Origin of the sequence: Streptococcus sp. CCH8-H5 (assembly GCF_001556505.1) — a bacterium.
Classification (GTDB): Bacteria; Bacillota; Bacilli; order Lactobacillales; family Streptococcaceae; genus Streptococcus.
The window spans coordinates 1-50,988 of record NZ_LSIZ01000101.1; the positions used below are offsets into that span (position 1 = coordinate 1).

Sequence of the window (50,988 nt, forward strand, 5' to 3'; positions counted from 1 at the left end):
TTTAGCTACCGTTCCCTTTATCTCATCTAAACTTTCCAGCCTCATTGCTAGAGTAATTAATATGATTGCATATACATATGCTACACCTTCTGAATCTGGAAACTTCTCGTAAATACTAGAAGCTTTAGCTACCGTTTCCTTTATATCATCTAAACTTTCCAGCCTCCTTGCTAGAGTATATAGTGTGCTTACATATACGAATGCTACGTCTTCTGAATCTGGAAACTTCTCGTAAATACTAGAAGCATCAGCAACAGTATTTGTAATATCTTTGATATCAGATAAATTTGGTTTACTAATAATATCCTTAATTTCTTTCAACGACTTTTGTGTCTCTTTAAAATTCTTTTTCTGTTCATCATTCATAATTCTCTCCAAATTCTCTTCATAAAATTGTAAAACAACATAATAATCACTAGTTTAGAGTTTTTATATAGAAAGCCACTAGAGCTGACAAAACCATAACAAATCAAATCCAAACTCATTAAACACGAGCATTTTAAAAACTTTATCCTACCGAGAAGTCATTAAACACTAAAAAAGCTGATTTCTCAGCCTTTAAATCAATCATTAAGCTTAGTTACTTTTGAATTGCATCGCTTCACCGCTCTGCACAAATTCTCGTTGAGCATCTGTTAAATCTTCAAGTTCATCACAACCAATAAGTCCAAAGACTTCCATACCATCTTTTGTACTCACGATGTATGCCTCAAGTTCCCTAGCTTTGTCAACATCTGACACTAAGTAAATGTTTTTTTTAGTCATTACTTCATCAGTCATTTTACTCTCCTTCAACCCTTTATTAGTGTTTAATCTTCCCCCAATTTATCATGTTGGGTCCTGAAGGCGTATAATGGATCAAAATCTGAATCAAGTTTATTGTTGTCGTCAGCTTGTTCAGCCATCTTAGCATTTAAACTATTTTCCATCCTCCCAATGCAATCCATTACCTTCCTTATCATTGTAAGGGTTTCAGTAGTAATTTTCAAGACCTCACTTGAATTTTCATCGTTCTTAATCGTACCTGAACTTTTCATTTTCTTCTTTAGACGTTCTTCAATTTCGTCTAAACGTAGCTCTTTCATGCTTTGTTGAGGTTCTGCAGTGGCTGATTCTGGCTCTAAAGGTTTTATGCTTTCAACCGTCAAATCTTCAATTTTTGTGACGTTCATAATAACTTTAGCACGTGTTTCTTCTTTTCCATTATGACCTGGTATATAGATATAGTTGTTGCTACCAAAAAATGATTGTTGGGTAATATCGTTCTTAGCTAAACTTTCAAATAAAGGAACGTGACCCTCTACTAAACTGTTAGCAAAATAAATATTTCTCGTGTCTCGAAAAAGTTGGGTGTTGAAAATAAATGGCCTGTTCTTAGGGAAATTATTGACGTGAGGAGAATGGAAAAAATGCTCTGTTGATAGGTAATGTACGTAAGGGACCTTGCTGAGTAGCTGAGACAAAGTATTCGTATCCATCTGAGCCTGCTCATCAAAGAGGAAGATATCTGTAATGTGGTTTGTTGAAGACGTTACTAACTCAATATCCTTTTTTAAATAGCCCGCTAGCAGAACGGCATGTTTTTTCTCATCCTCTAGATCTGCATGATTGTGGGTAATCGTAATCTTAGCTTTATCTTCTAAATACGATAGCGCATTCCAAGAAATATGTGACTTAAATCCCATAATAGCGACTCTGTGGTCTTTGGATTTTGCAAAGTTAGTCAGCTTATGAAAAAAGGGAGAGGCTTCAAAAGGAGATAGGACGTAGGGATCAATATAGATATTAAGCATCAGTATCACCTTCTTATTGATTTTTGAACCATTATACTAAACCTCATATACCTTCTATAACCCAGTGACACCCACCTTGTTTATGGAGACACAAAAAAAGGATATGTTTTTATATCCTTCTCCCCTTTATTCATTCTATATTCAATTCTAAATTCTACTTAAATACAACACTTTCTGAATTGTATATTAGTTTACCGCTTTTCCTTTGTTAAATACTCTTAAAGATTTTTTATCCAATTAAACATATTTTAACTCCTTAATACTTTTTATATAAAACTTTATTTCTATTCTCTAAAGTATGGAAGACTCTATCCCCATTTAATAATTCATAACTATTTAAATTTATAATCTCACTGTTAAATAAAACCATTCATTCTCATAGGCCAAATGTAACTCACCCGCTAAGACTTGGACTAAGTGTTCGGTAATATAAAGTCCAAGTCCAGAGGAATCCTCGGTATCTGACAGGTTTTCAGAATAAAAGCGGGTCGTTAGTTGGTCCAGATGCTGTATCGGATGTTGGACCATATTACTAACTGACAAATAAATGCCATCGTCCTTTTTCTGCAATGTCAGTTGAGCTTGAGTCTTACCATGTTTTAGAACGTTACTGATAATATTCTGAAATAGACGTTCAAAAATATCTGAATCCATTTCGCATTGGATATCAGGGGTTACTTGAATATCTAGTGTAATCCCTGTCTCTTGAAACATGTCATAGTAAGGCAGGATAGACTTAACCACAAGTTGAGAAAAGTCCACATCTTGAAATTGTGGTTGGATGGCCCCCTCTGTTAATCGTCGATATTCCAACAAGGCTTCCAAACGCTTTGAAACAGTCAGTAGATTTTTAGAAATCTTCTCCATAGCCATGTCATTTTCACTACTACTTCGAAGACTTTGCTGAGCATAGCCGCTCGCTACTGTCAGTGGTGTTCGTATATCATGGGCAATATTACTGATAGCCATGTCCATGGTTTTCTTTTCTTGGAGAGCGACAAGCTTAGTCTTTTCAATTTGGGTAAAGAGAGACTCAATCCGATTCGTTAGGGTAACCAATGATTTTGGCTGGTTTTTCAGAGTAATTCGTCGATGGCTTTCTTCAACTAGCTTTTCTTCAATCTGCTTTGAGAGAGATTTTACAGCCAAATAGTAACGAACTAGACAGGTAGTCGCTCCCAGAAGAAGTCCTATCAATACAATAAGCAGTCCTTCCATCAGTCTTCTCCTTTAAGTCGCACACCTAAGCCCCAAATCGTTTCGATATACTCCGTACCCGCATCCACTTGGGCGAGTTTCTTACGTAGATTACTCAACTGTGCATTCAATGTATTATCACCTGATAGATAAGGGGCTTCCCAAACCGTCTCATAAAGGTCCTCTTTAGTAAAAATTTTCTTTGGATTTTGAAGGAGTGTGTGGAAAATTTGAAACTCTTTCTTACCCAAACGAATGACTTTTCCCTGACAGGAGACTTCAAAACTGTCTGGGTTTATCGTGATATTTTTGACTTGATAGATGTTATCAGGCCTACCACTTCCCTTGCTGTGTTCACGTAGTTGAACCGAGACACGCGCATAAACTTCTTCAAGATCAAAGGGCTTAACGATATAATCATTTGCACCATCAAGTAAGTACTGGCTAATCAAGTGCTTGTCACCCAAGGCTGTCAGCATAATGACAGGAACAGAGCTTCTTTGCCTGATAAACTTAAGCACTTCTTCGCCACCTTTACCCGGTAACATGATATCTAGGAGAACCAAATCAATCTCTTGACTTTGAAACAAAAGCTCTCCTTCGGTTCCAGAGTAGGCTTGGATAATATCATGTTCTTCAGAAAACAAGTTAAAAAGAATATTCTGGATATCCTCATTGTCTTCAATCTGTAAAATACGTGCCATGTCTTAATCCTCCAATGATACTACCAATTGTATACGCTCACTTTTTCTTTCATCTTAACAAAAAGCCAAATTAATGACAAGGTGCATTATGAGTTATTGATAGCATAAAAGGAAAAATAAAAACCGTAAGCCTCCACTTCCGAGACTTACGGTCAATTATTTGTTAAGCAAAAGTTGTTACATCAGAGGCATCCAGACGAACAGACTCAAAGCCTTCTTCATTGGCTTTCCCAAGAGCAATGAGCAAAACTGGTACATGACGGTCTTCATCAAATCCAAAGGCTTTGGCGAGACCTTCTTTTTTATAGCCACCAATGGCATTAGTATCGTAACCATAAGAACGAGCGACCAACATCAACTGCATGGCAGCCAGACTAGCATCAATATGAACAATTTCATTCATGACATCTCTAGGAGCATTTTCATACATTGGTACAATGCTTGATAGTTGTTTTTCTTTGACTTCTTCAGGCATTTTTCCTTGAGCAACAGCCTTACCGTAGATATCTTCAGCTCTTTCTTGGCTCTTCAAATCGGCAAAAATAAGGACCATGGCTGATGATGTTTTATTTTGCAAACCATTGTAGCTGACGAAAGGTGTCAATTTTTCCTTGCCCTCTTCGCTATCAACGACGACAAAACGCCAAGGTTGCATGTTAACTGATGATGGTGCTGTGACAGTTTTATCTAGGATTTCCAACAGTTCTTCTCGCGGAATCTTAACAGATGGATCAAAATTACGAATGGAACGACGGTTATAAACGATATCTGAAAAATCATTGCTTACTACAGGCATCTTATGTCTCCTTTTTTTGATTAAATGAAAATAATATAATCAAAATTATAACACAAGACAATTGTTATCAAAAATATTTGCTACAGACGACTAAAGATTAGTTTCCTTGAGCCCTAGCCGTTTCACTTCAGATGAATAGTAAACCATGATGGTAATAAGACTGAGTGTGATTACCCAGATTGACTTAAGGTGCACAAAATGCATCAGAACGGCTGAGACGATAGCGCCAACGACAAAGCTCCCTACGATAAAGCTATAATTGACAGCCTGACGACGATATTCTCTCTGATCACCACTTCCCTGAATGGCATAATAGAGGGCCGTTAACATCCTTCGATAATTTCCTGAGGTCATAAATATCACGAAGGGATGATTCTCAATCTGACTGCCAGTAAAAGTCTTCATCATGATACCTGCAGAAAAAGCGATAATCGGGAGCTCTATCAAGGCATTTGAGGGTAGAAAAGGCAGGATGGCTGTCATCACACAAAGTGGAAGAAGACCATAGACACGCCAATAGGCATTCTTACGATGGTCTTTAAACCATATGCCAAAAAGAAAGCCTAAAGAAAAGAATAAGATTGAAAAGCAACGCAACAAGTTATAGTACATACTACTGTTTCGCCAGTCAGCGACCAACAAAAGGATATTCCCAGTCTGCGTAGCAACCAAGCTATGGTAGTACATATGACAAAAGACATCCAAGGCCCCTCCTGAAAAACTCAACAAATTAGCCATCAGACGCGTATTTTGAGGAAGAAGGTTCCGCGATTCCATAACATAACTTCCCTTCTAATAGTAATTGATAGGATAACTTTATTATAGCAAATTCGGGAACACACAGTAGAAAAAAACAACCCTCACGAGTTGCTTGCAATCCTATTAAAAATTAACGGGATCTGGGATATTATAAGTCTTGATACTAATAGATATCACGTCTATGACCGACTTCGAGGGCAAGTATGATTAGTTCATTGTCCTGAATATTGACAATAACACGATAGGCACCAATACGATAGCGCCATTGTCCAGTGCGATTGGCAACCAAGGCCTTACCCTTGGCTCTTGGATTATCTGTGACACGATTGAGATAAGACTTAATTTGTTTTCTGACGAAAGGATCCAACTTTTTAAAATTTTTGGCAAATTTAGGGGTGGGTACTATCTTATAGGTCATCCCAATTTAGCACCTCCCCACCGTTTTCAAGATAGTCTTCATATTCTGCCAAAGCCAAATCGGCTACTCTAGCGTCGTATTCATCCTCAATAGCGTCTAAAGTCCTGGTACGAATTAATTCTGACAAGGATACGCCTTCGAATTTCGCAATTGCCTGCATGAACTTCTTATCTGCTTCTGAAACCTTCAATGTAATTGTTGTCATATCCTTAACCTCGTTCTCTTTTGTAACACCATTGTATTACCACTCCTCTTTTTTGTCAATTTTGATAATAGGTTCATACTTTTATTCGTAAAACAATAGAAAAAGCAACCCTCACGAGTTGCTTGCTGTCCTATTAAAAATTAACTGTATCAGGATCATCCTGAGTTTTAATACCTTGAATCTTATCCAATACTGCCATATCTTCCTCTGACAAATCAAAGTCAAAGATATCCAAGTTGGCTTCGATATTTTTTGCTGTCACTGACTTAGGTAGTGGCAAGAAACCTTTTTGAAGGCTCCAACGTAAGGCAACTTGAGCAACAGATTTTCCGTTACGTTCAGCCACTGCTTCTACGTCTTCATTTCCAAAAATGCTACCAGTACCTAGTGGACTGTAGGCTTCAAGAAGAATATCACGCTCTTGGCAATAGGCAACCAAATCTTCTTGGGCACAACCTGGAGCCAAAAGAATTTGATTGACATGTGGTACAATTTCAGCCGTTTCAAGGAGAGCATCAAGGTGATGCTTCATAAAGTTGGACACACCGATAGCACGCACCTTACCATCTTTGTAGGCTTCTTCCATTGCCTTCCAAGCACCTGCATTGCCAACCTTCCAAGCATCATTCTCACGAAGAGCCTTTGGATTAGGCCAGTGGATGAGCAAAAGATCCAAATAATCCACACCTAGTCTTTCAAGAGACTCGTCGATAGAGGCCTTAGCCAAATCGTAATCGTGCTTGTCATTCCAGAGTTTAGTCGTTAGGAAAATATCCTCACGTGCCACAACACTATCTGCAATCGCCTTACCTACAGAAACCTCGTTACCGTAGATTTGCGCCGTATCAATGTGTGTGTAACCCGCCTTAAGTGCGAAACTAACGCTGTTATAAGCTTCTTCCCCTTCTGGAATCTGCCAAGTCCCAAAACCAATTTTAGGAATCGTAACGCCATTTGAAAGTGTATATGTTTCCATCCTGTTCTCCTTTTCAAGTTGTAATAGAATTATCTTAAAGGATATAAGATAAAATTGCAAAGATTTGCTATGGTGTCTAGAAAAAACTCCAAATGGTAGTTTATGACCAGATGGAGCTTCTATTCCTTATGATTAATCTCTATCATCATAGCCTTTTGGATGGCTTGAATGCCATGCCCAGGCACTTTGGATGATTTTTTCGATATTGTCAAATTGTGGTTTCCAGCCTAGCACTGTACGAGCCTTTTCAGAGGATGCAATCAATGTATCTGGATCACCAGGACGACGATCAGCCTTCTCAGCTGGAATTTCTTTACCAGTTACCTTACGAGCTGCTTCAAGAATTTGAAGGTTTGAGAAACCTGTTGAAGAGCCTAGGTTGAAGGCTGTTGACTCATTTCCTTTGCGGAGATATTCCACTGCCAAGAGGTGGGCATCCGCCAAGTCGAATGGATGCACATAGTCACGAACATTTGTACCATCTGGAGTATTGTAGTCGTCACCAAAAATCATGATTTTCTCACGAACCCCTTGAGCCACTTGGAGAATTATTGGCAAGAGGTGGGTTTCAGGACCGTGATCCTCTCCGATAGAACCATCAGGTTTGGCACCCGCCACATTAAAGTAACGAAGAGGGACATACTTGATGCCGTAAGCTTGGTCTGACCACTTCATAATGGTTTCCATCATGAGCTTGCTCTCACCATAAGGATTGATTGGCTTTTGTGGTGTGGTCTCAAGGATAGGAATTTCCTCAGGAATACCATAAGTTGCAGCTGTTGATGAGAAGACAATGTATTTGACACCGCATTCGTTCATAACTTCAAGCAATTTAACCATTCCAGCAGTGTTATTGTCGAAATACTTAAGTGGCTTTTCCATAGACTCAGCCACAAGTGAGTAGGCCGCAAAGTGAATAACGGCATCGACATCAGGATTTTCCTTAAAGACCTTACGCATAAAGTCCTGATCTGCCAAATCCCCCCCGTAGAATACCGCGTCTGGGTGGACTGCCGCACGGTGACCAGTCACCAAGTTATCCACGACAACGACTTTTTCTTGGCCCGTTTCAACCAAACGGTCCACCATGTGAGAACCGATGTAACCAGCCCCACCTAAAACTAAGATTGCCATAAAATTTACCTTTTTCTTATTTTTCTATTATTATAACATAATTCTAGGATAATCGAATTCTATTACTAAAATCATACTACTTAATGAAGTAGAATTTTATCGTAAATACCCAATAAGAAACTCTTACGAAATTCTATTCGTTTTATCTACGACCCATTATAAATGTTCTTTTTCCATTTTTCTGTTTATAAGTTATTATTGATATTTAATATCATAATTTACTTTGGAGTTTAAGCGAATCCCTTTTGTTTTTTTACTATAACTACTGATTACATTAAGTCGTACTAAGTATTCAGAAAGTTTATTATTGAAACTATCATCATTGATATATGCACATTTTGTACCATTAGAATTTCTATTTAATCTTTCAAAAACCTTAGCCCACTTAAGGTAAGTCGAATATTCAATTTTCTCTAAAATAGACATAATCTCTTCCAAATTAAATAGATAAAAGTTTCTACTTAGTTCATCTTTTAAATCATTTACATCCCAGTCCTGAAAAAAAATATTTTTTAACAATAATTCTTTTCTAACGTCATCTTGAATTGCTGGATTAGAAAACAACCTTTCAAACAAACTCATACTCATATTATTATCGATTTTATTAATAACTAGGGCAATTTTATTTCCAACTAGCTCTTCTACCTTTATTTTATTAACATTTGAGAGCTTATCAAAAAAATTAGATTCAATAATAAAGTCGAAATCATTGCTATTAAACTTGTAATCAAGTATATAGCTAATAAGTTCTTGACAAACAGATATGTCTTTTAAACTAATGTGATTCATACAGTCGAGGACTTTAATTTTTTGCTGAAATGTAAAACTATTATCTGTAACAATGCCTATACACTCCGATTCAACTATATTATTTTGTATTAACTCAATATATTTTGTAAAATCATGTTTAATAAAATAATTAAGCTCTGAAGGATAATAACTTCTTATTATCTGCAAACTTTCTTCAGTCATTTCAATTTGTTTTAGGTCAATTAATATTCTGATTTTATTCGTTGATAATCCAAGAATCTCTTCATTACTTTCCAATTTCCAAGAATTTATTGTAGAAAATATGTTCTTAAATGTTGTATCATTAAGATTATTTGATTTGATTATTTTTTCAAGAAATTTATTCTTAAATTCTATATCGCAATTATCTAATTGACTTTTGTCAAACTCAAAATCTGGACACTCATTAATAAAATCAATAAAAGAACGAGGAAAATCAAGTTGAGAAAAATAGTTGAAATAAGTTAAAACGATGTCAGTGTTTACAATGGCTTTTTTTTCATCCACTAAATACGCTACAAACTCTCCAAGACTCTCTTCACTCAAATTATTAAATTTTTCATCTTTAAATTCAATCTTATGATTATTTTTCAGAGCCGCGAGAACTATCTTCCATCTATCTCCAGAAATCGTATCATCATACCCGTCTTCATCTTCCGCCAAAGTATTACTATCTTCGAACAGTATTTGATTATTAAGTAATTGCTCTATATATTGGGGACTATCCTGAATATCATTATTTGATAATTCAAGATAAGCATTGATATAAGTTTTAATGTCCTCGTTACAATACTCCAAAATTGAACTATAAATTTCTTTAGTATTTATGAGCTCAAAATTGTGGTGTTCAATAATTTCATCACTAATTAAATTTTCAGAGTACCAATGGATAAAAAAATTCAAATTAAATTCATTCATTTCATATAATTTGTTTTGATAAATAAAATCTATGACTCTAACTAAAAATGAATTTTCTTCTCTCGTCACTCTCTTATCATAATTTGAATAATGAGGTATTTTTAAACCAATAACTAATAAATTGTCGGTGAAGTTGTCATAGCTTTCATCTAAATTTAGAAGTGAATGATTTAATTCATCGCTAAATACATTAACATTTTTTTCAATATAGGAAGATATATTTTTTTGTAAAGATAAATCACATTCTGATAAATCAACTAAGGCTAATAATGAGATAATAAAATTATTAAACTCATAATTGTCTTGAGAATTATTTTTGAAAATATATAAATTAAGCAATTCTGGATTATATTCCAACCATTTATACAAAAATTGTCGTAGAATTTGTTGTTCCTCACACCTCGTACCATCTCTATATATTGGAGTAATCTTATTACTTTTACTTGAAGTCAGAGAATCGGATATTTTAATAATATCTTTTTTAGGACTAATTCGAGATCTTAATAATGGTTTTCTATTTAATTTTATTTGTAATCTAACATCAGTTCTCTCTAAGTACTGATACTGTCTAGAATAAAATTTAGTTAAAAATTCTAGTACATCCTCTTGTTCGAATATATATCGTAATCGTTCATTAGCATTAAAATCTTTGTTGTCTGAGGCTCTTAATAAGTACATGAATAGATCAAAATTTAGTATTGCAGGTTGTCTAAAATATTTAGAAACAATTCTATTATTTATTTCATTGGTATTTTTTAATTTTTCATAAAAATCTCTACTTCTTCCAGTAATAACATCTCTTATAAACTCTTTATCAGAAATACTTAAAGTGTTTCCATAGAAATATGTTAAATAATCCTCATAATTTTCATCAACATATTCATTTCTAACTAAAAAGGGTATTAGGTCAAACTGTCGATTATTTAGGAATTGTGTATAACTTTCTTTTTCCTTATCATTTGGGATTACCTCGAGAATAAAGTTAGTTATTTTCTCAGGAGAATTATATATATCAGATAATTTTTGATTTTCAATATCCAACAATTGGGTATTGATTTTTTCTAATTTATCTTCAATTCTTTTTATCAATATCTTATTTTCAGTGTTTTTAATTCGATTCTTAAATGCTAAGCTATTTTTTTCAGGAAATATCTCGTCTATCGTAACTTCTAAAGGATTAGATTCATACTCTGCTTCATTATAAGAACCGAATACAGTTAAAGTATTTTTTTCATTTAAAACTTCTTCAATAAACTGATAGTAAGATTTAAAGTCTGATTGACTTTTACCATTTACTTTTACTACTTTCATGCCATCTGGAATTTTAAAAATGGAACCATACAATTCAACTAAATCTCTGAATTCCTCCTTCCTAGCATTTACGATTTTTTCATTTAATTCACTCTTTTCTAATTCCAATTCCTTCATTTTCTTATCTAGTTGTTGGTCTCTTGAAGACAATATCATATATAGGAATCCTTGTTTTTTCAATAGCAACGAAAAATCCTGTGGGAAAAGATTTTTATATACTAGGATAGAGAACAACTTCTCGGGGTGTATGAAAGAATAATTTAGACATTCCCTATAATTATAATACTCATTACATATATTATTTAATAGCCTCATATCATCGATATAAAGTGAAATCTCGAACAAAAACGGCTCACTAAAGTCATTGATAAGATCCATACAAGTTAATTTACTTGTCAGTTGATCATAAGAATTTGAGGAAGTGAGTACTGGTACAATAGGGATAATAAAATCGAAGAATTTTGTTCTATCTTGTGATTCAAAAAGATCATCCTTAACAAGATACATAAAAACCAATTTTTTTTCATCACAGACGTCACTTTTTCTATTTACAACTATATTTAATTCTTTAAGCCTCTCAAATATTTTAGAATTATTGAACCTTTCAATATCTTCAAATACGATAACATCCGCATCAGATTGTTTGAATAAATATAAAATATCATCTAAATACCTATCAAAATATGATACCTTTGTGTCTTCATTCTGAGAAAAAATATTAATCTCGGTTTCTATATTATTTGCTTTCAATTTCAAATTCTTGATAAAACTGAAATCCTTTTGAAGCCTTAATAAATAGAAAATACCATATAATATGAATAAAACTAAAACAACTGTTGCGAAAATTTCGGTTAGAAAGTTCGTAGCCCAAAACAGTAATTTTATACTAATTAAATCATTACTTAGAGCTTCAAAATTAAAAATATATAAGCTCAAAAAAATGACAGAACCAAGGTAAAAGGTTATCCACATTGGTTTAACTAACGATTCTGTATCTAAGGTCTTAAAGTTTGATTTTCTAAGTTTATTAGGATCAATTTGGTGTAATAATTGATTAATTATCTTCCCCTCAATAGTGTTAATCTTAAGTCCATCTTTATCATCAGAAATTCCTGAGTACTCTGCGAGAGATATATGTATAAATTTCTTTTTACTATCTTCTTTGTAAGACTCGATTAGACTACTTTTCCCTGCGCCATAGTTCCCCGTTATGGCAATATTTGTAATTTCATCATTCTCCTCAATAGAAAAATCTAATGCCTGCTTGGTAGCTTCATTAATACTAATATTTTTGTTAACTGTTAAACTATGAAACTGTACTTTCTTTTTACTATCTTTTTTTTCCATCCTAACTCCTTAACGTAATTTTAACAAAATTTCAATTGGATATAATAATTTTGTGACAGTCATAAGCCTCTTAATTTTTAACAAGAGCTTTCACAATTATACCATCTTCAACAATTATAAAAAAACGTTAACTGCCTTTTCTCAAGACAGAAAAAATGGTCATCAACAGTTAGTTGACAACCATTTTTCTTTCTATTTCACCTTGACACAAAGGGCATCCCAGGCTTGGAGTTTGCCTTGGTCAGCGATTGGTTTCAGTTCGGTATTTGCGATGACGACTTCTGCAACATCAAAATCATAATCAAAGTCTTGTTCTTGGTCTGATAGATTAACCACAACCAGATAACTGCTATCTTTGGTTTTCCGAATATAAGCAAAGACTTTGTCAGTTGTCTCCAAGAGTTCAAAGTCAGCATCAATTAGCCAATCCTGTGTTTTACGAAGCTCAACCAGTTTCTGATAGGTATAGAAAATCGAATCTGGATTGGCCAGAGCTGAGGCAACATTGATTTCCTTATAGTTAGGATTAACAGCTAGCCATGTTTGTTCTGCTGAGCTAAAGCCAGCATTCTTACTTGTATCCCACTGCATTGGAGTACGGGCATTATCACGTCCTACATGACGAATCTGATCCATAATCACTTCCAGTGGCGTCCCCTTTTCAAGAGCTTCTTTGGCATAGTTGAGAGATTCAATGTCATTCAATTCTTCCAAAGTTCTAAAAGGATAATTGGTCATGCCGATTTCTTCACCTTGATAAATGTAAGGTGTTCCTCTCATCAGATGAAGGAGGATAGCCAAGGCCTTGGCTGACCTCTCACGATAGACACCAGTATCCCCCCACATTGAGAGAATACGAGGCAGATCATGATTATTCCAAAAAAGTGAGTTCCACCCTTGTCCCAACTCTAACTCGGTTTGCCATTTATTAAAAATAGCCTTAAGCGCTGAAACATCCAACTCTTTCTCATACTCCCATTTAGGGCTATCTGGCTTATGCTGAAGTCCAATATGTTCAAACTGGAAAACCATAGAAAGTTCTTGATTATCAGGATTTGAATACTGTTTAGCAATTTCAGGTGTTGCTCCCCAGGTTTCACCAACGGTTAGAAGGTCGTGCTTTCCAAAGCTTGCCTGGTTCATCTCCTTGATATAATCGTGAAGTTTTGGACCGTTTGTATCAATCAGTTGATCTGGGATCTTACCAATCATATCAATCACATCCATGCGGAAACCACCGATTCCCTTATCAATCCAGAAATTCATCATGTCATAAACTTTCTGGCGCAACTGTGGATTTTCCCAATTGAGGTCTGGCTGTTTCTTACTAAAGAAATGCAGATAATATTGACCTGAGGTCTCATCATATTCCCAAGCAGATCCACTAAAGACAGATACTAACTCATTAGGTTCGTCTCGCCAGATGTAGAAATCACGTTCAGGACTTTCTGGATTGTCACGCGCTTCGATGAACCATGCATGCTCATCAGACGTATGGTTAACCACCAAGTCCATAACAATTTGAATATCACGCTTCTTGGCTTCCGCCAAAAGCTCATCCATGTCACTCATATCCCCAAAAATATCCGCAATAGCCTCATAGTTAGCAATATCATAACCATTGTCGTCCATTGGGCTATCATAAACAGGAGAAAGCCAAAGAGCTGTAATTCCGAGTTTTTGAAGATAATCTAGTTTACTTGTAATCCCCTTGAGGTCACCGATTCCATCACCGTTGGAATCCATGAACGACTTGGGGTAAATTTGATAAATCGTAGCCTTGTGCCACCAGTATTTTTGCATAATTCTACTCCTCGTAGTTATTATTATCGTGAGTCTGATAGTTCTATTTTACGTTTTTCTAGAAGTTATGCAAGCGTTTTCTTTTGTTGTTAAAAACATTTCAATGACCTATACTCCAGACTCCTTAAACTTTTGGTAATATTGAAAAATAATAGAGTTGAAATGTAAGGTTAGCCTTTGCTTATTTTAACAATACAAAAAAACGATGGTTAAGGTATTAACCATCGCTTTTTACTTTTTGGGCAAGACCATAACAAAGCGCCTCCCCGTAGAACTTTCTTCAAATCTATAGCTAAGTTCCTCATGCTCTAAAAGGTATTTGACCACAAAAAGGCCTAATCCTCCTTCTTTCTTAGACTGAGCTTTAGTTGAAATATTTTCTTTAGATACACTCGTATTTTCAATGACAAAATCAGTTCCTTCATTTTCTAAACCTATTCGAATCACTCCACCCTTATCAGAATGCTTGACTGCATTACTGATGATATTTGAGAGAACCAATTTCAAAATAGGTAAATTCATGAAAATACTAGTTGCCGGAAGATAATTGTCAATTGATAGGGAGCGATTCTCAACCAACACTTGATTTTGAGTGAGTATCCGATTTACCACATCATCTAACTGAATCCACTCCTTATCACCACCTAATTCTTGAACAGAAGATAAAGACAGGATCTCTAGGACAATCTGGTTCATCTCATCGACGATGTCAAGAGAAACTAATAGGTAGCGGTCCCGATCCTTGTAGCGACCAATTTTATCTCGCATATTTTCTAGGATAATCTTCAAGCTGGCCAGAGGCGTCTTGAGCTCATGCGAAGCTCCCCGTAGGAATTCGACCTTCATCTGCTCCAACTTCAGATTTTCCTGTTTCTGCTGCTCTAGATTGTCGATCACCTCTAAAAGATGGTGATAGAGATCGTTAATCTGTTGCTTGAGGACGCCGATCTCATCCTGCGAATGGATGGGAAGACTGGCTGTCCGATCCAGCCGCTTCATCCGCTTGGTCATCTGCTTGATTTCAAGGATCGGAGCGGAAATCAAGCGGGCATAGAGATAGGAGGCAATTAGCGATAGAACAAAGGAAGCAAGGAGACTATAGGGAAGAAAGCCCAGACTGATGTCCCGCGCTTCCTTTTGCGAATCGACGGTCGCTAAGAATTGCAAGGTTAAGTCTTTCCCTTCCTTGGTCTGAATCTTTCGCTCTTCAATAACCACCGAATTATTTTGGCTATCAGGGTTCACGAGCAGGTCATCCTTTACCTCTATGGCATTTTGTTTTTGCTTTCCTTTGATAGACACCTTGATATCATTGGTCTTGGAATACAGGTCGATGACCGACTCAATGGTCTCTTCTTCCTGGCCTTGGAAACTCTTGGCCAGAGCCTGTGATTTCTTCAAAATCGTCTGGCGCTGGGACTCGATATAGGTCGATGGAAAAATAAAGTAAACCGAAGCGTGTAGAAGGATGACTAAGCTACTAAAAAGGGCAAAGGTGATCAGAAAGATTTTTGCAAAGATACTCCGTTTGGTCATGGTCTCTCCAATTTATAGCCGACATTGCGTACCGTAACGATACAGTCCAGCTCCAGTTTTTTTCGTAGCTCCTTGATATAGACATCAATCACCCGGTCAAAAGGAATCTCCTCCGTCTCCTTCCAGACGGCATCGAGGATCTGAGAGCGGGTCCGGGCCTTGCCCTCATGCTGGAGCAAGTATTCCAAGATTTCCAACTCCTTGGCATTCATGGAAATAGCTTGCCCAGCTAGGCTGGCTGTATAACTCTCAAAATCCACCCGTGCCTCTCCATAGGTGAAGACCCGTGAAGGTTGGAGCTTTTTAAAAATAGCTTCGATACGGACCTTCAAAAGGGACAAGGAGAAGGGTTTTTCCAGGTAGCCATCTGCCAACTCTCCAAAGGCTGTCAACTTATAGTCCTCATCATGAAAGGCCGTCAGCATGAGAACAGGGACTGAGCTGGTCTTCCGGATGGTCTTAAGGACTTCTAAGCCATTGAGGATGGGAAGCTGGATATCCAGCAAGACTAGATCTGGCGCTTCTCTGTGAAAAAGGTCCAGGGCCTCCTGTCCATCACCTGCTTCAAAGACCTCATAGCCACATTCCATGAGATAGTCGCTCATCCCTTCTCGAATCAGGACTTCATCTTCTACGATTAGTATCTTCATACATTATCCTTTTCATCTATATATAGTCGCTTTCTTTCATTATACCGTTTTTTATAGGTGCAGCAAACTTATCATTCAACATCAACTAAGAGGTCTTTGGGTTTCTTGTGAAGAAGCCAGCGAGAAGAAATTAAGGATACCAAGCTTAAGATAAAGCCACCGACTAGAATAACTACCAAAAGTTGCTTAGGTTGGACTGTCATATGAATCTGAGTCAGAGTCTTACTGAAGCTCTCTGCCTCAGCCCCTCCACCGAGATTTGCAGCTAGAGATTCTTTTATCATTTGCTTATTGATACCTTCCGTAACATTGGAAAGGACTGTTTTACCAACTTTTTCGGCAAAGAAACTCGCTAAACCATATGATAAAAGAAAGGCTGGTAAGGCAATCATCAGTAATTCCATTAAAAATTGACCCGCAGCCTGTGTCTTTTTAAGTCCCAAGGCCAAAAAGATACCAACTTCTCTACGACGAGCATTTAACCATAAAATCAACAGAAGGGTTAGCAATAAACTTGTAAAAATGAGACTTCCAATAAACATACGATTTGCCACACGATACATCCCAAGAATAGATTCCTGTAAAGCAGGGTAGTTTGATGAACTCTTAACAAGATCGTAGAGGGTCCAGTTAATGTCCAACTTTTGAATCTTTGCTATCAAGGAATCAATATTTTGATCACCTTTAGCAAAGAAAGTGGCATCCTCATAAGTGGCAGTTTCTACGGTATTACCATAGAGTTTTGCAGCTGTATCTAGATCAGTGATGAGGGTGTTTTCATACAACTCCTGAGCATAGGTAACGGCAGCTTGATTTTGACCAGAAAATAAACCTTTGATAGTCACTTCTACTGTTTCATCAGCCCTTTTTTCGTTATCAGCATCATAGAGATTAGATTTAAGCTTTACTTTATCTCCTACATTAAGACCATTCTTTTTAGCTAAACCTTCGTGCATCAAGATTTGATTATGGTCCTTATCGGTTAGATGTTCTCCTTCAACTAGTTTATAAGCACCTGAAACAAATTTATCTTCTTTTGATGAGTCATTGACTCCTGTCAACATCAAGGTAGACTTAAAATTTTTAGCACGTTCTGGCGATTGATTTTGTAGCGTTTGCTCTGTTTCAATAATCTCATAATCTAGTAAATCACCAATACCATTTATCCGTTTAATAGTCGAAACAATTCCTTTAGTCTCACTAATCTTTTTAATATCTTCTCCCTTAAGATTTCCAGCCCCTCGAGGAGTTCCAGGATTCGTGTTACGATTAATCTGCATTGAAAAACTATTGGTAATTGCCCCTAGACTCTTGGATGCAGCTTCTTGGGTTGCACTTCGCATAGCAAGTCCTAACAAACTAAGAGTACTCATCAAAAGAATAATAGTTAACAGTAATAGTGACTTTGACCATTTTCGTGTAATATATGCAAAAGCGTTTCGAAACATAAGAGCCCTTTCTTTATTTTTTCTTTTCTATGAGTTGTTTCTTCTTCAACTCTAAAACCACATCAGATGCCTGAGCAACTTCCTTACTGTGCGTGACAACTATAACACATTTTTGGCGATCTAAGGCCATTCTTTTAAGGATAGCAATAATATCCTTGGCAGTTTCCTCGTCTAGATTTCCTGTCGGTTCATCTGCTAAGATAATTGGAGCCTCTGAAACCAAAGCCCGCGCAATAGCTACACGTTGTTGTTGCCCACCTGAAAGTTGCAGGACATTTCGATTAATTTGTTTTTCATCTAATCCCAATTCAGAAAGTATCTTCCTATCGGCATTTTTATTAACAAGTCGTACATTTTCTAAAGGTGTAAGATAATCAATGAGATTGTAATTTTGAAAAACAAGCGCAACATGGTGTCTACGATGATAACTAGAGCCTTTTTTCTTGATATTTTCTCCATTAAACAAGACCTGCCCCTTCTTGGGATAATCAAGACCTGCCAAAAGGGAAAGTAAGGTCGTTTTTCCCGCTCCAGATTGCCCAATAATACTATAAAATTTACCTTTCTCGAAACGATAATTCACCTTCGAGAAGATAGCTTCACTTTTATTTTGATAACTATACGTAACATCTTTGAGTTCTAACATAGTGTTCCTTTCTCCTTAACTCATATTAGATAAGATTTCTTTTGGAGTTTTGCGCCAAATGAGACCTGTTGTCACACCGAGCGATAATATTACCAAGACTAGAAGACATAGATAAGATAGCCCTAAAGGTAGTCCCTGAGGAATTTGATCTAATAACTGAAGAGCCTGCTGCTGTCCTTGCTGTCCTATAAATTCTTGCAAAAACAGTCGACTTAGTAGTCGTCCAATAGCAAGGGCTGGTAGCAAAGACATAAGGGACACCAACAATATCTCCATAAGAAATTGAGCAAAAATGCGTCCCTTGCTCTTCCCAATTGCTAAAAGAATACCTATCTCATGATTTCTCTCACGCGTCCATAGTGCCATTAAAAACGAGAGGATACCTGCTCCTGTAACAATTAAACTAATCATCATCGTTCTGACTATTTCTTGTAGCGCTTGAGACGATTCCTTCAAGGAGTCAAAAGCCTTTCGGTCCTCGTCCAAACGTAGACGATACCAATCGATATCTAATTGTTCCACTTGTTTAATGACTTGGTCGATTCTATCTGGATTCTTAATACCAAAGGATAATTTTGTCACTAACTTATCAGTCAAATTAAGCAGCTGGCTAGAGTCCTCATAATGGAGGAAGACTTGATTTTCACTTAAATCTGAGGACATTCCAGTAAATGTCTCCTCCTTCTTGCCAGAAAAAATACCAACGATATCAAAGCTCATTTTCTTAGCTCTATTTTCAGTCACCTGAAAATTGGACAAGGTCAGCTTGTCTCCGACGCTTAGCTTATTTTTTCTAGCAAGCGATTCATGAATCATAATTTGACCTTTAGCAGATAAGTGCTTTCCCTTAAGAAGTTGAAAAGCACCACTCCTAAAATCAACACTTTGTCCTGTTCCCTTAGTGAAAGTGGCTCCCAAGGCTTGATTAGCCTCATTATCAAGGTCATCACGTTTCACCGTTTGTTTTCCTGTAACGACCTTCTTATCGATTAGTCGTACTGGGCTTATATATTCAGGTATCGTTGTCATCACATCAGATAGATGACTAATCTTTTCCCCCTCTTTCCAGGAAAATGCACTGCCTCTTTCTTTACTTACCAGAGCAAAACTTGCCCCACTTGACTTCCTGATTTGTGCTTTCATTCCTCCACCAACTTGCATAAGAGAGAAACAAAAATACAAGCAAGATAATATCAAAAATAAAATGAGAAAAAGGATAAAATTCCGCGTTTTTTTGCGAAAAATATAAGCAGTTGCCTGTTGTAAGAGAACCATCTTCCACCTCCATTTAAGACATTGGCCCTCAGCTATACCAAAGATAAGTGAGGATGCTTTAATTTCTTATTCTAATTATAGACGACAAATGTGAAACCTTTATGAAATTAAATATTCTAATCATGATTGACTTTAAACTCTTTTTCTCCAACAAATCGACTTTCGCTAATAGCATTTACCTCAGGCATTTGATATAATTTTCCTCAGAGGTATTTTTATTTATGAAGAAACAAGCTTTTAGTTCTGAACAGTATTTGAATCTGCAACGCGACCATATTTTGGAGCGTATTAACCAGTTTGACGGGAAACTCTACTTGGAGTTTGGTGGTAAAATGTTGGAGGATTTCCACGCTGCTCGTGTCCTTCCCGGTTATGAGCCTGACAATAAAATCAAGCTCCTTCAAGAGCTCAAAGATCAGGTTGAAGTGGTCATCGCCATTAATGCTAGCAATATCGAGCACTCTAAGGCTCGTGGTGACCTTGGCATTTCTTACGATCAAGAGGTCCTTCGTCTGATTGATAAATTCAACGAACTCAATATCTATGTGGGTTCTGTTGTTATTACGCAGTATTCAGGTCAACCTGCAGCCGATGCTTTCCGTAACCAATTGGAAAAAAATGGCATCACATCTTACATCCACTACCCAATCAAGGGCTATCCAACGGATATGAACCATATCATTTCTCCTGAAGGTATGGGAAAAAATGACTATATCAAGACTAGCCGTAACCTTATCGTCGTTACTGCTCCTGGTCCTGGTTCTGGTAAATTGGCGACATGTATGTCTAACATGTACCACGACCAAATCAATGGCATCAAATCAGGTTATGCAAAATTTGAAACCTTCCCAGTTTGGAATTTGCCACTTCATCACCCAGTCAACTTGGCCTATGAAGCTGCCACTGCCGACCTTGATGATGTCAATATGATTGACCCATTCCACTTGGAAACTTATGGCAAAACTACGGTAAACTACAACCGTGACATCGAGATTTTCCCAGTCCTCAAACGTATGCTTGAGCGCATCCTTGGTGAGTCACCTTACGCTTCACCTACGGATATGGGTGTTAACATGGTTGGTTTTGCCATTACGGATGATGAGGCAGCCAAAGAAGCTTCTAAACAAGAAATCATCCGTCGCTACTATCAAACCGTCCTTGATTTCAAAAATGAACGTGTTCCTGAGACTGCTGTCAAGAAGATTGAGTTGCTCATGAATGACCTTGGTATTACTCCTGAAGATCGCCAAGTGGTTGTTGCAGCACGCACTAAGGCTGAAGAAACAGGTGGTTCTGCTCTTGCCCTCGAATTGCCAAATGGTCAAATCGTCACTGGTAAGAATTCAGAACTCTTTGGTCCAACTGCAGCTGCTTTGATTAATGCTATCAAGACTTCTGCAGGTATTGATAAGGATACTAAACTTATCGAGCCTGAAGTGGTTAAACCTATCCAAGGTCTGAAAATTGACCATCTGGGTAGCCGTAATCCTCGTCTCCACTCCAACGAAATCCTTATCGTCTTGGCCATTACTGCTGCCAACAATGCGGATGCGGCCCGTGCCATGGAGGAACTTGGTAACCTCAAAGGTTCTGAAGCTCACTCAACAATCATTCTTACCGATGAAGACAAAAATGTTCTTCGTAAGCTCGGTATCAATGTGACCTTCGATCCTTACTATCAATACGACAAATTGTACCGTAAGTAATTCATGATTTAAAACAAGAAAGACCTCAGTTTTACCAACTGGGGTCTTTTCGAAATCACTTTAGCTGGAGAAAAAAAAGGGAAACTCTATCGAGTTCCCTTTTTGATAACCCACTCTTTCGTCTCGACCCGTTCCCAATGAAAAGGGAGTGGCCTAGCATTATTATGAAAAAGTGAGTTAAAGGTATCAAACAGAGGGCTAAGCCACTCCCGATTCTAATCAGCCTACGATTTCTAACTTGAGAAAAGGTAAGCTAAAAAGCAAAATTATAGTAGATAGGACAGCAACAAGTGGAAGATAACGACCTCCAACAAGATAAAGTAACAATGGCGCTATCGCTATAAAGCGATTTAGAAAATTGCTAGTAACACGGACAATTTGCCCGTCCTCCACCGTAATAGTGTTAGACTTGTAACCCAATTTTCCGACACTCAAACGAGCTTTTGACGATGGTAGGGAAACGCTCACGTCTTCCACTCCAGAAACTGTCCCCACAAGACTACTGTCTACGCGAATAGGACTCTTTCTAGCTACCTTGCTCGCTTCAATTGTAATACTAGCCACTAGTCATCTCCTTTTCCTATCTTTTCATTTATAGTATACACCTTTTGAAACGCTTACACAAGGGAAATGACTGTTAAATCAAGATTTCTTGAAAATGTTTTATGTTTTCAAAAGTTCTTAAACCGCTTTGAGGGACTTTGGAAATATTGGTTTTTAAATAGTAAAAAGGGCTCAGTCCTATCTAATACAGAACTGAACCCTTTCCTATAACAATTTGTCTATCCTGTTGGGATAAGTGCCTGAGGGGGATAGTATTCCTATACGGGAATAGAGGCACTTTCCTTACAAAAGACCTCATTTACTTAGTCCAATCCATTAACATAAGCATCTACTGCTACGATTGCTTGGGCAATATCAGAGGCTTTCACTTCAAATGGCATTTGATGGATAGTTTCTCCTTCAATAGTCGCTTGTTGACCAACCTTGAGAAGATCTTCGTAGCTTGCATTTTCAAGATGCATTTCTTTAAGAGTAGTTGGCATGCCAATTTGTTGATAGAAGCGAATGTATTTATCCAAAACTTCTTTTGGACGATTTTCTAAGAACAATTGCACAAGAGTTCCGTAGGCTACTTTTTCACCATGAGTCAAATGGTGAATATCGCCAGTGAGAGCTGTGAAACCATTATGGATGGCATGAGCAGCAGCCAAACCACCACTTTCAAATCCAATACCACTAAGAAGGGTATTAGCTTCAATAATATTTTCCAGGGCAGGCGTTACCACTTTAGCTTCACAAGCGGCCATGGCTTGTAGACCATCTGCAAAAAGAATCTCTTCACAGCGTTCAGCAATGGCAACCCCTGCTAGAGTTTGGTGTTTACCTAGCATAGTTTTTCCGTTGGCTTGCATAACTGCTCGAGCTTCTACCCAAGTTGCTAAGCCATCTGCAATACCAGATGCTAACAAACGTTTTGGTGCTTGAGAGATCACTTTACTATCCACCAAAACCAACTCTGGGTTCTTAGAATAGAAGATATAGCGCTCAAAGGCACCCTCGTCAGTATAGATAACAGACAAAGCTGAAACTGGAGCATCTGTAGATGCGATAGTTGGGGCAATAACAACTGACGATTGTAGAAGGTCTGCAATAGCTTTAGCACTATCGATAGTCTTACCGCCACCGAGTCCAATAACTAAATCACAGCCTTCTTCTTTGGCTAGGCTGACCACACGATTAATTTCATTATCCGATGCTTCTCCATTAAAGAAGACTGGTACAACTGTGAGTCCATTTTGAACAAGGTATTCTTCGAAACGTTTACCTACAATATCATAAACTACTGAGTCACATAGTAAAACAGGATGAGTTCCCAATTCTGAAATGGCTTTTGCATTTTCAAATAAGGCATTTTCACCTTGAATGTAACGTAACGGACTTGCAAAATTTCTCATGTCTTTCTCCTTTGACATAAATGTATTTATATAGAATCGGTTAAATAGACCTATTCCTATCTTATGCAGGGCTAAATCCTTTTAAGAGACTGTCTATCTTTTGTAGTCAGTACATTATACTGGTCTTGTTTATCATCTAATCGCTACTCTTCTTCTGGGTAGACCAAGCCCCAGTCTTTGCGGAGTTGAGTCATAAGTTCCATGACATCTCGGCTGTAATTGAGGTAGGTATGATCATCCTCGCCTGCAACAGTTGCTTCCATGTCTAGGACCTCATACTGGAGGGCTTTGGCGGTTTCTCCGGCCTCGATGACTTCTTGTGAGCCATCTTCCGTATAGGTGATGACTGCCTTTTGCCCACGTGGGTACTCGTAAAGTTCGATATAGCCCTTGTCATAAGCGATGGTGCCACGTTTAGGTTGTTTAGCATGAAGACTTAGCGTCACCGTCGCCATTTCCCCTTCTGCATTGGTAAGAAGAATGCCCGCTTGCTCATCAACGCCAGTCGGAGCTAATTTGACCTGTGAAACCATCTCTGTCGGTTGTGAGGTCATAAACCAACGCACGAAGGATAGGGCATAGACACCGATATCAAGTAGGGCACCACCAGCTAGATTACGATTGAAAAAGCGGTTGGTCATGTCATATTCTTTGTAAGAACCGAAGTTCATCTGGATGACCTTGAGAGGACCTAGCTTACCACTTTCCACGATTTCAGATAGTTTTCGATAGATAGGCATATGGAAAATGGTCATGGCTTCTGCCAGTTTGACATGATTTTCTTCGGCGAGTTGGATAGCTTCTGCCAATTCCTCACTATTTAAGGTGATAGATTTTTCACAGAGGACGTGTTTACCTGCTGCGAGTGCCTTGCGAAGAAAATTGATATGCGTATTGTGAGGCGTTGAAATGTAGATAATATCCACTTCAGGATCTTTAAACACTTCATCAATCTCTTTATAAACCTTTTCAATACCGTATTTTTCAGCGAAGGCAACACCCTTATCATAGGTGCGATTAGCAACGGAATAGAGTTTACCACCTAGAGCCTCTAAAGCCTGTGCCAACTCATTGGCAATAACACCCGTCCCAAGACTAGCCCATTTATACTTAATTTGATTTGTCATAGTTTTCCTTTATTCTATTTTTGAATGGTTAATTCATTTATCTGTGATAAGATTTCAACTTCACTCGCTCCTGCCTGAAGCAAGGCTGATGCCGCATAGGCCCCCTCAATGAGAGGTACCTGCTGAATAAGGATTTCCTTGTCTGAAAATTCTTCAACCATCTCCAAATTCATGCGAGCACTGCCCAGATCATAAAAGGCCAAGAGACGTTTAGCAGGTTGACTATCCACTGCTACTTGAACATGGTCAAAACTAGATCCCAGTCCACCATCTTCAAGACCGCCTGTAGCCGTTAAAGGAATATCTGGTGCAACTTCACGAATCAGACTCACCAAACCTTTAGCGATATCAGCAGAGTGGGATACAATCACAATTCCAAGTTCTGGCATGTCCTATTCCTCCGCTTCTAGCAAGGCTTTGAAGAGTAGACCAGACGAATAAGAGCCTGGATCAATGTGACCAATTGAACGCTCACCGACATAGGAGGCACGCCCCTTGGTAGCTGCAACATCCTTGGTTGAAAGAACAGCTTGGTCAATGACATCATTGGTTAGTTGACCTTGTTTGACAGCTTCAACAACCGGATGCCAAACATCCACCATGGTCTTTTCACCAGCTTGTGCATGACCACGTTTTTTAATCATCTCGAGACCCGCCTCAAGCACTCCTGCCAGATCTTGACCAGCTTGTTCAGCCTTCATCATGCCCATAAAGGCAGACCCATAAAGCGGACCTGACGCACCACCAACTTTACTAATCAAGGCCATAGAAACCGCCTTGAACACTTCTGCTGCACTTTGTGGTTCAGTGCTGTTAATAGCCTCAATGGCTGCCGCCATACCACGCGCCAAGTTAGCACCATGATCACCATCTCCAATAGGACCGTCTAATTCAGACAAGTGGTCTTTTTCTGCTTCAACTTTTTGGTTAAAGCCTTGCATCCATTTTACTGCAACTGTTTTATCCATAATATACCTAATTTCTAGTTCTCACGTCAGACTACCAAGCAATAGTCTTAACTGGACTCTCCAAAGCCTCAAGCCAAGCCTCATCTTCAATCTTCATCAGAGTCAATGAGAGGCCTGCCATATCAATAGATGTCATGTAATTACCTAATTTTTTATATGCCACATCTAGTCCGGCATCTCCAAGAATGCTTGCTACATCATTAGCAAAGACATACTGCTCCATGAGAGGTGTCGCACCCATACCATTGATGAGAAGGGCATAGCGTTCGCCTGACTTAGCCTCAAAGGCTTCAAGGAGCTTCCCTGTCAATTCTTCAGCTAACTGTCGAGAAGGTTGCATAGACTCCTTGCGATAGCCTGGTTCACCATGGATACCAATACCGTACTCTATTTCATCCTCTGCTAGGACAAAACCAGGCTTGCCGACCTCAGGAACTGTCGCACCGCTAAGGGCCAAACCAATAGTGTGGATATTAGGAACAATCTTGTCAGCCAAGTCTTTGATTTCAGCCAGAGACTTACCTTCGCGAGCCGCATGACCTAGGATCTTATGCACGAAAATGGTACCTGCAACCCCACGACGACCTTGAGTATAGAGGCTATTTTCCACAGCAATATCGTCGTCCACAACGACACTGGCAACCTCGATACCTTCCATTTCAGCCAATTCTTGAGCCATCTCAAAATTCATGATGTCCCCAGAATAATTTTTAACAACCATGAAGACACCAGCCCCTTGATCTGCTTCCTTGATAGCTTCCAAAATTTGATCAGGCGTTGGTGACGTAAATACTGCACCTGCGATGGCTGCTGAAAGCATACCATCACCTACAAAACCAGCGTGAGCTGGCTCATGACCACTTCCGCCACCAGAAATGAGACCAACTTGACCAGCAGCCTGCTCATTTCTTACAATGATGTCAAAGCCGTCAACACGATGCACCAAATCACTGTGAACATAAGCCAAACCATCTAGCATCTCTGTCACAACATTTTCAGGTTTATTGATAATTTTTTTCATGGAATTGCCTCCTTTTCAAAGGTATCATCTATTTGCACTTACATTTGTTCCCTTCTTTAATTGCTAAGACCCCTATAAATAAAGGACTTAAACGCTTTTTGAGAAAGGTAGCGTAAAAATATGTAAACGCATACATTTTATAATTTAATTGTAGCATTTGCCTCTACCAATAGCAAGGCAAAAGGCAAGCCCCCCCATTTTCCTGCCCCCTATCATTAAGTAGAAGAAAAATCTCATAGAAAGTCCTATTTTAGTCGTCAAAGCTATTGAAAAACCACCATTCAAGCCTTATAATGGAATGACGAATTAAGCGCTAAGGAGGTTCAAATGACCATCGATTTTCCAAGAGAGACAGAAATAGAAACCAAAAATGAAATGGATGCCGTCCTTCAGGCAGGCCGTGTCCTTATGGAGAGCGGTGCTGAGATTTACCGTATCGAGGACACCATGGGACACATGGCCAAGTCTCTTGGTATCAGAGACTTCTCCACTTATGTGGTCAATCGAGGAGTCATGATTTCTGGACTCAACCGCTCAGGTCTTAAAGAGTCTCGTGTCCTAGCTACCTCAGTCCCGTCTATCCATCTAGGTAAACTAGAGGAAGTAAACCGCCTGTCTCGAGAACTGGCAGAACAGCCAAATCAGCCTGTATCTAGCATTTTCCAAAAGCTGAAAACCATTGAGCAGAAGACTTTCTATCGTCCTTTAGAGGATATTATAGCCTGTGTCATTGGTGCAGGGAGCTTCTCACTAGCCCTTGGAAGTAGCTGGATTGATGGAACTGCTGCGGCTATATCGGGAGTTTTTGTAGGGATTGGCATGCAACTCTTTTCCCGTTTTATTCATACCAGTTTCTTGCAGATTATCCTTTCTAGTGCCATTGCCGCTTTATCAGCTAACATTCTCTATTATTTGGGTATCGGGCAACATCGTAGCGTGATTATTCTGGGCACCTTGATGATTTTGATTCCTGGGGCTTACTTTGTAAATGCCATTCGAGAATTCACCCAGAACAACTACTATAGCGGTCTGGCCCTGATGTTGTCAGGGGTCTCCACTTGTCTATCTATCTCTGTCGGTGTTCTTGCCATGATTTCCATCCTCCCCTTTGCGGAACAGTTATCAGGCATATTCTCAACACCGTCAACCTCATGGCTGGGGGTCTTGATTCAGACCTTCATGGCAGGACTAGGGACAGCAGCCTTCTCCGTGCTTTACCGAGTGCCTAAGAAATACTTCTTGGACCTCGGAACCCTAGGAGCGGGCTCATGGCTCCTCTACCTCTTGATTTGGAACAATACCCATCACGAGGTCTTAGCCATCCTCTTCCCTGCCCTATTAGTCACTATCACCTCACGCTTTTTGGCTCACTACCGTAGATGTCCAGCTACAGTCTTCCTAGCCTCAAGCATGTTCCCACTCATCCCAGGGATGAGCTTCTACCGTGCGGTCTACTTCCTCTTAATCGGAAATGCAGACCTAGGCCTCAGCTTCCTACGAGCTTGTTTCCTGGCCTCCTTTACCATCGCCATCGCCGTCAGTTTGACACAACAAATCCCTAGCCGCTATTTTGTACTAGGGAAGAAGAAATAAATTGTTGAAAGCCATTGGTTTTGTATACCAGTGGCTTTTTTGGTGGCGTTCTAAAATCAGTGGATAGCATATTATGAATATCAAAAATACCCTACTCAAGGATCTATCCGCTGCTAACTTAAAGCAAATACATCATTAACTCTCTTTAATGAAAGTTTATCATTCATATACTATCAGTTTTGTTTAGAAAAGAGTTGGAAAGAGATTTCTATAAAAGACGAAACCGTTTACATAATTCTTTGATTTTATTAGAATTCGGTGATAAACTTAATATGTAAGCAAGAATTCTGTAATACTACTTTAACTCCACTCATAAGTTAACTTTATCCTTACTACTATTGTTTAATTTAATGAAAGGACCATTATCATGGAAAAGAAAGTATATTTTATACTTCACAAAGTAAAAAAACAATGGGTAACCATTGCAGTAACCGGTCTAGCTCTAGGGCTTAGTTTTGCAAGCTTGGGCTATGTGAACGCAGCTGAACAGACTCCCCCCATCTCAGAACTAACTGTTGAAAGCAACATCCAAGAAAGCGCAATTGATGTCATAAGCTCGTCAACTAATGAAGTCATTACTAAACCAGAAGAAAACAAATCTTTCGACGCCCCCAATACAAGAGAAAACATCACTGAAACTACTTCTACTGAATCTGATCTAAGTACCACTGAAGCAACTGTTACAGAAACAAGTACTTCTGAAATTAACTCTCAACAAGCTCTTCGTTCGGAAGTCTCTACTGTTACTGGCAGTGAAGTAGTAAGCTCTGGAACACCAGATTCTGAAACAAATACTGCTCATAAAGTAGAAGAAAGTCCCGTGATATCTGGAGGTCATTACACTAGTGATAGTCAGGGCAATTGGTACTACATTAAGGACGAGAAAGCACTTACTGGTATGCAAAATATTGATAATGTTACGGTCTACTTTGATGCCGATGGTAAGCAAGTCAAAGGAGACACCCGTCAAGTTAACGGAGCAACATATCACTTTGAGAAAGATAGCGGACAACTTACTCGCAATGCTTTTGCATCTGATAAGAATGGAAATTGGTACTACTTAGGCCAAGATGGGAAAGCACTTATAGGTAAACAAGTTATTGACAATATACCACTCTACTTTTACCCTAATGGTGTCCAAGCTAAAGATGCCTTTGTCGTCCTAGATGGAAATTCCTATTATTTTCAAAAAGATAGTGGCCAAATGGTTCGTGACCGTTTTTGGTCAGATGACGATGGAAACTGGTACTATAGCGATAAAGAAGGAAAACTTGTCACAGGCGAACAGTCTATAGATGGCTTCGATATGTATTTCTACCCAGACGGTGTTCAGGCTAAGGGTGAAATCGTTACAATAGGTATCGAACCCTATTACTTCGATAAGGATAGTGGTCATAAGGTCATAAATACCGACATTACTATCAATGGAAAAACTTACCACGCAGAAGCTAATGGACTTTTGATTGAAACTGAACAGAAACTTCCTCAACGTCCACTTGTTTCTGGTGGCCATTTCCAAGAAGATTCCTCAGGCAACTGGTACTATTACACCGCAACAGGAGAGAAACTAAAAGGATGGCAAAATGTAGATGGAGTAACTCTTTACTTTGACAAAGAAGGTCGTCAAGCGAAAAATGGGGAAAGAATCATTGACGGCTCCCATTACTATTTTAGTCACTATTCAGGTGCTGTAAAAACCAACTATTGGCATACTTGGTCTATTGAAATCAGAAGACAGGAACCATTTGCTAAAACGTATAACGAATATTATGGTTCTGATGGTCGACGTTACTATGGATGGCATCGAGTTGGCGATCAACTTTATTATTTTGATTATAATGGTCGAGTTGAAAATGATCTTACTATCTTCAAAGGACAAAACTACCTCTTTGATAATCATGGAAAATTGGTAAAAGATGCCTTTTATATTCAGTCATTACGTGTCTTTGTTGGAACTTTAAATACTAGCTATCGCTCCAATAAATTTGGCCAAGTACTAACCGGAGAACATCATATTAATGGTGATGACTACTATTTTTCAAATTCTGGTTCACCAGTCACTGATATAGTCAAAAAAGGTGGCAAGGACTATTACTATTTTGAAGGCAAACTTCTAAAAAACTATCTCGGACCTTTACTCAAACGTCAGGAACTGGATTATGATGCAGTCTACTCTGGCATCGTAGGTACAGATAAGGATGGGGTTTTACTTACTGGTGTTAGCACTGCAAATAATGGTAAACTCTATTATTTTGAAAATAATAGATATTTTGATAATAGCAATATCCCCAAAATGTTTACAGTTACAACACCTACTTGGAAAACGATTGATGGTAAGCTATACCACTTAGAGCCTAGCATAAACAGAACTTACAAGAATGGTGGAAGAAGTTATACCGATACCGTCAGGGAAGAAGTAGACATTATTGACCACGGAGTACGAACAAAGACCGATAAGATTAAACGTATTATTGGTGATAATTATAGTAATCTATACTATCTTGATGAAAACAATGATTTTTACATCGGACATCTACTTCCAGAAAACACAGATTTAACTAAAATTGAAGAAACTGTAATTCAAAGTGACAATAAATTCTATGCTTTCAATAGAACAAGTTCGCTTTCCGAAACTTCCCCTCTCACAGTTTCCAAGACCTTAGTTTACAATAAAAAAGCCTACCTCATTGATGATAAAGGAGTAGCGACCGAAACTAAACTAACAAATCGTTTCGAACACGATGATGCATGGAATTGGTACTACTTTGATAACGAGGGAAAAGCTGTCACCGGACTCCATTCAATAGATAATGTCACTCTATACTTTGATAAAGAGGGCAAACAAGCTAAGGGAAGACTTGTCGAAATTGACGGTCAAACACATTATTTCGATAGAGACAGCGGAGCTATGTGGACTAACCGAACACTTGAACTTAATGGTATTCGTTATATCATTGACCAAAATGGTTATGTAACGATGAACAAACCTGGACAATTTATTCAAGATAAAGATGGTGATTGGGCTTATATTAAAGAAAATGGACAGTTAGCCACTGGACTTCAAATTATTAATCATCAAAAATACTACTTTGATCCAACTGGAAAACAAGCCAAAGGAAAACAACTTCTGCTTGATGGAAAGTACTATTTCTTCGATGAAGATACTGGTGCTATGTTCGTAAATAAATTCCATGAAACAGGCGATTACTTTTCTAAAAAATATACTTATTTTGGCGAGGATGGAAGCCAGATATTTGGTTGGGCAACTATTGACGGTAAACGTGTTTATTTTAAAGAAGATGGCTACCAAGTTCGAAATGATACATACAAGATAGGTGGTTTCGATTATTTCTTCAAAAAAGACGGTAGTATGCTTGCTAATGATATTGACGGCAACTACAAATACTATTATGCTGATAAGGACGGTCATCTACAGTTCGGGTGGGTTAATCACAATAATGAAACCTACTATATTAGCCCACCATGGGGAGCTGAAGACCGAACATATCTAAAAACTATCAATGAAAAGACCTATCTTTTGGGCCCTAAAGGACGACTTCTAAGGAATACAGCTACAGACACCTCGACCTCTTGGAATGGTTTCTGTATCTCTGATGAAAATGGAGTTGTAAAAACAGGTGTCATTCGGTTAGAAGATAATAGACTTTATTATTTCAACCCTGAAATTTATATGACTACTCCTTTGAGTGGCGAATGGGCAGAGTTTGATGGTAAACTTTATCATTTTGAAAAGCCGATATCAGTTAGTCCAGAGTCAAAAGGTTCTCCAATTACCACTAACACTACGCTTGAAAAAGATGGAAAAACCTATATTATTGACGAAAATGGCGTAGCTACAGAGAAAAAGGATTAATATTCAACAATAATTTAAAAACAGCAACCATTTGAAAAACACTTCATTTTTGCCAAAATGTATTCAAAAACACCAGAAATCATTTTTTCTGGTGTTTTCTTTTTGTTTTCTAAAACCTAGTAAAGCTACCTGCAAAATCTCTTTCATAAATCTACTTCAAATCAAAATATTCCTTGACATCCTTAGCATAGCCATACTGCTGGTTTAAACGCTCGAGCAAGTTTTTATTATGGCCTGGATAATTGTCATTTCTTGCCACCACCCTCATACAAACATGCCACCAAACGCTCAAAGGGTTCTATATACTCCCAATAGTCAAAAGGGAGATTTGTAATCTTACTTAGATCATTATCATCAAAATGATACACGAGATGGCGTAGTATTTGATTTTCAATATAATGGATATCTCTCAACTGCTCGAGACTGATTGTATCCAATTCTATGATGTAGTGACACAAATCATCAAGTGCCTTTACGTCAAATTTTTTCTCCTCGTGTAGGAAATAGAGAAAGCTCTGATTCTCACCTCTTTTATTATCTTCTATCAGATTCCTTTTATGCTTCATTCTTGAATCCTTTCCTTAATAGCAACATTATAACACTAGAAAATGATTCCCCAAAGCGACAACATAAAAAGAGAATCTGGAATGTTTCCATTCCAAATTCTCTTCTTCTTGATTTCCAAAATAGCAAGACTTTTTACCACAAACTAATGCGTTTGCTTGGTGCTAAGTACATGGCGTCTCCTTTTTTGATTTGAGGGTAGGCCTCATAGAACTCAGGAAGGTTTTTAAGTTGTTGGTTAACACGCAACTCATTTGGTGCGTGGACGTCTTGTACCATGGTATATTTATTGTACTGTAGGCTAGCCTTTTGTTTCCAAATATTTGCGTAGTTCTCAAAGTAATCCTTGAGGTCAGGTTTTGTCATATCTGTTTTGAGCACTTGGAGTGTGGATGAAAGACCGCCAGCATCTGCGACATTCTCAGTGACTGTGAGTTTTCCATTTACCTTAGTCTCGTAAATTTCCAAACCATTCCACTGGTCTTCAAAGGCTTTGATCCTCTTGTCGAAAGCTTTACTATCTGCGTTTGTCCACCAGTTATGCATGTCGCCGTTCTCATCATAGTCGGCACCATTGGAGTCAAAGGCATGGGTAATTTCATGTCCAATCACGACACCGATACCACCATAGTTCTTTTCAGTACTTTGGTTCTTGTCATAAAATGGAGCTTGCAAAATGCCAGCTGGGAAGTTGATGCTATTGCTTTCTGGGTTGTAATAGGCATTGATATCAAAAGCAGAACCAGACCATTTATTCTTATCAATAGGCTCATCAAAATGGTCAATGGTATAACGTTTTCCGAACTGGGCAATGTCTTCTGACAACTCAAAGAAGGACTTGTTAGGTTCAAGATGTAATTCTTTGGTTCCAGGATCCACATCTTCCTGATAACCTACAAAAACCTTCATTTTATCCAACTTTTCGATGGCCTTGTTACGTGTTTCTTCCGTCAACCAATCATTCTGTTGGAGACGGCCACGATAGACATTTTTGATTTTATCAATCATGCCTGTCACATCAGTCTTGGCTTCCTCACCAAAGTATTTACGTCCATAATAGACACTCATGACATCGCTAAACAGATTGACACTCATCTCGTAAACCGTATCTTCCTTAGAAGTTGGCTTCTGTGTGCCCATGATAGCCATGCTAATCGATTGAAAATTTAAGCGGTAATCTTCTGTTAGAGAATTTGACGCTGCCATAGCTTCTTGTACCAACATCCATGATTTTATTTTAGAAAAATTGTCCTGATTAACGACCTTACTATAATTCTCAAAATACTTGGTATTAGGGACATTGATGGTTTCTAAATCACGTCCCATAATGCCTTTGATGACATCATATAATTTGAAGGAACCTGAGTAGGCGTTAATCTCTTCTGCCGTTTTAGGATGAACTAAATTCTTACTCTCAGACATCTCTTCGTTACTGAGACTGTACTTAGCAATTATTTCGTCGAACTCCAGTGCTTCTTTGACAATGCGTTTACTATTTTTTTCACTATATCCAAGCATTTCCAAAGCTTTTTGCGTGGCTGTCTCGATTGGAGTCAAATATTGTTTCTTGCTGGCCTCATCTTTATAAATAGACACATCTGGCAATAAGATGCTTGGAGGGGTCAATTGGATTTGTTTCTGGCTGGTATTCTCTGCGTTAGTTCCTACGTCATAACCAAATGGAAGAGGAATCCCTTTATCAGTTAAGCTAGCAGATTTATTGGCCAAATCATTTAGATCCTTGATATCCTCAATTTCTTTTAGATAAGGTTTGAGAGGTTCAAGGCCATCTTTTTCACGCTGCTTGTAATCACTAGCAGCCTTGTAGAAAGTGATAAACTCAGACATCCCTGTAATATCTGACGTTTCCTTGCCCTCCCCTAAATTTTTGATATCCTTCTTTAGCTTTCCTTTAATATCTTCATCTAAAGTATAAAAATTATCAATGCTTGGAGAATCAGCAGGAATTTTGGTTTTTAGGAGCCAGTCCTTATTGACAGCCTGATAAAAATTTGAGGCTACCGTAGCATTCTTGTCAATCGGTGTCTCTTGAGGGACAAAGGTTTTATAAGCCCAAAAACCACCTCCTGCAAGAGCCAAGGCCAAGGCTCCCGTTATGGAACCAAGAATAATTTTCTTACGCTTTTTCATAGATACTCCTTAGAAAATTAGATTAATATACTTGTATTATATCATTAGAACACAAATTTTAGCAAGCTGTTTCTGGAAGACAAAAAGAAGTAATCAGACGATTACTTCTCTTTATTTTCTTAAATAGCTAAAATTAGGTATCATGACACTCAAGATAAATCATTTAAAAGACAAACTACCGAGTGATGTTAATCCTCTTGCTAGATTAAAGTTACGCTCTGATTTTTCTTGGAATTCTGTGAGCGTCTTACTCAAGTCACTCACTCCAGAACTCAGTGATTTGCCTTTAGAAAGATTGCTGACTGCTAGAGCTTGAATAGCTCTACATAATTCTGCAAGAAGTTCATCATTATCCTTCTTCCCAACTTCTATTTCATTTTTATACGTTACGAGCAACTCTCTCTCATTTTCAGTTGTTTCTGGATTTATAATAAGATTGTAGATATTGTTTAAGATATCCGTAATTTGGTTGTTGTTACTTTTTGTCATCTAGATTACCTCCTATAACCTGTAGCAAGATTAGGTCGAGCAAGTGAATTAAATTGGTTAATTGTTTGTGTTGTCATGAGCAACGACCTCTTTTAATAGTTCGATGTGACATCATTATACACATCTGGCATATCAAATTCAAGACTAAAAATATCCTTCTGCCACAAATGGTCCAAATTTAGCACAAACAGATAAAAAGAAGTAATCATCTGATTACTTCTTTTAAATGTAATCTCTATTATTTTTATTTGTTATAATATACATTGAAGACTAGATATATATTCTGTTCTCCTTAATTTTAAAATTAAATACTTATATAATAATCAAAAGAAAGTTTATGAGGCCTATCATGTCAAAATCATTTTCAGATATTCCAGCACATCAAGATGAATTTAATATCAAGAATTATATTCAAGGATTAGCAAAATTCATTATGGAATGTGAGACTCCTTTAACAATCGCTATTCAAGGGGATTGGGGCACTGGAAAAACGAGTATTATGTACCAAGTAGAAGATAAATTGATGGATTATAATCAAAGTACCAATTCCAAAAATGCAAAAACCATTTTTTTTAACACTTGGCAGTATTCACAATTTGAGATGGGGAATAACTTAGCTGTTGCTTTAATTACGGATTTAATATCTGAGCTCGAGGTTTCTGAATCTAAAAAGAAAGATTTTTTCAAAAAGACTAGAGGGGCCTTCTCTAAAGGAATTGAATATTTAAATATGGATATGGGAATCTTAAACGGTGAGAAGATAACTGAAAAGGTTCAAGAATACCTAAATAGTTTTGAGGAGAAATCTGATAACATCAAAAACCTAAAAAATAATCTACAGTCAGTTATCGACGAAGCGATAGAAAATAACAATTATGATAGGATTGTAATATTTATTGACGACTTAGATCGTCTTATCCCTGAAAAAGCCATTGAACTTTTAGAAATTCTGAAACTCTTTTTAGATTGTCAACATTGCGTCTTTGTCTTGGCAATTGATTATAACGTTGTCATTAGAGGTACTAAAGGAAAATATGGAGATGACTTAGATGACGACAAAGGGAAGGCATTTTTTGAAAAGATTATCCAAGTACCATTTACTGTACCTATTGCTAATTATGATTTAGAAAATTATATTAATACCTCACTCAAACGTATTAATTTCTCATTTGATGATGAAACTCGTTCAAATGTAACCCAATTAATCAAAAACTCTATTGGTAGTAATCCTCGCAGTATCAATAGATTATTTAACTCTGTCAGCCTTCTAACTTATATCGATAATAGTAGATCGATTAAATCTCACGAGCAAGCACTTCTTATCGCAATAGTTTGTTTTCAATTACGATTCGAGGATGCATATAATTATATCTTGCACTCATTAAATAACTGTTCCGATGATATAGAAGATACAGAAGATTATCTCATCGATTTGCTTGAGAACACATTTGAATTACAACAAAATGCCGATTACAACGCTTTACTATCTATAAATGGGGAATTTACCTTAAAAAACAAACAAGATAAGCTAGATTTTAGAAATTTTTATAGTAATTTAAAGGTACTACTTGAGTCTAAAAGCACCCAGTTAGAACGCGATAAATTCCAAAAACTTATAGAAAAAATGACTTTATCAAATACCGTTGCAATAGGTAACTCTGATTCAGTTATAAGCAGCAAAATAGTGCAAAATCACAAACCTAATGAAGATGTCCAATACGTTATTAGAAAACTATTTAATAATCTTGTTGGCGAAGATCACTTCAACTTAGCTAAACCAAAAGAATTCGGTAAAGAAAAAACTATCAATCGTGATTTACCTCTCCCAGACGGATTCTCAGGAATACCAAATGAATTTAATCGAATAAAAATAACTCGAGGAAAGGGACAAGGAATTAATATTTACTCTTCTCATAACCAATTTAATTCTGTTTACACATCTGGTGATAGTCATGGGCAAATGTACAATGATGGAATTGCAATTAATATAAACAAAAAACAAGTTAAAAAAATTAATATCAATAAAAATAAATTTTTAGCGAGCGAATTACGTAATAATCCTGAAAAATTTTTAGAATTTGAAACAAACTTTAGAGAACATGTGAAAGAACTTATATCTGAAGCAAGCAAACATTTATAATATACTACGTACTTCCTGTTTGTTACCTCAATTAAACAAGAATCCATAATAACTTTATCATTGAGATATTAAAGATGTTATGGATTTTTTTATTTTCTGAAAACAATCTATCAAAAAAAGACCGTTTTCACGATCTTTCTTCTTGAGAATTTTCCCTCATTCTCGGCTGTGTGTTCTCTAGTCAGTTACATGGGCTACTACTGCCTATCTTCCTGGGATATATTCGCCAGTGTTAGCATCGTAGTAACGGCGTTGGCCGTTGACTGTGACGTAGGCACCTTTAACTTGGCGACCTGATTGGTCAAAGTAAAGGTGTTGGCCATTGATAACTTGTTCGCCTGTTACGGCATAACCATCTGCTCCGAAGTAAGCCCAGACGTTAGGCTCGATTTGAGCAAAGCGGTTGGTTACAGGTTGACCGTCGTTTTCGTCATAGTACTTGTAACGACTGCCGACCTTAATGGCCTTGCCTTTGTACTGGATACCATTTTCGTCAAAGTAGTATTCCTTGCCATTGATAGTCCACTTGCCTTTAAGGGCTTGGCCATCAGTATTGAAGTAAGACCATTGGTTTGGTGCAATCTCAGCAAAGCTGCTTGTGACAAGAGCTCCACTGTGGGCATCATAGTAATAAGTCTTACCATCTTCGACAACAGTTTTCCCCTTAACTTGGATACCATTTTTATCAAAGTACTTAAGGTATCCATGATCAGCACGAACTTGGCCGATAGCCAGTGAACCGTCTTGTTTGAAGTACATCCACTGGTCATCACCAACTTGGAGGTAGCGTCCGCTAGCAAGAATACCTGATTCTGGCTCATAGTAATACTTAATGCCGTTTTCCTCGATAATTTCACCCTTAGCTTGGCTACCATCTTCCTTGAAGTAATAGAGGTGACCATCAATGTATTGACGTCCTGTGACACGGTTACCTTCTTTATCAAAGTAGTTCCAAGCCTTAGTTGCTGGATTATAGACAAAGATGCTGCGTCCGATTTCACCTGCTGGTGTGATGTAGCGAGCCTTACCATTTTCAAAGATAATAGAATCTGCACGATTGCTGTAGGCCGTACCGACGCTACCATCTTGGTTAAAGTAATAAGTCTTACCGTCAATGACACGTGAACCAGTCACAGTGTTACCATCAGCATCGAAGTAATAACGCTTGCCTGTGCTACTATCTGTCGCAAAGACATTTCGTCCCATATCACCTGTTTGGGCAGCATAGTAATGCAATTTGCCATCATCGGTACGGACAATGCGATCCTTAGCCTGAAGACCAGTTTCACGGTCAAAGTAGAAATGGTGACCACTCCAATGAAGGTTACCCACTACCATAGTTCCTTGTGTTGTAAAGGCACGGACTTGCTTACGTTTATCATCAAAATCAACGAAGGCATTCTTAACCATGGCACCGTCTAGACCGTAATAGTAAGTATAGCCGTTGTTAGCACGACGCAGGGCATTACGCAATTGAACACCATTATCAAAGAAATAGTAATTCTTGCTATTGATGTTTTGGGCACCCTTAGTCATCTTACCGTCAGCACCGAAGTAATACCAGTTACCGTTACCGTCTTGAACAAATTCATTCTTAACGGTTTGATTATCACGAAGGAAGTAAACATCTTGTCCACGACGTTGGAAGACTTGAGTGCTTGTGATGACACCCGTATCACGAAGTGGTGTTGGCAAGAGTTGGCTGTTGGCTGAGGTATTAAAGTACTGGTTGGTCTTGTCATCACGAAGGACAAAGTTGATGCCTCGTCCAAGGATGTTGGTTCCGTTGAAGTACTTAGCAGACCATTTGGTAATCTTTTCATTCGTAGGCAACTGCTTACCATTTGAGATTTGCACACGGTTGAAAATAGATGGGTACTTAGCTTTAAGCTCATCAAGGAAGGCACCACCATATTTACCTTGATAGTCTGTACCATCTGTACGGGTATTTGCCACATAGGCTTGGTCCACAATTTGATAACCTTGTTGGTGATAACCGTAGCCGTTAACACGTGTCGCATTAACTACTTCTTTTCCTGGAAGGTTATAAATTTGGTCTGGCACCCAGTCAGCAATGGCTTGAATACCATCTTTGTGGAGGGCACGAAGGACATTAAGGAGGTCCTCAAGTGAGCCATACTTGTTATTTTGACTCAAGGCCATGTCATAACGGTCATCAAAGGCATAACCATTGTCAATTGTTGAATCAAGGAAGGTACCATCCTTACTTGAAACGTACTGTGGTGGAAGTCCAACAGACGTAACACCCCAAGCTTTGAGCAAGTCAGTGTGTTTAGCCAAGACACGGTTCATATAGAGTTCTGGCTGATCGTCCGCAAAAGCTTGGAAGTTTGAGAAGGCTTCATACATGACTTGCGAATCAAGGGCTGCTGAAGACTTGTAAACTTGGCCATCGCTATTGGCACGGTTACTTGGCTGTGTACGTGCGTCTTGGTTAGCCTTAGCCCCGACTGGTACCCAGACACCGAGGTAACCTGATACTTGCACATTTTCCACACCAAAAATATCATTGGCATTGAAGGTCAAGTTCCCATTCCAGTCGGTACGTTTAAGAAGGTTTGAAGGTACGTCAGAATCGTTGAGGTAGGTTGCTAGACCATCCTTAGTCGTCAAAAGCAATGGACGGTAAAGCTGGTTACGGTGGGCTCTACCCATATTCATCGTTACAGTTTCATTGCTACCCAATCGGAAATCATAGTTGTTGGTCATGATGACACCCATCCCTTGCGTACGGGTTTCTGAAGTTCCCAAATCTGTTCTGTTATTGGCACCTTTACCATAACGAACTGATGTCAAGAGGCCGTCATTTCCGACTTTCTTCACTTCCATGTCTTGACCACCAGCTACATACTTGATACGGGCACGCAAGAGGGTGTCGATAGCATCAAAGTAAGGCGTCTTTTTCGCCATGTAGTGACCATCCTCACGGTAGAGGTCACCGTAATAAACACGTGTTACAGAGTCCTTGTTGGTCAACATGAGGGCATAGACAGATGGCAAGTTGTAAGACGCATAAGTTTTATGAGCCTTATCAATATCCTCATTGTAAATCTCGAAGGCCTTCTTGATTTCATCACGGGTGAAATTGTAACCAAACAGATTTGGGTTGATACGATCACGGATGATACGTTGGATAATGGTTTGCGCTTCAGTATCGTGGGCACGGGTGAAAATATAGTTGGCCATACGTTCACCGTTCTTATCGTTAGCACCACGTGGATTCAAACTACTATTCATAAAAGCAGTCATGTCCCCAAGCTGCATACGTGTATTTTTATCACGCATCAAAAGGTTGGTAAGAGCATTACGAAGGGCATTATCAATCGGCAGTTGTGCCCCCTTATTGTCCTTGTTGTAATATGGGTCGTTGGCAGACCACGCTTCCAAGTATGATAAGTGCTTAATTGCATTAGCTTCAGACTTGTCTACACCATAGGCTGCTTTGAAGTAATCAGAAGCGATTTGGAGAAGGTCAGCATCCACATTGTCCAAGGCATCGACACGCAAACCGTCAAAGTTGGCTGTTGGGTCATTGGCCATGATGCTTCCGATATTCATCATAAAGTGGAGCCAGTTAAGTTGCTCCGCCTGAACAGCTGGGTTTGAGTTATCAATATCGTTGGCAAGCAAGAACTCAAGACCACCGATAGAATTGTCCTTGAAGTACTTACGTGTACCCGTCTGATTAGTCGGTGTGCGGTTAAGCAAACGATAGTCAGAGTTGGCGTAGCTAGTACGGTTACCAGTATCACCCTTACTGTTGTTAAAGAGCAACTGTCCACCTTGCAAGTGGTCGTATGAACTATTTTCAGTGCTACTATTCCAACCTGGCTGAGTCTTGATAAACTTATCAATACTTGTACGCAACCAGTTGGTATTGCCTTCACGCGCAATACGCTCTTCAATCTTAGTCTGAACCGCTTTAGCAGCTAGATTTAGACTTTCCTGGCTAGAGTTAGTTGAAAATGATCCCGCACCAAGACCTTGATTTTGCATGTAGTTTAGGTAGTTAACCTGAGTCGATTTGTCAGGCCACCAAACCATTAAGAGTGGACGTTTGTCCGTTTCAGTTGAAGCTGTCCAAGTCTTACCATCCTTGAGAATACTCTTTGGACGGTACCAAGCATCTGCTGTGATGAAGGTGTCGAGTTGGTCCAAAGATTTGTTATCGTTTTTGTAGAGCTGATTTCCAGATGAAAAATCCACAGTTGCCTTGATAGGTTCTGTTGAAAATTCATCCTGTGACTTAGTCGCAAGAGCCCCTGTTTCAGCATCAAAGTAATAAGACTTACCGTCTTGCTCAAAGACGAAGTTCTTACGCACACTACCGTCACTATTGACATAGTATTGTTTGCCGTTGATCCGTTGGATACCAGTCGCTGTGTTGGTGTTGGCTTCTCGAGTTTCTGCCAAGTCACGGCGACTACGTGTACGAGCTTCTGTACTTGCCGTATCAGTTGTTGCCGCACGGTCTGTAGTAGCTACACGATCCGTTGCAGTTACTGAAGCGTTAGCGTTAGTGTTAGTATTTGTATCTGTAGCTGTGGCGCTAGTATCAGTTGCAGCTGGTTGCACATTTGTACTTGGTGCTGCTTGACCTGAGTTAGTTTCCACTGTCGCTGCGTTTGAAGCAGATGCCGCTGCCCTATCTGTAACATTTGTTGTTGTGCTAGTCGCATCTGCGACAGGAATAGCCACGCTCGCAGTATTAGCATCTGCTGAGATAGTTGGTGCTACAGTAGTGGCTGCATCATTAGTTGTAGCAGGTGTTTCTTGAAGCAAATCCTGACTGCTATCACTCGACTGATTTGCAGGATTTTGCTCATCGGCCTGAACCTGTTGATCCGCCAACAAAGTTCCACCAGCAACGGTAACCATTGAGAGCGCTGTCACCCCAATAGTCACCCAGTTCTTCTTCACTTTATGCATTTTAAAGCGTACTTTTTGTTCCATAATATTTACCTTTTTCCCTTATATTATTTCCATCATAAGCTATTTGACAAGGGAATACAATTACAAAACTGCAATATCAGCTTAATGTAGACGCCTTTTTTTTTCAGAAAGTTGGTCTAAATGAGGTTGCTCCTAAACTAGATGTCATAACTAACGATAATCATTAGGCTAGGGACTTTTCAATAACTCCTCCCAAGCCTACAAAATTAATGTAAATTTAAATAAAAAAAGCACCTGAACGACTGGTCCAAGTGCTAAAAACTGTTACACCGCTATAAGGAGTTACTGCTATCATCTCATCAGCCAAGGAAAATCTTCCTTTAAAATCAAAAACCAGCGAATGCTGGTTCTTTTGATCTATTTACTCATCTAGAGTTCTGAAAGGAAAATAATAATAATTTAGACAGGAAAGGGGAAAAAATCTCTAGATTTTTAAAGTACATAATAATTAGCGACGCTGTCTCAATTCACCAGTTTTAGCATCACAAAAAAGGCGTTTGCCACCAACATAAACATAACGTCCTTTCACTTGACGACCTGAACCGTCAAAGTAAAGCTGTTTGCCATTGATGACCTGTTTTCCAGTCACTGCTTGACCTGCTTCGTTGAAGTAATACCAGCAACCACGTCCAGCTTCGACAAATCGGTTTACCACTTGCTCACCAGTGTGGGCATCAAAGTAGCATTTCTTACCTTGGACAGTGAGCAATTTACCTTTGACTTGAGCACCGTTGCTACCAAAGTAGTAAACTTTATTGTTAATGTTTTGAAGACCTGTTACTTTGTGACCATCTTGGTTAAGGTAAGCCCATTGGTTAGCCGCGATTTGAATGAATTGGTTGATAACTGCTTGGCCAGTAACGGCATCATAATAACGTCCTTCAGCCCAGCCACCTTTTAATTGGCTATGGTCTTTATTGAAGTAATAGAGTTTACCATCAATCACTTTTGCACCTTGAACGAGGCAACCAAAAGCATCCGCATAATACCAGTTGTTGTTTTCAAAGATAAAGCGTGAAACAGCCATTTCACCTGTTTGAGCTGAAATGTAGTATTGCTTGTTGCCTTGTTGCATCATCTGACCTTTAATTTGACGGCCTTCTGAGTCAAAGCAGTATTCTTTACCATTGATGATACGTTTTCCTGTCACAGCGTAACCATGTTCATCAAGATAGTACCAAGCTTGGTTTTCTTTATTTTGAACAAAAGTATTTACAGCCATATTACCAGTATCAGGGATGAAGTAACGGATACGGCCATCTGAGAAGCGAATAAACTTATCTTTAGCTTGAATACCTGTTTGTGTATCAAAGTAGAAGGTTGTACTACCCATTTCAAGGAGACCAGTAGCCATGTGACCATAACAGTCGAAATAGCGGACATCCTTACGGTAACCTGCAAAATCGTAGAAGCCGTTGATAGCTTTCACACCATTTTTATCGTAGTAATAAGTGTAGCCATCACTACCTTTTACAAGTGAGTCACGAGCTTGGAGACCATTTTCAAGGAAGTAATAAGCCTTACCATCGATAACCTTTTCACCTTTGACCTTTTGGCCATATTGGTCGTAATAATACCATTGATTTTCGCCTACACGTACAAATGATGACTTGGCATTGTTCGAATCAACACTTGGCTTTGTCTCACCTGAGATGATTTGGTAACCTGAGTTATTTTGTTGATTTCCTTGCGAAATGATAGTGACATTAGCATTTGAACCATTTGAATGACCTACTGTCACGTTTGGAAACAGTTTATTTGAATTCGAAACGATAGTAACATTCGGCGTCGTTCCTGAAGCCGTGATGGTGATCGTCGTGTTTCGACCACCATTCCAATGAATGCCGTTTGAGTCAGACGAACTCGTCGTAATTGTCGCAAAACCGCTAGCTGACGATGATGATGACCATGATGATGAAGACGAGTAAGAATACCAAGCTGAACTTGATGAGCTTGAAGAACTTGACGCACTAGCACTTACTGATGCCGAGCTGCTACTTGATTGGTAAGCAGAACCCGTTTGTGATGAATTAGAGCTTTGTGTTCCTACGACTTGAGAAGATTGTGATGAACTAACTTGACCAGATCCACCACCTAGCACAGTCTGTGATGAGCCTCCTGTTGAGGCAGATGATGAAGACCCGTAGCTTGAGCTTGTTTGACTGCCATAGTTTGATGACACCGCTGACAAATGGCCAGCATCTTCTGTCAAGGTTGGCGAATAGCTTTCATTAATCAATGAAGCACTTGACTCAATGCCTGCATCTGTTTGTTCAAAACCATCACCATTAGGAAGTGACACTTCATCTGCTTGTGCCGATTGGTCTGCCAAAAGAGCTCCACCCGCAAGTGCAACCATCGACAGCGTACTAACTCCAATAGTCACCCAGTTTTTCTTGACCTTGTGCAACTTAAATCCAACTTTCTTTTCCATAACATACACCTTTCAATATAACTTTATTTCTCTATTCTATGTTAAGGGATTTTGGAAACGAATACAATTACAGATGCATAACCCTAGTCTCATAAGACTAACCTTCTACCCATAATCTATTTGAAAAAACAAGCCTAAGATATATAGCTATAGCTTTTATATGTTAGAAACCGTTTCCAAAAAACGTTCAGATTTTCTTAAATTCACACAGAAACTCCGACTTTTAGCACTTTCACCACCTTCTTCATTAGAATGACTGAGCATAATTTAAAGCTAAAGTAAGCAGTCTATTGACGATTCTCTTAATCAAACTCATTTTTTGCTTACAATCTGCTTGGCATATCAAGAGATAGTAATAAAAGAAAAGCACTTGAAACAAAATGTTTCAAGTGCTTAAAAGCGGTGAGACTGGGAAGGTACCTACTGAATTTTAATCTAAAAGCATCTAGGATAGTCCCAAAATCACATTTTCTTCTGCCCTTTATCGTTTTCTGACCCAAGCTCCAGTATTGGCGTCATAGTAACGGCGTTGGCCTTTAACCCAGACGTAACGGCCTTTGACCTGACGGCCAGAAGCGTCAAAGTAGAGGTGTTGACCGTTGATGACTTGCTCACCCGTTACGGCTTGACCTGAGGCGTTAAAGTAATACCAAACACCACGAGAAACTTGGATAAAGCGATTGGTTACGGCTTCACCACTATTGGCATCAAAGTAGTATTTCTTGCCTCTGTATGTCAGAAGTTTCCCTTTAGCTTGGACACCGTTGCCTTCAAAGTAGTAAAGTTTACCATTGATATGTTGGAGACCAACTACCTTTTGACCATTTTGGTTGAGATAAGCCCATTTGTTGGCACCAACTTGGACAAAGCGGTTGCTTACGGCCTGACCTGAGTCACCATCATAGTAACGGCCGTTAGCCCAGGCACCCTTGACTTGGCTATAATCATTGTTGAAATAGTAGTGATTACCATCGATGACTTGAGCACCTTTAACCAATTTACCATTGATATCGACATAGTACCACTTGTTGTTTTCCGTCACAAAGCGTGAGCGAGCAATTTCACCGCTATCGCCATCAAGGAAGTAACGTTGGTTATTGATTGTGACAAAGTGTCCCTTAACCTGACGGCCTTCATTGTCAAAGTAATACTGCTTACCGTTAATGGTTTGGAGTCCTGTCACGGCATAACCGTTACTATCGAGGTAATACCAAGCCTTGTTCTCAGGATTTTGCGCAAATCGGTTGACCGCGAGATTTCCTGTATCTGGGATGAAGTAACGCGTGCGTCCGTCCGCAAAACGGATGAACTTGTCTTTGGCTTGAATACCAGTCTTTTCATCAAAATAGAAGGTTGTCCCATACATGTCGTGGAGGCCACGATACATTTGACCGTTGCCATCGAAATAGCGAACGTCTTGGCGAGGACCCGCAAAGTCATAGAATCCGTTAAAGGCCTGAGCTCCTTTAGGATCGTAGTAATAGACGTGACCATCACTGCCTTGGCGAAGGACATGACGTAGCTGGAGACCATTGTCTAGGAAGAAGTATTTCTTACCATCAATGACCTGTTCACCTGTGACCATGTTGCCATTCTTATCAAAGTAATACCACTGGTTGGCACCGACTTGAATGAAGGTGTTCTTGGCAAGGTAACCACTCGTTGAGAAGTATTGGACCTTATCTCCAACCCTACGGAAACCAGTTGCTGTGATTTCAGTCATTTGTTTAGGAAGGAAGGTTTGACCTGCCTTAAGGCTGAAGTATTGGTTTGTAGCGTTATCTTGTAGAACATAGCGAGCTCCAGTACCTTGGATATTGCTTCCATTGAAATACTTGGCTGACCATTGCGTGATTTTCTCATTGGTAGTCAATTTACGGCCGTTTGAAATCTGCACGCGCTCAAAGATTGCTGGATATTTTGCCTTCAATTCATCAAGGAAGGCACCACCGTACTTGCCTTGGAAGTCATTTCCAAAGGTACGTGTTTTAGCTGCGTAGAGGCTATTGTAGATTTCAGCATTTGGACGTGGCGTTCCGTAGCTATTGGTACGAGAAGCTGTTACCACTTCTTTTCCAGGAAGATTGTAAATTTGGTCTGGAACCCAGTCAGCAATGGCTGAGATACCTTCTGCGTGAAGGGCACGAAGGGCATCCATGAGGTCTTTGAGCGAACCGTATTTGTTGTTCTTACTCATGGCAATATCGTAACGGTCTTCGAAGGCATAGCCATTTTCAATGATAGAATCCAAGAAAGTGCCGTCTTGGCTAGACACATATTGTGGCGCAAATTCAAAGGAAGTGATTCCCCACTCTTTGAAGCGTTTGGCATTTTGAGCAATAACACGGTTGGTGTACTGACTTGGTGTCTTAACGAAATCTTGGAAGTTTGAGAAACCTTCGTAAATGACTTGTGAATCAAGAGCTGCTGATGATTCAAAGACCTGCTCACCCTTCTTAGTTGTCGAAGCCTTGGTGCGGGCATCTTGGTTTTCAGAAGCACCTACTGGCACCCAAACTGCCAAATAACCTGAAACTTCAACGGTTGAATGACCAGCAATATCGTCTGCCGTGAAGGTCAAGTTCCCTTGATTATCCGTATAGCGAACCAATCCAGCTGGCACATCAGAATCCTTGAGGTAGGTCGCAAGACCTGTCGATTTGCTGAGAAGCAATGGGCGGTAAGCCTGATTTTTGTGGGCGGCTCCCATATTGACCACTAGACGGTCATTAGCTGCCAACTTCATATCTGGACGGTTGGCTGTAAGGACGAGCATTCCTTGGTTGCGTGTTTCGGCAGTACCAAACTGGTTGGCTTCTTCTGCCCCCTTACCATAACGCACAGATGACATGATTTCATAGCCATTAACCTTAGTGACCTTCATGTCTTGACCACCTGCTACATATTTAATGCGAGCACGAAGCAGGGCATCGATGGCATTATAGTATGGTGATTTTTCAGCCATGTATTGGCCATCGTCGGTAAAGAGATCTCCGTAGTAAACACGAGTGATACTATCCTTGTTGGTCAACATTGTGGCATAGGCAGCTGGGATATTGTACTGGGTGTACTTTTTATCAGCCTTGCGCATGTCCGCATTGTAGATTTCAAAAGCCTGTTTGAGCTCATCCATAGTGAAGGTGAAACCATCTGTTTTTGGATTAATCTGCTTGCTGATGATATTAGCCAAAACAGCTTGCACTTCACTATCATGGGCTCGCACGAAAATATAATTGGCATCACGTAGCGTGTGTTTCTGCTCACTTGAACGATTGTTAAGAGAGTTAGTAATCACGCGCTCCAAGCTGCCACGGTAATTGGTCTTACGCAAGAAAGTTGTCAAAAGCGTTTCACGTAGTGGATTGTCGATAGACAACTGAGCACCCTTGGTATCCTTGTTGTATTGATGATCGTTGTAAGACCAAGCTTCAAGGATTGACAAGTGAGCAATGGCGTTGGCCTCATTATCAGCCACACGGTATTTTCCCTTAAAGTAATCAGAAGCAATCTGCAAGAGATCCGCATCCACATTGTCCACCGCATCGATACGAACACCGTCAAAGTTGGCACTTGGATCATTGCCAAGGATAGAACCAATGTTCATGATGTAGTGGAGCCAGTTTAGTTGCTCTGCCTGAACAGCTGGGTTAGAGTTGTCGATATCGTTAGCCAAGAGCAACTCGTAACCACCATTTGAACGGTCAATATGATATTTGCGTGTCCCCGTTTGGTTAGTCGGTGTGCGGTTCATGAGGCGGAAATCTGAATTGGCATGACTTGTCGCACTATTATTTAGGAAGGTCAGAGCGCCTCCTTGCAAGTGGTCTTTACCAACTAAGAGATTGTCCTCACTCTCAGAGTTCCAGCCAGGCTGTGTTTTGATGAAGTCTGACATCAACTGGCGAAGCCAAGTGGTATTGCCCTCACGACCAATACGTTCCTCGATTCCTCGTTGAACCGTTTCGGCAGCAGCTGCCAAGTCATAGCTCATCATATCTGTCGTATAGGTCTTATTACCAAACCCTTGTTGGCTCATATAGTTGAGGTAGTTGACCTGTGTCACCTTGTCTGGCCACCAAGTCATCAAAAGGGGACGATAATCTTTCTCAGTTGAAGCTGTCCAATTTTTCCCATCCTTCAAAATCTGTTTTGGACGGTACCAGCTATCAGCCGTCAAAAAATTGTCCAAGTGTTCAAAACTCTTGCTTGACGTATCATAGGCCTGGTTATAAACCGCATAGATAGAGTTATTTGGAATGGCATCGGCACGATACAAAGGTTTACTTTGATCTACCATCGCCCCAGTCTCATCGAAATAATAAAGACGACCATCAAGTTCAATCGCTGTGTTCTTTTTCACAACGCCATTTTCAACATAATACTGCTTGCCATCAATCGTCTTCAAGTTGGAAGCTACTGGTTTATAGTCAAGACTTGACTGACTTGGTTGGACTGGCTTGTTAGGTTGAGACGGTTGACTTGGTTGAACAGGTTTGTTTGGTTGATTTGGCTGCGTTACAATAGTCACATTTGGTCTTGTGCCATTTGGACTTGTCACCGTCACGTTTGGCTTAGGAGTGTTTGGCCCTGTGATAATGGTGACATTTGGTGTCGTACCGCTGGCCGTAATCGTGATGTTGGTGTTACGGTTGGCATTGATACAAATAGTGCTATCAGCAGCGCGTGTGGCGATTGCTGGTGCAGCATTGGTCAAGACTCTAGGTCTTGCTTGTTCTGTCACACTTGGAGTAGACTGAGCACTTGTTTGCCCAGCTACTTGAGTCGTAGCCTGACCTTGTGAGGCCTGTTCCGTAGTCAGTGTCTCTTGGGCACTAGCTTGAGTTTGCGAAGAAACTGCCACTTCTTGATCGATAACTTGACTGCTTTGTGCTTGAGCAGTTGCCTCTTGAGCGACCTCACTTGTCGTCGCCTGAGAGCTTGTTTCGTGACTTACGCTGGCTGTTGCTACTGCTGCCACACTTGCTTGAGCACTAGCTTGCTCAGTAACAGTTGTTGTCGTCACTAGACTGGCAGTACCATCCTCACTCAGTTGCTGCAAGCCGTCACCATTAGGTGCGCTCGTCTCATCGGCTTCTACTTTTCCTTGAGCTAGGAGGCTTCCACCCGCCAAGGCAACCATTGAGAGGGTAGTCACCCCGATAGTTACCCAGTTTTTCTTAACCTTATGTAGTTTAAAACGTACCTTATTTTCCATCTATAACAATCATCCTTTTTTTCTATTGTTTTCTCTACTCTATGATATATTCAGACAAATTACAAATAGGAAAAAGTCATCTTATTTTCATGAATCTCTGCCGGACGCTTCCTATTATTAACTTTGATTTGTAAAAATGAGACCTTACACCATATGTAAGGTCCTAAATAGAGTTTTTTTGCTTCTCAAACTCCTTCAAGTGCTTATCTTCAAAGGCTTTTGAAGATTAAAGCAAGCTTCAATTAACCTTAAGAGATAGCAAAACTATGAGAGAAGTAGCCCCTAAAAAGACAATTCTGAAAAGAAAATTTTAGATAGAAAGACTCTATTTTTTCATCTGACTAAGATCGTGGTCTGTCTATGAGGAACAAAAATTAAAAATATAAATGATTTACACAGGTGAATTCTTATTTGACTAACGAAACTAAATATAGAATCTTTTATGTCAGTTCTTTAACATTTTTGATAATTCCGTTAGTTTCTGTTGTTTATTCTTAAAAAAGGATTATAATGAAGCTAGGTGAATATGTAAGCGTTTTAATTTTGCTTTAAAGGACACTTGGGGGATTATCTAAAAGATTGACATTAGTTACCTAATGCCTAAATAAGGATTATAGTAGGATAACCATTCCTGAGTCACTTTGAACCATCAAACTAGGGCTCATAAAAAGAATACAGCATCATTTCAAACTAGAGCTCTAGAGGGGACGCCTCATACTAGTAAGCTCTAGTTTTTTGTGTCTTAGAAGCCCAAAATAAACGAGATCTTCCATGCTTAGAAAGGAGGAAAATTCCGAACGGCTCTCGTTTTTCTAGAATCATTTCGTCAGGACTCATGTTTGCCTCGAACAGTCTCGTAATATAGAAATTGAGGAGGCTTGGAGAAATAAGGATTGTCACAAAAAGATTAACTTACATCGTTAGGGACTCCTCCCCAATGCTCACTTTTCATAAACTCTCATGACAGCCCTTATTTTGCAGTATGTAAAAAGTTTAAAATGAAAGGAGAATTACCATGGAAAAGAAAGTACATTTTAAACTTCACAAAGTTAAAAAACATTGGGTAACT

34 protein-coding genes and 1 pseudogene are annotated in these 50,988 nt (G+C 39.0%); 5 read left to right on the plus strand and 30 right to left on the minus strand.

Annotated elements, in window-relative coordinates; all coding sequences use genetic code 11:
- The 18 genes and pseudogenes from AX663_RS06095 to AX663_RS06180 form a co-directional block, all read right to left on the minus strand.
- Window positions 1-366: pseudogene (locus AX663_RS06095) on the minus strand (hypothetical protein); the annotation flags it as partial.
- A gap of 210 nt (window positions 367-576) precedes the next feature.
- Entirely contained in the window at window positions 577-780 is a 204-nt protein-coding gene (locus AX663_RS06100) for a hypothetical protein (RefSeq protein WP_060973023.1), read from the minus strand.
- Between the two features lie 29 nt (window positions 781-809).
- Complete coding sequence (locus tag AX663_RS06105; RefSeq protein WP_060973024.1) at window positions 810-1,793, minus strand: hypothetical protein; 984 nt, start codon at window positions 1,791-1,793, stop codon at window positions 810-812.
- A 342-nt stretch (window positions 1,794-2,135) separates the two neighbouring features.
- Entirely contained in the window at window positions 2,136-3,011 is an 876-nt protein-coding gene (locus tag AX663_RS06110; protein WP_060973025.1) for a sensor histidine kinase, read from the minus strand.
- A complete protein-coding gene (locus AX663_RS06115; protein WP_060973026.1) occupies window positions 3,011-3,694 on the minus strand; it encodes a response regulator transcription factor in 684 nt (227 codons plus the stop codon). Before AX663_RS06115 ends, AX663_RS06110 begins: the two co-directional genes overlap by 1 nt.
- Before the next feature lie 163 nt (window positions 3,695-3,857).
- Window positions 3,858-4,490 (minus strand): nitroreductase family protein, encoded by a 633-nt coding sequence (locus AX663_RS06120; protein ID WP_060973027.1) that lies wholly within the window; start codon window positions 4,488-4,490, stop codon window positions 3,858-3,860.
- A 90-nt stretch (window positions 4,491-4,580) separates the two neighbouring features.
- On the minus strand, window positions 4,581-5,267 hold the full coding sequence (locus AX663_RS06125; protein WP_060973028.1) for a YoaK family protein: 687 nt from the start codon (window positions 5,265-5,267) through the stop codon (window positions 4,581-4,583).
- Between the two features lie 145 nt (window positions 5,268-5,412).
- Window positions 5,413-5,667, minus strand: a complete 255-nt coding sequence (locus AX663_RS06130) for a type II toxin-antitoxin system RelE family toxin (RefSeq protein WP_060973029.1) — start codon at window positions 5,665-5,667, stop codon at window positions 5,413-5,415.
- Complete coding sequence (gene relB, locus AX663_RS06135) at window positions 5,657-5,872, minus strand: type II toxin-antitoxin system RelB family antitoxin (RefSeq protein ID WP_045768556.1); 216 nt, start codon at window positions 5,870-5,872, stop codon at window positions 5,657-5,659. Before relB ends, AX663_RS06130 begins: the two co-directional genes overlap by 11 nt.
- Before the next feature lie 133 nt (window positions 5,873-6,005).
- Complete coding sequence (locus tag AX663_RS06140) at window positions 6,006-6,848, minus strand: aldo/keto reductase (RefSeq protein WP_060973030.1); 843 nt, start codon at window positions 6,846-6,848, stop codon at window positions 6,006-6,008.
- Between the two features lie 132 nt (window positions 6,849-6,980).
- A complete protein-coding gene (gene galE / locus AX663_RS06145; RefSeq protein WP_060973031.1) occupies window positions 6,981-7,982 on the minus strand; it encodes a UDP-glucose 4-epimerase GalE in 1,002 nt (333 codons plus the stop codon).
- Window positions 7,983-8,177: 195 nt separating this feature from the next.
- The gene (locus tag AX663_RS06150) at window positions 8,178-12,347 is read right to left on the minus strand and encodes a YobI family P-loop NTPase (RefSeq protein ID WP_060973032.1); all 4,170 of its coding nucleotides are present in this window, start codon (window positions 12,345-12,347) and stop codon (window positions 8,178-8,180) included.
- Window positions 12,348-12,539: 192 nt separating this feature from the next.
- The gene (gene dexB / locus AX663_RS06155) at window positions 12,540-14,150 is read right to left on the minus strand and encodes a glucan 1,6-alpha-glucosidase DexB (RefSeq protein WP_060973033.1); all 1,611 of its coding nucleotides are present in this window, start codon (window positions 14,148-14,150) and stop codon (window positions 12,540-12,542) included.
- 231 nt (window positions 14,151-14,381) lie between these two features.
- On the minus strand, window positions 14,382-15,686 hold the full coding sequence (locus tag AX663_RS06160) for a sensor histidine kinase (protein ID WP_060973034.1): 1,305 nt from the start codon (window positions 15,684-15,686) through the stop codon (window positions 14,382-14,384).
- Entirely contained in the window at window positions 15,683-16,336 is a 654-nt protein-coding gene (locus AX663_RS06165) for a response regulator transcription factor (protein WP_009731294.1), read from the minus strand. The genes AX663_RS06160 and AX663_RS06165 overlap by 4 nt, the downstream gene beginning before the upstream one ends.
- Before the next feature lie 71 nt (window positions 16,337-16,407).
- The gene (locus tag AX663_RS06170; protein ID WP_060973035.1) at window positions 16,408-17,784 is read right to left on the minus strand and encodes an ABC transporter permease; all 1,377 of its coding nucleotides are present in this window, start codon (window positions 17,782-17,784) and stop codon (window positions 16,408-16,410) included.
- A gap of 13 nt (window positions 17,785-17,797) precedes the next feature.
- The gene (locus AX663_RS06175; protein ID WP_060973036.1) at window positions 17,798-18,430 is read right to left on the minus strand and encodes an ABC transporter ATP-binding protein; all 633 of its coding nucleotides are present in this window, start codon (window positions 18,428-18,430) and stop codon (window positions 17,798-17,800) included.
- A 15-nt stretch (window positions 18,431-18,445) separates the two neighbouring features.
- A complete protein-coding gene (locus AX663_RS06180; protein ID WP_045001613.1) occupies window positions 18,446-19,705 on the minus strand; it encodes an ABC transporter permease in 1,260 nt (419 codons plus the stop codon).
- Between the two features lie 221 nt (window positions 19,706-19,926).
- Here AX663_RS06180 and AX663_RS06185 point away from each other — a divergent pair, with 221 nt between their 5' ends.
- Window positions 19,927-21,411, plus strand: a complete 1,485-nt coding sequence (locus AX663_RS06185) for a DUF1846 domain-containing protein (protein WP_060973037.1) — start codon at window positions 19,927-19,929, stop codon at window positions 21,409-21,411.
- Between the two features lie 219 nt (window positions 21,412-21,630).
- Here AX663_RS06185 and AX663_RS06190 read toward each other — a convergent pair whose 3' ends face one another.
- From AX663_RS06190 to dhaK, 6 genes are all read right to left on the minus strand, one after another.
- On the minus strand, window positions 21,631-21,975 hold the full coding sequence (locus AX663_RS06190) for a hypothetical protein (protein ID WP_002891292.1): 345 nt from the start codon (window positions 21,973-21,975) through the stop codon (window positions 21,631-21,633).
- Window positions 21,976-22,277: 302 nt separating this feature from the next.
- Window positions 22,278-23,369, minus strand: coding sequence for a glycerol dehydrogenase (locus tag AX663_RS06195; RefSeq protein ID WP_060973038.1), 1,092 nt, complete (start codon window positions 23,367-23,369; stop codon window positions 22,278-22,280).
- A gap of 143 nt (window positions 23,370-23,512) precedes the next feature.
- Window positions 23,513-24,496 (minus strand): Gfo/Idh/MocA family protein, encoded by a 984-nt coding sequence (locus tag AX663_RS06200; RefSeq protein WP_060973039.1) that lies wholly within the window; start codon window positions 24,494-24,496, stop codon window positions 23,513-23,515.
- 14 nt (window positions 24,497-24,510) lie between these two features.
- On the minus strand, window positions 24,511-24,885 hold the full coding sequence (gene dhaM / locus AX663_RS06205) for a dihydroxyacetone kinase phosphoryl donor subunit DhaM (protein WP_014634742.1): 375 nt from the start codon (window positions 24,883-24,885) through the stop codon (window positions 24,511-24,513).
- A 3-nt stretch (window positions 24,886-24,888) separates the two neighbouring features.
- A complete protein-coding gene (gene dhaL, locus AX663_RS06210; protein WP_060973040.1) occupies window positions 24,889-25,464 on the minus strand; it encodes a dihydroxyacetone kinase subunit DhaL in 576 nt (191 codons plus the stop codon).
- Between the two features lie 31 nt (window positions 25,465-25,495).
- A complete protein-coding gene (gene dhaK, locus AX663_RS06215) occupies window positions 25,496-26,485 on the minus strand; it encodes a dihydroxyacetone kinase subunit DhaK (protein ID WP_002891299.1) in 990 nt (329 codons plus the stop codon).
- Between the two features lie 327 nt (window positions 26,486-26,812).
- Between dhaK and AX663_RS06220 the strand changes: the two genes are divergently transcribed.
- Together AX663_RS06220 and AX663_RS06225 are read left to right on the plus strand one after the other, a co-directional pair.
- On the plus strand, window positions 26,813-28,078 hold the full coding sequence (locus tag AX663_RS06220) for a threonine/serine ThrE exporter family protein (RefSeq protein WP_002891300.1): 1,266 nt from the start codon (window positions 26,813-26,815) through the stop codon (window positions 28,076-28,078).
- A gap of 367 nt (window positions 28,079-28,445) precedes the next feature.
- Complete coding sequence (locus AX663_RS06225; protein ID WP_013990331.1) at window positions 28,446-31,952, plus strand: glucosyl transferase; 3,507 nt, start codon at window positions 28,446-28,448, stop codon at window positions 31,950-31,952.
- A 245-nt stretch (window positions 31,953-32,197) separates the two neighbouring features.
- Here the strand turns inward: AX663_RS06225 and AX663_RS06230 are convergent, their stop codons facing one another.
- From AX663_RS06230 to AX663_RS06240, 3 genes are all read right to left on the minus strand, one after another.
- A complete protein-coding gene (locus tag AX663_RS06230; RefSeq protein ID WP_060973041.1) occupies window positions 32,198-32,518 on the minus strand; it encodes a hypothetical protein in 321 nt (106 codons plus the stop codon).
- Window positions 32,519-32,651: 133 nt separating this feature from the next.
- Entirely contained in the window at window positions 32,652-34,667 is a 2,016-nt protein-coding gene (locus AX663_RS06235) for a M13 family metallopeptidase (protein WP_060973042.1), read from the minus strand.
- Window positions 34,668-34,826: 159 nt separating this feature from the next.
- Complete coding sequence (locus tag AX663_RS06240; protein ID WP_060973043.1) at window positions 34,827-35,156, minus strand: bacteriocin immunity protein; 330 nt, start codon at window positions 35,154-35,156, stop codon at window positions 34,827-34,829.
- Between the two features lie 349 nt (window positions 35,157-35,505).
- On the opposite strand from AX663_RS06240, the gene AX663_RS06245 reads away from it, so the two are divergent.
- Entirely contained in the window at window positions 35,506-37,296 is a 1,791-nt protein-coding gene (locus AX663_RS06245) for a KAP family P-loop NTPase fold protein (protein WP_060973044.1), read from the plus strand.
- Between the two features lie 204 nt (window positions 37,297-37,500).
- Here the strand turns inward: AX663_RS06245 and AX663_RS06250 are convergent, their stop codons facing one another.
- The 3 genes from AX663_RS06250 to AX663_RS06260 all read right to left on the minus strand — a co-directional run bounded on the left by AX663_RS06250 (window position 37,501) and on the right by AX663_RS06260 (window position 49,919).
- Window positions 37,501-42,270 carry a glycoside hydrolase family 70 protein gene (locus AX663_RS06250; RefSeq protein ID WP_060973045.1) on the minus strand — a complete coding sequence of 1,590 codons (4,770 nt, stop codon included), beginning with the start codon at window positions 42,268-42,270 and terminating at the stop codon, window positions 37,501-37,503.
- Window positions 42,271-42,718: 448 nt separating this feature from the next.
- Complete coding sequence (locus AX663_RS06255) at window positions 42,719-44,704, minus strand: KxYKxGKxW signal peptide domain-containing protein (protein WP_060973046.1); 1,986 nt, start codon at window positions 44,702-44,704, stop codon at window positions 42,719-42,721.
- Window positions 44,705-45,185: 481 nt separating this feature from the next.
- Window positions 45,186-49,919 carry a glycoside hydrolase family 70 protein gene (locus AX663_RS06260; RefSeq protein ID WP_060973047.1) on the minus strand — a complete coding sequence of 1,578 codons (4,734 nt, stop codon included), beginning with the start codon at window positions 49,917-49,919 and terminating at the stop codon, window positions 45,186-45,188.
- Window positions 49,920-50,934: 1,015 nt separating this feature from the next.
- Between AX663_RS06260 and AX663_RS11105 the strand changes: the two genes are divergently transcribed.
- On the plus strand, window positions 50,935-50,988 hold a 54-nt coding region (locus AX663_RS11105), incomplete at its 3' end, for a KxYKxGKxW signal peptide domain-containing protein (RefSeq protein ID WP_155197768.1).

What these genes read in the sequence shown, in the direction of transcription:
- AX663_RS06100 (WP_060973023.1), bottom strand. Translation starts at nt 780, where the DNA reads ATGACTGATGAAGTAATGACTAAAAAAAACATTTACTTAGTGTCAGAT.
- AX663_RS06105 (WP_060973024.1), bottom strand. Translation starts at nt 1,793, where the DNA reads ATGCTTAATATCTATATTGATCCCTACGTCCTATCTCCTTTTGAAGCC.
- AX663_RS06110 (WP_060973025.1), bottom strand. Translation starts at nt 3,011, where the DNA reads ATGGAAGGACTGCTTATTGTATTGATAGGACTTCTTCTGGGAGCGACT.
- AX663_RS06115 (WP_060973026.1), bottom strand. Translation starts at nt 3,694, where the DNA reads ATGGCACGTATTTTACAGATTGAAGACAATGAGGATATCCAGAATATT.
- AX663_RS06120 (WP_060973027.1), bottom strand. Translation starts at nt 4,490, where the DNA reads ATGCCTGTAGTAAGCAATGATTTTTCAGATATCGTTTATAACCGTCGT.
- AX663_RS06125 (WP_060973028.1), bottom strand. Translation starts at nt 5,267, where the DNA reads ATGGAATCGCGGAACCTTCTTCCTCAAAATACGCGTCTGATGGCTAAT.
- AX663_RS06130 (WP_060973029.1), bottom strand. Translation starts at nt 5,667, where the DNA reads ATGACCTATAAGATAGTACCCACCCCTAAATTTGCCAAAAATTTTAAA.
- relB (WP_045768556.1), bottom strand. Translation starts at nt 5,872, where the DNA reads ATGACAACAATTACATTGAAGGTTTCAGAAGCAGATAAGAAGTTCATG.
- AX663_RS06140 (WP_060973030.1), bottom strand. Translation starts at nt 6,848, where the DNA reads ATGGAAACATATACACTTTCAAATGGCGTTACGATTCCTAAAATTGGT.
- galE (WP_060973031.1), bottom strand. Translation starts at nt 7,982, where the DNA reads ATGGCAATCTTAGTTTTAGGTGGGGCTGGTTACATCGGTTCTCACATG.
- AX663_RS06150 (WP_060973032.1), bottom strand. Translation starts at nt 12,347, where the DNA reads ATGGAAAAAAAAGATAGTAAAAAGAAAGTACAGTTTCATAGTTTAACA.
- dexB (WP_060973033.1), bottom strand. Translation starts at nt 14,150, where the DNA reads ATGCAAAAATACTGGTGGCACAAGGCTACGATTTATCAAATTTACCCC.
- AX663_RS06160 (WP_060973034.1), bottom strand. Translation starts at nt 15,686, where the DNA reads ATGACCAAACGGAGTATCTTTGCAAAAATCTTTCTGATCACCTTTGCC.
- AX663_RS06165 (WP_009731294.1), bottom strand. Translation starts at nt 16,336, where the DNA reads ATGAAGATACTAATCGTAGAAGATGAAGTCCTGATTCGAGAAGGGATG.
- AX663_RS06170 (WP_060973035.1), bottom strand. Translation starts at nt 17,784, where the DNA reads ATGTTTCGAAACGCTTTTGCATATATTACACGAAAATGGTCAAAGTCA.
- AX663_RS06175 (WP_060973036.1), bottom strand. Translation starts at nt 18,430, where the DNA reads ATGTTAGAACTCAAAGATGTTACGTATAGTTATCAAAATAAAAGTGAA.
- AX663_RS06180 (WP_045001613.1), bottom strand. Translation starts at nt 19,705, where the DNA reads ATGGTTCTCTTACAACAGGCAACTGCTTATATTTTTCGCAAAAAAACG.
- AX663_RS06185 (WP_060973037.1), top strand. Translation starts at nt 19,927, where the DNA reads ATGAAGAAACAAGCTTTTAGTTCTGAACAGTATTTGAATCTGCAACGC.
- AX663_RS06195 (WP_060973038.1), bottom strand. Translation starts at nt 23,369, where the DNA reads ATGAGAAATTTTGCAAGTCCGTTACGTTACATTCAAGGTGAAAATGCC.
- AX663_RS06200 (WP_060973039.1), bottom strand. Translation starts at nt 24,496, where the DNA reads ATGACAAATCAAATTAAGTATAAATGGGCTAGTCTTGGGACGGGTGTT.
- dhaM (WP_014634742.1), bottom strand. Translation starts at nt 24,885, where the DNA reads ATGCCAGAACTTGGAATTGTGATTGTATCCCACTCTGCTGATATCGCT.
- dhaL (WP_060973040.1), bottom strand. Translation starts at nt 25,464, where the DNA reads ATGGATAAAACAGTTGCAGTAAAATGGATGCAAGGCTTTAACCAAAAA.
- dhaK (WP_002891299.1), bottom strand. Translation starts at nt 26,485, where the DNA reads ATGAAAAAAATTATCAATAAACCTGAAAATGTTGTGACAGAGATGCTA.
- AX663_RS06220 (WP_002891300.1), top strand. Translation starts at nt 26,813, where the DNA reads ATGACCATCGATTTTCCAAGAGAGACAGAAATAGAAACCAAAAATGAA.
- AX663_RS06225 (WP_013990331.1), top strand. Translation starts at nt 28,446, where the DNA reads ATGGAAAAGAAAGTATATTTTATACTTCACAAAGTAAAAAAACAATGG.
- AX663_RS06230 (WP_060973041.1), bottom strand. Translation starts at nt 32,518, where the DNA reads ATGAAGCATAAAAGGAATCTGATAGAAGATAATAAAAGAGGTGAGAAT.
- AX663_RS06235 (WP_060973042.1), bottom strand. Translation starts at nt 34,667, where the DNA reads ATGAAAAAGCGTAAGAAAATTATTCTTGGTTCCATAACGGGAGCCTTG.
- AX663_RS06240 (WP_060973043.1), bottom strand. Translation starts at nt 35,156, where the DNA reads ATGACAAAAAGTAACAACAACCAAATTACGGATATCTTAAACAATATC.
- AX663_RS06245 (WP_060973044.1), top strand. Translation starts at nt 35,506, where the DNA reads ATGTCAAAATCATTTTCAGATATTCCAGCACATCAAGATGAATTTAAT.
- AX663_RS06250 (WP_060973045.1), bottom strand. Translation starts at nt 42,270, where the DNA reads ATGGAACAAAAAGTACGCTTTAAAATGCATAAAGTGAAGAAGAACTGG.
- AX663_RS06255 (WP_060973046.1), bottom strand. Translation starts at nt 44,704, where the DNA reads ATGGAAAAGAAAGTTGGATTTAAGTTGCACAAGGTCAAGAAAAACTGG.
- AX663_RS06260 (WP_060973047.1), bottom strand. Translation starts at nt 49,919, where the DNA reads ATGGAAAATAAGGTACGTTTTAAACTACATAAGGTTAAGAAAAACTGG.